This window comes from Paenibacillus sp. PastM-3, assembly GCF_029893965.1.
Lineage (GTDB): Bacteria > Bacillota > Bacilli > Paenibacillales > Paenibacillaceae > Paenibacillus_AQ.
Genome location: NZ_JARXXP010000004.1, coordinates 1 through 57,671, shown reverse-complemented (window position 1 = coordinate 57,671; position 57,671 = coordinate 1). Strand labels below are relative to the sequence as shown.

Genomic DNA, 57,671 nt, shown 5'->3' with positions numbered 1-57,671 from the left:
TTGAGGAGTGATCGCCATATTCCGCCGGCCGAAGCCGATCAAGTCGGGCAGTCCGGGATGCGCGCCAATTGCTGTTCCGTTCTCAAGCGCAAGCCGGACCGTTCTACGCATGACCCCGGGATCGCCTGCATGATATCCGCATGCAATATTCACCGATGTCACTATAGGCAGCAATTGCTCATCCAGTCCCAGCGTATAGGCGCCAAAGCTTTCCCCCAGGTCGCAATTCAAGTCAATCCGGTACATATCGTATGCCTACCTTCTTTAATCTCTTGTCTGTGAATAGAAACCTAGCTCAAGCAGCTAGGTTTCTATATATATCCATTATATTGCAATTATTTATTCTGGTGGTTCTTCTGTGCAGGTTTAGGCTGTCTAAATGTAGCCTTAATCCAATCTCTTAAACTATACCCAGCCAAAAGAAGATTTACAATTATAAACCAAGCTAGCAGGACATAGACGGTAATGACGAACGCATTTTCACTCATTTCCATTTATATTGCCTCCTGTTTAAATGCCTTTTCAAATTGGAATTCATGATCTGGCTTAATTAATGTGCCAATCAGCGGTATTCCCGCAGCGATCGCGTGAGAGATCAAATAGCCTACCCACAAAGGAACGATCGGTTCCATTAGTCCCGCACCAGGGATAACGGCAAAGAATAGTCCGGAGATCGTACCGACTACCAAGCCCCAGTAGGCGGCGTTTTTATTCAGCTTTTTGATGAAGACAGACAACACGAACGGCCAAGTCATCGCAAGCGTCAATGCGCCGACAGCGTAATTCAAATAAAGAATCGAGAACTGCGCCAAGCTGAACAATGCGATGACCAGCCCGCTGATAATGACAACAATACGGGCGATTTTCATTTCCTGATTCGCATTTATTGTCGCGTTTTTCTTGAAGTAAGGAATATAAAGATCTTTCACGATTAAGGTAGACAATGCATTAAGACAGGAATCGGTAGTCGATAAAATGGTAGCAATCATAATGATCGCCATCGCGTAGCTGCCCCAAGTCCCAAGAAGCTCACCCACAACGGCAGGGAAAATCTCCGATGGATTCACATCCATTCCTTGCGCCAAGCCTACCATACCCATAAGGCCGGCTACCGCAGGAATCGGCAGCCAAGCAAAGGTTGTCCCAAGCACCAGCTTGGATTCATTCCCTTTCTTGGTTGCGTAGACCCGCTGCCACACGCTTTGATCGATGATCGCATAATTGAGGAATGAAAGCAAACTGACCAAAAGCCAGCCAGTAATGCTGTCCTTTGTCCAGAGTAGCGTCGCTGTATCGACGGACGAATTGACCAGTCCTTGATAAATTTCGCGAGGACCGCCGGCAGCCCATAAGCAGAGCGGTATAATGACTGCGAGTAAAATGAGCAGCATCGAAAAATGCACGACATCCGTGCCGATCGACGCCCTCAGCCCGCCGATGGTCACATAGGTAATGACGATAATCGCGCCCAGCATAACGGATGCGGCATGCGGAATACCAAATAAAACATTCATCACGAGTCCGATTGCCGTCATCTGCAGCACAGCCCAGAAGAAGGATTGCAGGATGCCCACTATCGTAAAGACAATATGCGTCTGCTTGCCGATTCTGGCCTTCATAAATTCAGGCATTGTGCTAATGGAAGGCGCAATCTTGCGCACTCTTTTAAATATCGGCCTGCCTAGCAGCAAGGCGGATATAAGAACCGAGATACCGTACATATAAAAACCGGCCACACCAAAATTATAGGCTCCTTCGGCAGCCCCCATCAAGGAACTGCTCCAAACCCAAACCACAACCAATGAACCCATTGCCATCGGCAAGCTCATGCTTTCCCGGGCGGAGAAAAAGTCATCGATATTTTTTTTGCTGTTGCGAGTTGAAAGTACAGATACGATAACCATAATGACCCCAAAGGTAAGCATAATCGCGTAGCCAATCCAGCTGTTTAGCATCAGTGATCCCCCTTATGTATTAATTCCCCATGTAATGTTGTTAGCTCTGTTGTTTCTTCTGCCGCCCATTCATTCAGTATGAAGGGGACATATCGGCCCCAGCTCCGCATTTCCGTTTCCTCTCCGCAAGGAGGACCGTAACAATATTCGAGCTTCCTGGCCAAAGGATCCATAATCTCCGAGCTTACCGTTCCCACCTTTTCCCCGTGGTTACAGGTCGAACCTCCCCAGTGCGCCCCCCGCTCCCTAAGGTGATGATTGCGCAGAAGCGACTTGATGTCGTCAACGTGATCCTGTTCATTCTGACCCAGTCTATACATGCCGGATTCATAACGAATAAGCGAACATGTTTCGGCAATTTCCTGCTCATTGGCATACGGAAGATTCAGAAAATGGTTCGTCCGGATGACAGATTGATCGGGATTCCATTCAAAATGCTTACGGGTAGGATGAATTTCGCTTACGAGCAAATTTCCATGGTCATCGGCGAATAGAAAATTGCCATGCACCTTGACGGGATGGTCCTGAAGATACTGCTCTATGTCTTGCAGCGTCTCGAAGCTTCCCAGAATATGACCGCCGAAATCTTTGAAGCCCAAACCGCCCTGATACCTTTCCGGCTCGCAATCCACATAGGCAAAGGTAAAAGCAATGCCCTTCTCGTTAATTCCCCGAGTGATCATGTTGGACCAAGGCAGACTGTCATCCGGACAAACCAGCTGCGTCCCCATGTACTTGAAGCGATTTCCTTTCACAACGCATACTTTCGTCCGAGTATCCCAAGGATTATCGCTATTGGAGGCCAAAAGATAACGCTCGCCGCTACGGAAGGCCGCTATCGTACAACCTGGCACTGTCATTTTTTCACCGCCTTTACGCTTTAGTGGGTGTTCCGAATTTCGGAATATCAGTTCCACTTTTATTGAATACTAGAATTATAGCTAATCCGACACAAATTATCAATGGGTTTGTCAGAAAATATAACATGAGTGTTGCAGCTTTTCCGTGAAGCACAAAAAAGCACATCTCCCTAATAGAGATGTGCCTTTTTTCGATAGCAAAATCATTCTTACGGTCGCTGTTGCAACCAGAGCAATTTGCTCTCTCCGCGTGCGCTTATGCTTCTTTAGTTCAACTTATATAGAATAGCTGCTCTGTTCCCCCTAACCTTACACTAGGGCTTTATCCGTCCAGCCTAATTTTCGCGAAATGTCAGTGGCCGAGCTTTTGACTCTCTCAATCAGTTCAGGCAGGCGATCCTCCTGAAAGCGGATATCGGGACCCGCGATACTAAGCCCTCCAACCACTTTTCCGGAATAATCAAAAATTGGCGCAGCCAAAGAAGCGGTATGATCCTCAAGCTCAGAATGGCTGATGCTGTAACCATTTATCCTCGACTCTTCCAGCATTTGACGAAGCTTTTGCTTATCGGTGACGGTTCCAAGCGCAAAAGGCACCGGATTAATCGTTTGCAAATATTGCTCTCGTTCCTGCTCAGGCAAAAAGCTGAGAATAATACGGGCGCAAGCGCCAGCATATAATGGCGCTCTCCGGCCAATTTTCGTATAAAGCCGAACCGGATGAGTCGATTCCAGCTTCTCGATGTAAATGCATTCGTTGCGGTCCTTGATCACGAGGTTTACCGCTTCCTCAAACTCATCGCGAAGCGCTTGCATAACCGGCCGGGCCACCTGCCTGATATCCAACCTCTCGGCTACCAGTTGACCGAATTGCAGAAATAATAATCCAAGCGAATATTTACCTTCCGCATCCTTATGAAGAAATCCCATCTCTTCGAGTGAACCAATCATCCGATGAATAGACGTTTTGGGAATGCCCGAGAGCTGCACCATCTCATTCAGGCTTAACTCCTCATTCGTAAGGAAAAGATTAAGGAGGTCCAGCGATTTTACAACGGTTTTATTTTTATTAATCATCGGTTTGCCTCCAGAAGCATACAACTGAAATGTCGAACTAAAAAAGGTATGGCTGAGTAATAATTATACAGCGTTCTCAGCGATATTCAACATTAGCCCCTGGCCGACCCCTGTCCGAAGATAACGGCACATAAGTTTCTACGAGTGTAGTCACGGATTTGATGTCACCCGAGTATCGCCCCGTAACCAGCTATACGTTGGGTCAGCCTGATTTTATTCTTCCACATGTTAAAGCTTTATAGCTTTGATTTCACTTTCACTAAGCCCCGTCGCCTTGGCTACAGCAGCATAATCCATCCCCATTGCCAGCAAATTGCGGGCGACTTCTTTTTTCCCTTTGTTTATTCCTTCTGCAATTCCCGCAGACTTCGCCCCTTCAATCATAGAGGCTTCATCATGCAAATATTTTTGCCGAGCCTCATACAACCGTCTGGCCTCTGAATCCTGACTTAGATATTGCAGAGTATCCATGGCTTTCTCCAAACCCGGTTCATTCATCTTCAGCACCTCCCATTGTGATGTATCGGCACCCTTTAAGAACAATAACCAATTAATCAATCCGCCTTCAGACGGAATATTACGTTCATCCAGCTTCGGCAACTCCAAGAAATGAACCTCGATGTCGTCAATCAAGGCTATACCTGTCCGGTCTTCCCGAAGATGAAATACGTTATGATATTGTTCATTCTTTATGAAGGAATAGTTTAAAATATTGATCGTTACGCATTTCTTTAACTCTGGATACTTGTCGCCTTCACTGAGCTGGCTGGCATAGCGTTTGCTCCAATAAAAAAGCGTCCTTTTCTCTATGTCGTACTTATTAAACAACTGCATTTCTATATCAATCAGTTTACCTTCTGAGGTCTTGGCGTAAACATCAAAGATGGACTGTTTGTCGAGTGGATCGTCTTTATCCGTATAAGGGTTCATCAGGATAATCTCGGTCAGCGGCGGCTCACCAGCTTCAGTGAAAATGCAGTTAAGAAATGCCAGCAGCACATCCTTATTATTTTCGCTGCCAAATATCCGTTTGAATACGAAATCTACCCGCGGGTCCAGTAGTTCCATCGGCATCAGCTCCATTCGTTATTATTATAGCATTTTTCAAGGCAACTGATCTTTACAGGAAAACGAAAAAAGACACCGATAAAGGTGTCTTTCACTGATACTCCATATGGAGCCGAGGGGAGTCGAACCCCTGTCCGAAGATAACGGCACATAAGTTTCTACGAGTGTAGTCACGGATTTGATGTCACCCTAGAAGCCCCCCGTAACCGGGTCCCCTTCGGGTCAGCCTGATTGTCTCAAGAAATTCAAATTAATATAAAAGAGCACTAACATTAACAAAGGTATCGCTCCTGCGACCCAGTCTCGTCAAGTTGTGCTCGGTTTTTGCATTATTAGTCTATTCAATAATCAGTGCTTTTATACACAAATAATACTCTACTAAATAAACATTGTCAAGTGGCAATGATCTATGATAAAAAACCAAAATACTGTAATATATAAAAGTATAACATAGTTACCCTTGGAGGTACAAATGGAAACAATGATGGAGGAAAACATGAGTGCTCAAGAAAGAAAATTAGTTTCTCAGAAATACTTCATATACAGAATAAATGAATATTTTAAAAATAATCATCACATATTACAAGAAAAAAGATGCGATAGCGTAAGGGCCATGCTGTGCGACTGTCTTGATATACATGATGAAATCAATAAAAATAAAGGCGATGTTACAAAGCTTGAAATTGCATTGAACTACCTTTATAAAGCAATTATTTATCGCATAGAAGAGAATCCATTATCGAAGCATCCTTTTCTACTTAAGGATTTTAATAATTTAATCAAAAAACTCAAAGAAGAAAAAAGAAATCATGTGGCAGAATTCAGCTTTATTTCAAGTTTACTAAAAAAGATAAAAAATAAAGACATAATTACATTTCACATTGATATTATCAAGGATGTAGATAAGTTATCATTTTCGCAAGTCGATGAACTCCTTGATTCACTTGTTAATGAACTTTTATATGAGGGATACTCACTCTCATTTCTAGATGAATGGTGCGTTGAAAATATTTTAAAAGCACCAGAGATTAAAGATTTAAATGAACGAAACTTAGCCATTCTGTTAGGGAAATTCCAAGAAGTTTCATGTAAAAGCAATAAATATTCGGTCATTTTAAACAGTTGGCTACCTAAAGAATTATTCGAAGAATTATCCACTAAGACTACAATTAAAATTAACGATTTTGTATTTTCAGAATTTAACAAAAATGAAATGGTGATTAAAGAACATAATAAACATTTTATTAATTCGGAAAACTATTACTTTTTAAAAACTGAAACTATTGCTTGTGATAAATATAAGGCGATAGAGAAAAGCAAAAACACACTGGATGAATTTCTTCGTATGTATAAGTTTTTTGAAGGAAACTCGAGGACTAACCAAATGATTTGCTTGCATGTCCTAGTCAAACAAGAGGGCGAAAACGCAAACTGGGAAAAACCTCGCCCAGCAAACACAGATTATTCCAGAATCATTAAGGAAATGGACTCCAGAGAAAAAGAAGATATTAGAGATTTTATTACTTTACGTGATGAACTACGAAACAAAAACATACAATCAAACGATTTATTAGTCATACAAAGAGCTCTCGATTTGATAGGCACTTCATCAGAACAATCTATGGAAAATAGATTGCTGAATATATGGTCTGCCTTAGAATATTTGCTAACGTTCTACTCCAGAACCAGTATTATAGAAAAGGCAAGACAAATAATTCCTAAGGTGATTTGTCTATATTATATTAAGGATAAAATGAATAAATTGTGGGAAAAAATATTATTGTTTAAAGAAAAACATACTCAAATAAATGCAATCTATACTATTTGCGTCGATACAGAAAAAGAAGATAAATACGATAAAATAAATTTTCCTTCATATTTAGCAAATACCGAAAAAGCACAAGAATCTTACAATGCATTATCCTTTAATATTACTATGCAAAGAGAAGTTGCAGAATTAAATTTTCTACTTAACAAAGCAGGAGGCACAAAAACAATCATTACAAATACTTACACAAAGATAGAACATGATCTCAATCGAATATACAGAATTCGCAATAAACTTGTTCATTCAGGAAGCAACTTAAATACAAATATTGATATCTACACTGGAAGAATATATCGTTATGTGAATTGTCTGCTCGGCACTTTAATATACCATATTAAAAGATCACCTGAACTAACAATAACAGAGATACTATATTCAATTGATAGTACCTATGAATGGTATATAGAATTCTTAAAAGAGCATGAAAACCAGCCTGTTGCTAACATTAGGGAGCTTTCTTCGCCCCCTTACTTATATCTATAGATATTTTAACTATAAAATTCTAATATTTTTAATTGTAGGAATCAAAGGGATTGAATAGTACAATCCCTTTGATTTTAAAATTCACCAATTATTTTTTCATAAACAACTTATTGCCACTATGCAATCAGAGCATTTTGAGTGACAAAGAATCATTCAATTTGAATTGCATCGTCAAAAAAAGTTTCTGGATCTCCCACTGGATGAACACTTTGGAAATAAACTAGTGCAATATGCTCCGTCCGGATCATACGGCGGCGTATCACCATTACTGAATCCCTGTTTTATGTTCTGCGTCATCCCCTTCCTTATCTCAGTTGCTAAGTTTGCGTTAAAAAACTCCGAAATGACTTCCATCATCCCTTCCAGCAACTTATCCTGAGGTGTCTCCGCTTCAATCTGCTACGTAACCGAGATGACCTTCACCCCGCATTGATTCAGTAATGCTTTGTAGATGACATGATCGTCACTCTTACGTGAGCACCGATCAAACTCATGAACAACAACGACATCAAATGGTCGGTTGGAACGTTTGGCTAGTGCAATCATCTTCTTGAACACAGGACGATCATCCGTCTTTGCCGACTTTCCTTTTTCAATGTACTCGTTGACGATGCTCCATCCTTTGTTCAGACAATATTGTTGAATAGTCTTATCCTGTGCTGGAATGGACAGTTCCTTCTCAGCTTGACGATCTGAAAATACACGAACATAAATAGCTACTTTCATTGAATGCCTCTTCCTTATCATGTTTGTAGGCATAAAAAAACAGGCACATCTTTTTGGCGTACCTGCGATGGAACTGCGTATTATTGTAATACTGATTATACCGGGAACTTTGACAAAACTAAATGTATTAACCAGAAGTACGCCCAATGTACATCCCAACGTGTTAGTATAGTCCATCCGCTTGAGTCATCCTTTGCCGATAGCTCAGGATTCTTCGCTTGGTGCATTGCTTTTCATAACTGCAATTACATAATTAAGCCAATCATGAAATCGCTTCTTAGCCGTAACGGAGTGGCTATGCGGTCTTCTAGCATATGCAAGATAGTCATGAAAAGAAATGTATCTGTATCTGGAAGAAGCTTTTTGTGAAAATGAATTTACATGGTTACATCCCTGCTCCATTAAACTCACTAATTCCTCAAATTCATTTACATCGAGAAGATGCCATTCAATCAAAGAGCCCCTATCATATAAGCCCTCATCGCGTAGCCTCTGTTCTATTCTCTCATATACAATTTTCACACCCGATAGCGAACCTTGTGTGACTATCACAGCATGTATTTTCCTTACTTTTGTAAAATCAATCGGCACATTCTCGATTGGTGCCTCCATAAACCTTTGAAGATGAGCATATATTTTCTTAGCAGGTTCAATAATTAATTGAGAAATATCCTTCTCAAACGATTCTATATTACCAGCTACAAGAGTTGTCTGCATGTTTAATCTTTTAGCTTTATAATCGAATACAATCAAATCGTTTTTATACTGAACAAAACCATCTGGTGATAGCAAATTATTTTTTGCATACTTATAATGAAACTCAGGAATATACCTAGCCATTTTTAGTGATGGTTCTGCATTAACCAGTAAATCGTGACAATACAACTCAAATATGCGACCAATAAATATTCTAAACTTATTTGCTAGTTCTGGACCTAAACCATCAATAATTCTCCAATATAATCCATCCCATATATTATCAAGCACCAACTGACTATCAAGTGGATAGAAAACCTCCCCTTGACGAATAACTGGCTTCTTCCTAAAATAATTAAAATCCCATCTATGACAGGTCGATTCTGCAAAACTCTGCTTAAATTCCTCCATGGAGATTGTCGTCATTTGAAATAGGTTTTGAATCTCGTCCGTGTCTATGCCAAGATATTGTATATACTTATTAACATCGTTCACCATTCTATTCGTCCATATAAAATCTCTGACATCGCCACTTGGATAAAATGATGCATTAATTGCAGTCATAAAAAATAAGTAAGCTTTGATGCTAACACCAGTATTGTTATAAAACAATTCCGCAATATCTACATACTCTTTAGTTTTAAATCTGTCCTTTTGAGAAGCTATATTCAAATAACATTCAATGCTTCTTTGTACAGTGTGCAGATAATTAACATTTCGATTGAAAATTCCATTTTGCACACTTTCAAGTTCAATGATTTTCATGTCTGTAGGAATTTGATAGAAACTAGAGAGCATGGTGGAAAGATAGAAACAATCCATAAATGTACTAGGGTTATTTATTTCAGGCACATCATTATAAGTTACCTCATCTGCATGAACGAGTAACCACTTAACTGCATTTAATAGCATTTGCCTGTTATTAAAAAACACATTAGGTCGCTTATAATGTAATATTCGTTCGATATAATCTTTATGTATTCCTTGTTCCCAGCACCTTATGATGACTTCATTTAAAACAATATCAGTATCATCCATATGTGATGAGGCTATTAGCCGAGAGATCGCAGGAAAGAGGTTTCCTATACTTGCTTTTTTAAATTGAGCAATTATTTCTGTCTCTGATGGAGAATATTGCATCATCTCATTGTAATCAGCAGATACCATTATGTTCATACCTGTAGCAGGGACATCTAACCGTCTCTTCTTTTTACTATGTGCCAAATGATTACCTCCCAATTGAAGCATACAACATACAACATGCAATACTAATAATAGATAATTATATATTAAATCCTGTGTTCACGCAGTGGGATAGGCTGTCTAGTCTCAGCCTATGGTAAACAGAAGAAGATAATCAGGCTGACCCGAAGGAAAACCGGTTTTAGAGCTATAATCAGATGGCATAAAATGAGGTATATAAGGTGGTTCCACCACGCATATTGTCAGAACTATTTCTTATTCGACCTCAGAAGATCCAGAAACCCTACAGCCACGAGGATAAACCATCCGCGTCGAGTACGATAACATGAAAAAAAGACCCCCAAGGGTCTCTTTTCTGATACTCCATATGGAGCCGAGGGGAGTCGAACCCCTGTCCGAAGATAACGGCACATAAGTTTCTACGAGTGTAGTCACGGATTTGATGTCACCCGAGTATCGCCCCGTAACCGGCTATACGTTGGGTCAGCCTGATTATCTTCTTCTGCTGACCCCAGGCGGAGACCAGACAGCGTATCCCACTACTTGTTAGCCCCTATCCCTGTCACATGGGCGATGCAGGGTAGAAGCACGCACACAGGTTATTAAGCTGCGAAAGCGTAGTTGTTGTTTTGTTTGCCGTTTAATAGGCTTTAGCGTTGATGAAGCGGACGCGTCCCCACTACTCGCTGCTCATGCTCGAACTACCCCCGTCGAATCCAAGAACGGCCCCTCATTAAAAAGGGCGCTTCGGATCAAGCGGATCTTCTAAGCAAGAGAGATCCAATCTGCAGCCTCTAACCTGAGGACTGCCACGAAGCAAAAATCTTACTTACACAGTATAGCACATTTATCAACACTTTAACACGTGGGTTAAAGGAATTGAAGGAGCAATCTGGAATTCCTGCTTCCGGTAACACGTTAGCAGCTTATCTGGCGATCTTCTGCTTCTCACGCAGCGCGCGCTGGATATCGCGTTGAGCGTCCTTTTTGGCGGCAGAGTCGCGTTTGTCGTATTGCTTCTTACCTTTACCGAGGCCGATCAGCAGCTTGGCATAGCCGTTACGCACATAGATCTTCAGCGGCACTATCGAGTAGCCATCCTGCTTGGATAAGCCGAGCAGCTTGTTGATCTGCACCTTGTGCATCAGCAGCTTACGCGTACGCGTCGGATCGTCAGGATTGGAACGGTTACCCTGCTCAAAAGGGCTGATATGCATGTTATGGATATGAATCTCGCCATTACGGATGGTAGCGAACGCATCACCGATGTTAGCGCGGCCATTACGCAGCGACTTGATCTCTGTACCGGTCAGCACCATACCCGCTTCATAAGTGTCCTCGATAAAATAATCATGGGAAGCTTTTTTGTTCTGGGCGAGCACTTTCCCGTCTGCTTTTTTACCCATGAAAGTCACTCCTTGAATCGAATTCCCCGCAAGAAGCAGAGTTAATGTCAGATCTATATTGTATCAAAATGGATCCGGTGAACGCAAGGAAGCACGTTTCCAGCTTCGGCTAGTAACAGGCTCAACATCGGCAGATCATTTTGACAACTGTATGTCAGGTAGTTAGATAAAGCGATATGACTAAGCTAATATTGTCCTCAATACACGGTCATTCCCGCATAATTGTACTGCTTAAGAGGACTCATTGTTCAGTAATCGACCGGATTAATCTTAACGCTAACATTTCGGGCCAATTGGTCACATGTAACGGACTCAGGGGACCTTATTGGGTGATATTCCTGCAGTTTGATATTCTAACAGACACAGATGACGCTATTTATGCTGGTTTGCTGTAATTTCCACACTTTAGTAACACATAAGGTCACTGGAGTCCATTACCTGCTGCAGGAGGGTAATATGCAGAGAATAACGGCATCTGAGTCCGTTAGAATCGTTGTGACGTAAGCTCGGCACAATAAGTATGCCAAATAATTCCCGAAGGCAAACAACAGACAGTATGTACAGATCAAGACATCCGCAGACAACAGCTGCATGCAAAAAAAAAGCGCCCGAAGCAACCATATAAGCTGCTTCGGGTGCCCCTCTGTCTCAGTCTATTCCTGAGACTTCTTCTTCTTTTTCTTGCGGCGCACGGCGTTCTCCGCGTTGCCGCTACCCTGGCCGCCCGGCGTGACAGCCGGGCTAGTGAAGACGCCGCCTTTCTTCTTGCGGCGGCCCTTATCCTTGCCGCTGCCACTGCTGCGGCTTTCAAACCCGCGGTCCTCCCGGCTCGTGAACCGGGTGTTCGCGTCAACCCCGCGCAGCTCGCCGCTGCCCGCGCCGTCTCCAGCCGGCGCGCCGTAGCCGCCCTTGCCGGAGCCGAAGCCGAAGCTGATGCCGCGCCCTGCGGCATCGCCTCCAGCCGCTCCGCCGCGGCCTCTTCCGCCGCCGCTGCGCTCACGCGGCGCACTGCTGCCGCCCGCTTCGCCGTTCAGGGCGGCAAAAGCACGGCGCGCGGCCTCAGCCGGGCCGCCCCCGCGCTTGCCGCGCGCAGGCGCATCCGCCGGCGCGCTTCCGCCGGGCGCCGCTTCGCTGCGCGGCGCCGTCTCCCATGTGCCGGTAGCTACGGCACCGGCTTTGCGCTTGCCGCCGCCCTTGCCTTTACCGGCGGCACCGAAGCTCTTTGCGGCACCTGCTGCGCCGCTGCCCTTACCTCTGCCAGCCCCGGGCTTGTCCTTGCCACCGCGCCCGCCTTTACCCCCGGCGAAGCCGCCGCCCTTGCCCGGACGGCCGCCGTAGCTGCGGTGTTCACCCGCTGCACGCGGCTTCATGTCAACCAGCTCAAAGTCGATCGTATGGTCGTCCATGTTCACCTTGGCGACACGGATCTTCACCTCGTCGCCGATGCGGAACACCTTGGACGTACGCTCACCGATCAGCGCCATATGGGCTTCGTCGAAGTGGTAGTAATCATCCGTCAGAGCGCTGAGACGGATCAGGCCTTCGACGGTATTTTCAAGCTCGATGAACATCCCGAAGCTGGTCACACTGCTGACCATCGCCTCGAACTCCTCCCCGACCTTATCCTGCATATACTCAGCCTTCTTCAGCTGTTCGGTATCACGTTCAGCTTCAACGGCCACGCGCTCACGCTCGGAGGACTGCTGGGCAATATCGGGCATCCGGCTGGCCAGATACTCATGCCGCTTCTCGGTCAGCGCCCCGCCGTTCTCAAGCACCTCACGCATCACACGGTGAATGACAAGGTCAGGATAACGGCGGATTGGTGAAGTGAAATGGGAATAGTATTCGGCAGCCAGTCCAAAGTGGCCCGTGCTCTCGGCATCATATTTCGCCTGCTTCATCGAGCGCAGCATCATCGTGCTGATCACCGTCTGCTCCTTCGTCCCTTCAATCTGCTCGAGCAGATCCTGCAGGGCACGCGGGTGAATGGAATTCCCCCGGCCTTTGACATGGTAGCCGAAGTTAGCGGCAAAAGCCATAAAGTTCTGCAGCTTCTCCTGATCCGGGTCCTCATGGATACGGTACAGGAACGGCACCTTCAGCCAGTGGAAATGCTCAGCCACTGTCTCGTTAGCCGCCAGCATAAATTCCTCAATAATCTGTTCCGCCACGGAACGTTCGCGTTTTACGATATCAATCGCTTTGCCGGTCTCATCGACGATGATTTTGCTTTCTTCAAAGTCAAAATCAACCGCTCCGCGCCGCATCCGGGCCGCCCGCAGCTTCATCGCCAGCTCTTTCATCAGACGAAAATCCTCGATCAGCGGGCTATAGCGCTCCAGCAGCTCCGGATCTTCATCCTCCACAATTTTGCGGACGTCGGAATAGGTCATTCTTTCTTTGGTACGGATAACGCTCGTAAAAACATCATGCTTCACGACCTTCATATGCTCGTTGAACTCCATCTCACAGGACATGGTGAGCCGGTCCACCTTGGGGTTAAGACTGCAGATCCCGTTCGACAGCCGGTGCGGCAGCATCGGAATAACCCGGTCTACCAGATAGACGCTGCATCCCCGGTCATATGCTTCCTTATCCAGCTCCGAGCCCTCACGCACGTAATAACCGACGTCAGCGATATGAACGCCCAGCTTGTAATTTCCGTTCTCCAGACGCTGCACATTAACCGCATCATCAAGGTCCTTGGCATCAGCGCCATCGATCGTCACAATGTTCAGTCCGCGCAGATCGCGCCGGCCCTGCTGTACAATCTCTTCTTCCGTAATGGAATCCGGAGCCTGCTCCGCTTCCCGCATTACCTCAGCAGGAAAAGCCTCCGGCAGCTGATGCTTGCGGATAACAGAAAGAATATCAACCCCCGGGTCATCCTTATGCCCGAGAATCTCAATAACTTCGCCTTCTGCCGCTGCCCGGCCTTCCGGGTAATTTACGATGCGCACAACAACCTTTTCACCGTCAACCGCTCCGCCAAACGACTGCTTCGGAATGAAAATATCCCGGTTAATCCGCTTATCATCGGGCAGCACAAAACCATAAGTCTCCAGGCTCTGAAACACTCCGACAGTCTGCAGCACACCGCGTTTGATGATCCGTTCCACTTCACCTTCCATCCGTCCGCCTGAAGGGCTCTTGGAGGTGATACGGATAAGTACGATATCCCCGTTCATTGCACCCTTCAGATCATTGGCATGAATATACACATCAGGATGATCGCGGTCATCAGGAATCAGAAAAGCAAAGCCCTTAGCATGAGCCTGCAGCCGTCCGCGCAAAAGATCCATCCGTTCCGGCACACCATAACGGTTATTCCGGGTCAGTACAATCCGGCCGTCCTGCTCCAGTTCTGAGAGCAAATCCTCAAACGCCTTGAACGAAGCGCTGTCCTCTATCGCAAAATGGCTGACCAGCTCATCGTAAGTCAGCGGCTTATAAGCGGTTTCCCGCATAAAATCAAGTAATATTTCCTGTGTTATCAAATAAGTCACCTCGGCCCTTTCGCAGCACCGTATGCTGCCGGCAAATATGTACGTCTTGTCCTCTTTGGTTCTTCTTGCATCAAGTAAATTTTACCTCTATATACTTCATACCCTAGTATACACGAAATCAATCCCGCCCATCCCTGTTATGATTATCCCAAGGTTAACGCAGGCTCAAAAATCCAAAAATAAAAAGCCCCCGCCCCATTCCATTCAGAACAGAGCGAAGGCTTAGTGTATGCAGTTTAGTCTACAAAAATGGCAACAACGATTGACATGATAAAGAATCCGGCTGCCAATGCAACTGTTACACGCTGCAGTACGAGTTCCATACCGCGAGCTTTGGTTTTACCGAAGAGATGCTCAGCACCGCCGGAGATGGCACCGGAAAGACCCGCGCTTTTCCCTTTTTGCAGAAGAACGACCGCAATCAGACCGACGGAAAAAACCAGGAGCACAATTTTCAAAAAGATATCCATTCACTTCCACCTCCTACGTCCAAGCATCACTATCTATGGTAATTTAGATTTCACGAATTCATAAACAGCATTTTTATTTTATCATAGCGTTAAAGCGAATACAACCTTCTACCAGCTAACAACTCATAAAAAAGCCTGCCGGAAGCCGGCAGGCTCTTAAAGCTATATCAAAAGAAATTATCTTTTGAGGTTGTAGAAGGATTTCAGGCCGTTGTATTGAGCCAGTTCACCCAGTTCGTCTTCGATGCGAAGCAATTGGTTGTACTTGGCAACGCGGTCAGTACGGGAAGGAGCACCTGTTTTGATCTGGCCAGCATTGGTAGCAACAGCGATGTCAGCGATTGTGCTGTCTTCGGACTCACCGGAACGGTGGGAGATAACAGCAGTGTAGCCTGCACGTTTAGCCATTTCGATCGCATCGAAGGTTTCAGTCAGTGTACCAATCTGGTTAACCTTAACCAGGATGGAGTTACCGATACCTTTTTCGATACCTGTAGCAAGACGCTCAGTGTTCGTAACGAACAGGTCATCACCAACCAATTGAACTTTGTCGCCCAATTTTTCAGTGAGCAGTTTCCAGCCATCCCAATCGTCTTCGGACATACCGTCTTCGATTGTGATGATTGGGTACTTCTCAACCCAGGAAGCCAGCAGGTCAACATACTCAGCGGAAGTGTAGGATTTGCCTTCGCCAGCAAGTGTGTACTTACCGTCTTTGTAGAACTCAGTGGAAGCAACGTCCATACCAAGGAATACGTCAACGCCTGGTTTGTAACCGGCTTTTTCGATCGCTTCGATGATTGTAGTGATTGCTTCTTCGTTGGAACCAAGGTTAGGAGCGAAGCCGCCTTCGTCACCTACAGCTGTGTTCAGGCCTTTGGACTGCAGTACGGATTTCAGGTTGTGGAAGATTTCAGCACCTGTACGCAGAGCTTCCTTGAAGCTTGGAGCGCCTACTGGCAGAACCATGAACTCTTGAACGTCGATGTTGTTGTCAGCATGCTCACCACCGTTGATGATGTTCATCATTGGTACTGGCAGTGCTTTGGCGTTGAATCCGCCCAGGTATACGTACAAAGGAATATCCAGAGCTGCTGCAGCTGCACGAGCTACTGCCATGGATACAGCCAGGATTGCGTTAGCGCCCAGCTTGCCTTTGTTAGGAGTTCCGTCCAGAGTGATCATCAGCTTGTCGATGCCCACTTGGTCAAGAGCGTCCATACCGATTACTTCTGGAGCGATAATTTCGTTTACGTTCTCAACAGCTTTCAGAACGCCTTTGCCCAGGTAACGGGATTTGTCTCCGTCACGAAGCTCTACAGCTTCATGAGCGCCAGTGGAAGCGCCGGAAGGAACGATAGCGCGGCCTTTAGCGCCGGATTCCAGGTAAACGTCAACCTCTACAGTAGGATTACCGCGGGAGTCAAGGACTTCGCGTGCATATACATCAGAAATAATAGTCATGTAAGTTAATCTCCTTTAACAATGGTTTTGGTTATTGCAAAGTGTTCTGTAAGCCCTGCTTATTTGCGGCTGGCAATCATGGATTGTCCGGTCATTTCCGCAGGCTGCGGAAGTCCCATCAGATCCAGAATTGTCGGTGCTACATCGGCAAGGATACCGGATTCGCGCAGAACAACATTCTCAGTGGTTACAATGAACGGAACCGGGTTGGTAGTGTGAGCGGTGAACGGACGTCCCTGCTCGTCAAATACCATATCGGCATTACCGTGGTCGGCAATGATGATCGCAACGCCGCCCTTGGCAACAACTGCATCTACGACTTTACCCACACATTCATCCGTTACTTCAACTGCCTTGATCGTAGGCTCCAGCATGCCGGAGTGTCCTACCATATCAGGGTTCGCAAAGTTCAAGATAATGGCATCCTGTCTGTCCGCTTCGATTTCTGCTACGCAGGCCGCCGCCACTTCGTATGCGCTCATCTCAGGCTTGAGATCATAGGTTGCCACTTTTGGCGAGTTAATCAGGATGCGGGTTTCGCCTGGAAGCTCTTCATCGCGTCCGCCGCTGAAGAAGAAGGTTACGTGCGGGTACTTTTCAGTTTCCGCAATACGCAGCTGCTTCTTGTTGTTCTGTACAAGCACTTCACCCAGGGTATTGTCCAGGTTCTTCGGCGAGTAGGCTACATAACCCTGTACCGTTTCACTGAACGTAGTCAGGCACACGAAGTGCAGATCCTGCGGGAACAAAGGACCACGGTCGAACCCGCGGAAATCGGAGTTCGTGAATACCTGCGACAGCTGGATCGCACGGTCAGGACGGAAGTTCAGGAATACGACGGAATCGCCGCTTTCCACTACCCCTACCGGCTGGTCGTTGCTGTCCACGATTACACTAGGCTCTACGAATTCATCATACACGGAATTCTGGTAGGATGCAGTGATGGCCTGCAGCGCATCGGTATATTTAGGGCCTTCGCCATATACCATTGCCTGGTAAGCCTTCTCTACACGCTCCCAGCGCTTGTCACGGTCCATCGCGTAGTAACGTCCGGATACCGTAGCAATTGTACCTACGCCAACTTCTTCGATCTTCGCGATCAGATCCTGAACGAACTTTTGTCCGCTGTCAGGCGCAACGTCGCGTCCGTCCATGAAAGCATGGATATACACTTCGTGCATATCTTCTTTCTTGGCCAGATCGAGCATGGCGAACAGGTGATTGATGTGACTGTGCACGCCGCCGTCGGATACGAGCGCATACAGGTGGAGCTTTTTGCCGGTGGACTTGGCGCTTCTTACAGCTGCAACCAGCGTTTCGTTCTCAAAGAACTCACCGTCACGAATCGACTTGTCAATACGGGTAAGATCCTGGTATACGATCCGGCCTGCGCCGATGTTAAGGTGTCCTACTTCCGAGTTGCCCATTTGTCCTTCAGGCAGACCTACAGCTTCGCCGCAAGCGGTAAGCGTAGTGTTCGGATATTGCTTCAGGTAACGGTCATAATTGGGTTTATTGGCTTGGGCAACCGCGTTGCCTTCATCCGTATTCCGCAATCCGAATCCGTCCATGATAATTAATGCTACAGGTCTTGGAGATGACATCCTTACAATGCCCCCTCAACGAGTGAAACGAAGGAAGCAGGCTGCAGGCTGGCACCGCCGACGAGAGCGCCGTCGATGTCGCTTTGACTCATATACTCCGTTACATTCTCAGGCTTCACGCTGCCGCCGTATTGGATACGGACAGCTTCAGCTGTTGCTTCATCGTACAGGTCTTTTACAAGGGTACGGATGTAAGCAATAACTTCGTTAGCGTCTTGGGAAGTGGAGGATTTACCAGTACCGATCGCCCAGATTGGCTCATAAGCGATAACAACCTGAGCTGCCTGCTCAGCGCTCAGACCGGCAAAAGCACCTTCAGTTTGAACCTTGCAAACTTCCTTGGTCTGATCAGCTTCGCGCTCTTCAAGCTTTTCGCCGACACATACGATTGGAGTAATGCCGTGGCGGAATGCCGCATGCATTTTTTTGTTCACAATTTCATCCGTTTCGCCGAAATAAGCGCGGCGCTCGGAGTGGCCGATGATAACGTAGTCTACGCCAAGGTCTTTCAGCATAACGCCGCTGATTTCGCCTGTGTAAGCTCCGTTGTCTTCGAAGTGCAGGTTCTGTGCACCGATTTTGATAGTTGTACCTTTAACCGCTGCTACCAGGGCAGGCAGGTTAGTAAAAGGAGCGCAAATTACAGTTTCCACGCCTTCCACTTCTGCTTGACCTTTAACTTCAGCGATGAAACCTTCAGCTTCCGGAACGGTTTTGAACATTTTCCAGTTGCCGGCGATAATAGGTGTTCTGCTCATAATCTTGTATTGCCTCCTTCTTTGCCTCTTACTTGTCGTTCAGTGCTTCTACGCCAGGAAGTGCTTTACCTTCCATGAACTCCAGGGATGCGCCGCCGCCAGTGGAGATGTGATCCATTTGGTCAGCCAGATGGAATTTTTCTGCTGCAGCTGCGGAATCACCGCCACCGATAACAGTGTAACCTTCAGTTGTTGCGCAAGCCTGCGCTACAGCCTTGGTTCCTTCTGCAAAGATATCGATTTCGAATACGCCCATAGGTCCGTTCCAAACAACCAGCTTGGAATCTTTGATGATATTAGCGTACAGTTCACGTGTTTTAGGACCGATGTCCAGACCTTCCCAGTCAGCAGGAATGTCAGTTGCATCTACAATTTTGGTGTTGGCATCTGCACCGAACTTGTCAGCGACAACTACGTCAACCGGAAGCAGGAAGTTTTTGCCCAGTTTCTTAGCCTTCTCGATGAATCCGAGCGCAACATCGATTTTATCGTTGTCTACCAGCGATTTACCGATTTCATAGCCTTGAGCTTTGGTGAATGTATAAGAAAGGCCGCCGCCGATCAGAACGTTGTCAGCCAGGTTCAAGAGGTTGTCGATAACGTCGATTTTGTCCTTAACCTTGGAACCGCCGATGATGGCAGTGAAAGGACGCTCAGGGTTCGAGAGGGCTTTGCCCAGTACGGACAATTCCTTCTCCATCAGAAGACCGGATACGGCCGGCAGGAAGTGAGCGATACCTTCAGTAGAAGCATGGGCACGGTGAGCCGCGCCGAACGCGTCATTAACGAACAGGTCAGCCAGTTCAGCGAACTGCTTAGCCAGTTCAGGATCGTTCTTCTCTTCGCCCGGATAGAAACGGACATTCTCAAGCACAAGCACGTCGCCGTCGTTCAGCTCAGCGATTTGCGCTTTAACAGCTTCGCCGATAGCTTCATCAGCTTTGGCTACCGGTTTACCGAGCAGCTCGGACAGACGCTCAGCAGCAACGGTAAGACGCATGGAATCAACGAATTGACCTTTCGGACGGCCCATATGGCTGGCCAGAATGACCTTTGCACCGTTTTCGATCAGGTATTTAATCGTTGGAAGGGTTTCGCGGATACGGGTATCATCGGTGATCTTGCCGTCTTCCACTGGAACGTTGAAATCGACGCGTACGAATACGCGTTTGCCTGCTACTTCTACATCACGGACGCTTTTTTTGTTCATGATTAGTCTTCCTCCACACCCAAATTTAGAAAGAGCGGAAACAAGGAACTTCTGTTTCCGCTCTATAGATGCTGCTTATGTTAAGCCGGTCTTACTTAGCCAGTTTTGCGAAGTGTTCCAAAGTGCGAACCAGCTGTGCAGTGTAGGACATTTCGTTGTCGTACCAAGCAACCGTTTTAACCAGTTGTTTGTCGCCAACAGTCAGGACTTTGGTTTGTGTTGCATCGTACAGGGAACCGAAAGTCATGCCCTTGATGTCGGAAGATACGATTTCATCTTCAGTGTAGCCGTAAGTTTCTGGATCGGAAGCTTCCTTCATTGCTGCGTTGATTTCTTCAACAGTTACGGATTTTTCAAGAACAGTAACCAGCTCAGTCAGGGAACCTGTAGCAACAGGCACGCGTTGTGCTGCTCCGTCAAGTTTGCCTTTCAGTTCTGGAATTACCAGACCGATTGCTTTTGCAGCACCGGTAGTGTTAGGGATGATGTTCTCAGCAGCTGCACGAGCGCGTCTGAAGTCACCTTTAGCGTGTGGAGCATCAAGAGTGTTCTGGTCGCCAGTGTAAGCGTGGATTGTAGTCATCAGGCCTTCAACCACACCGAACTTGTCGTTCAGGACTTTTGCCATTGGAGCCAGGCAGTTGGTTGTGCAAGATGCGCCGGAGATAACTGTTTCGGAACCATCAAGGATGTCATGGTTAACGTTGTAAACAACAGTTTTCATGTCGCCTGTAGCTGGAGCAGAGATAACTACTTTTTTAGCTCCGCCTTTAAGGTGCTTTTCAGCAGCTTCTTTAGTTGTGAAGAAGCCTGTGCACTCCAGAACGATGTCTACGCCGAGGTCGCCCCAAGGCAGTTCTTCCGGGTTACGGTTCGCAAGAACCTTAACTTCTTTACCGTTTACTTTGAAGAATCCGTCATGAACTTCAACGTCTCCCTGGAATTTACCTTGAGTTGTATCATATTTAAGCAAATGAGCAAGCATCTTAGCGTCAGTCAAGTCGTTGATTGCTACCACTTCGATACCTTCTACATTTTGAATACGGCGGAATGCAAGGCGTCCAATACGTCCAAAACCGTTAATACCAACTTTTACACTCATTGAATAGTTCCTCCTAGATTTCGTTTTATTTATTCAAGACAAGCCGTGAAGCTCGTCAAGACAACAATGTTAAGTATAATGCAAAATAACTGCGAAAGCTCCCCATATGCTGGAATCTATAGCACATGCTGCAACTCTGTGTCGATTTCTTTGCCGATTTCGACGGCAGCCGCCTCATCAATAACCAGAATATCCTCTTGCCCGAAGCGCAGCATTGCGTGGATTGCTTTGGCTTTGCGTTTGCCCCCTGCGATTCCGATAACGACCTCTGTACGGAGTATGTCCTCTAAACGGAGCCCGATCGTACGCATGGTATGGACAACCTCGCCGGCTTCATTAAAATAATAGCCGAACGATTCGGCAACCGCACCTTCGGCCTGAATCTCCGAGACGGTAGTCTCATCCAGCCTGCGGCGGCGGGTCATTTCCAGCGCATCACCGATCCCATGAACAATGATACGCGATCTGCGGATAATTTGTACAATCTCCCCGATATTCGAGTCATGCCCCAGCGACTGGTAGGCTTCCTCGCTGAGCAGATCCGGCACATGCAGCAGACGGTAATTCGCTCCGATCCGCTTAGCCATGGTAGAAGCAATCGTATTGGCCTGAATCTCCATGCTCTCTCCCAGCCCTCCGCGTGCAGGGACAACCCATGCATTCTTATAGGAGGCGGATAAAGGCAGGGTCAGCTGATCGGCCATCTCAGCCAGTGTAGAGCCGCCTGTCACGGCAATGGTGTCGTCACCGCGCAGTACACCGAGAAAGGCCTTGGCGCCTGCACGTCCCAGCTCACGTTTGGTGAACGGAGATGATTCACAATCCCCAGGCACGATAATAACTTTACTAAGATCATACGTTGAGCGGATCTTCTCTTCCAGATCATCCAGACCGAACAGGCTCTTGGCGATCGGCTCCAGCAGGTCAAGCGTTCTGCGACCGGCATCGCTAATGCGCATGCCGACACTCTCGATCTCAATGAGCCCTTGCGATTTCAGAAGATCCGTCTCGGCACGCAGCACACGCTCGGTCATATCCAGCGACGCGGCCAGTGTTCTGCGCCCAATAATATCGGACAGCATGATCTGATGTAGAATCGTGTAACGTCTCTTAAGGGTTTCCATGAGATCCGGCAGAAGCTGCTTTTGGATTTCCAATAAATTGCGCATGCTTTCACTCCTGCAACTTCGTCTTTCTCTATTCCCTTGTTCGTGGTCTCAAAATGTCCCGGGTTAACTTTTTAAGTCCCACACATATTCTAACCAAATATTACGCGGAGTGCAAGTCATCCGAAAGTATAATTCTCAACCGCCTTTCATCTTATACATCTGTCACAGGGTGTAAGAGACTTGAATCCCCTTGGGCACAGCCTAAACAGCCTGTGTTCCCTCTAGTGAACAAGCGGGAAATGGGAATTTTAAAAAGCATATAAAGTTATTTTAAAGGACGCCTTTAATGTTTATTTAATGTTTATTGCAATTTCTGACTTCATGTATTATAATAAATTCTGTTGCGCCCGTGGTCCAATGGATATGACGTAGGCCTCCGAAGCCTGAGATCCAAGTTCGATTCTTGGCGGGCGCGCCATTATTTTGATATTTGTACATAATTTAGCAGTAGTCCTACTGTTAATTAACCAAAGAGCCGATTGATGGCTCTTTTTTTTAAAAACTAAGTTTGACTTTCTTTGACTTTTTGTTTGATTTTGTTTATCATGTGGTTAATACGGTAACAGTAAAAAATGAACACATTCCGAAGAACCCATTCAAGGAGGTTTTACACGTGAGTTATATTCCAATGGTAGTAGAACAGAGCAACCGCGGCGAACGCGCTTATGACATCTATTCCCGCCTGCTGAAGGACCGCATTATTTTCCTTGGAACGGATGTTAATGACGTGGTAGCCAATTCCATCATCGCACAAATGCTGTTCCTGGCTGCCGAAGACCCGGACAAAGACATTCACCTGTACATCAACAGCCCGGGCGGTTCGATCACAGCCGGTATGGCTATCTTTGATACAATGCAATACATCAAACCGGATGTATCCACGATCTGTGTGGGTATGGCAGCTTCCATGGGAGCCTTCCTGCTGAACGCCGGTGCCAAGGGCAAGCGCTTCGCGCTGCCGAACAGCGAAATTATGATTCACCAGCCGCTGGGCGGTGCTCAGGGCCAGGCAACGGATATCGAAATCCGTGCCCGCCGCATCCTGAAGCTGCGCGACAAGCTGAACCGCATCCTTTCCGAGCGTACCGGCCAGCCGCTGGAACGCATTGAGAAGGATACAGACCGCGATTACTTCATGAGTGCTGCTGATGCAGCCGAGTACGGTATCGTCGATAAAGTTATTGAGAAGACACTGCCAGCCGGCGTGTAAGCTGAATAACAGCACAGAAGGCTGCCGGGACCCTTGAGTCCCGGCAGCCTTTTTTTTACATTCTTATAGATATTCCGATCCGAACCCGTATAAATTTAACCCAGCCACCTGTACCCCAGACCGTCCAGCTTGCCGGCAATAACCCGGTAGCCCCTGCTGTTAGGATGGATATGGTCAAGAAACAATAAGCCGCGCTCATTGCCGGCAAACTCATTGTAAATAGAGGCAAATCCGCAAACCCGGCTGCTGTAGCCGGCAGTATACCGGTTGAACTGCCGGACCCATTCCGTAGCTTCATCTATCTGCGGATAGGGATTGTACAGTCCGACAATCCGGATGATGTATGGCTTACTCATGCCGGCCTTAAGCTGTGACAGCGTACCCATGATATCATTGATATTCCGCTTGCAGCCGCGCAGAGCCTTCTGCAGCAGCGGTGACAGATCGCCGGGACGGCTGCCGGCAGCCTTGGCAGCTTTGATCAGGTCATTGCCGCCAATGGAGATTGTTATCAGGTCAGCCTCCTGTACGGCCAGGCGGACATTATAATCGCCCTTCAGCCGCTGCTCCAGACCGTCCGTAGTCAATCCGTTTACACCAAGGTTGGTCAGCCGGATTGGCGTTCTCAGACGGGCCTCCGCCATTCGCCGGTAGACCGGTACGAACCCGTTCCCGGGCAGTGCCCCGAAGCCTGTCGTCAGGGAGTCCCCAATAGCCGTATACTGATAGCTCATCCTTATCTTCCTCCCTCCTGTTAGCGGTACTTTCTACAGCTTATGAACAGGAGAAGCGCCCCGTAACGGCAGGAGGTGCAGACTAAGCCTTTATTTAAAAGCTGCGAATGGACTGCTCCCATCCGGCAGCAATTCCTTGAAGGTAAAGTCGAACTGCGGGAACCCCGAAGCATATGCGGTGTATTCATACAGCTGGAAGAACACGACTAGCTTGCCTTCTTTTAAATAAAAATATTTCTCTGTGTTCAGTCCGGTAAATCCGCCGAGGTAGCCGCCCTCAGCCTTAATCCGCTTAGACAGCTTGGTGTTCAGCTCTTTTTTATAATTCGGGTTGGCCTTCAGCAGATCACCGATCAGCAGGCGTTTACCGTCCTTCAGCGAGAAAGTAAAGGCATTGCGGTAGGTCATTCCGTGCGCTCCGCCTGTGTATCCGTACTGCTCTGTAACCAGACTGAGTACCCCGTCCTTATTGTACGTAACTACATATCCGCCCTGGAACTCATAAGGCCGGTCATCCTCCGACCTGTTTGCGATCTGTTTCTCGGCATCTGCCGCATAATTAAGGACAAGCTGCTTGATCGTATCATTGATCGACTTCTGTGCCGCTGCATTAGCCAGCCCGCTCACCTGCGGGTAATCCAGCTTAATCGGAGCGTTCTCTGACTCCTTGATGAAGCTCTCGGTAGTAATTGTAATGGCATTTTGCTTCTGTTTCATTACGTTCAGACGGCCGGTAGCTGCGCTCCAGTCGCCCTGAAAGCCCAAATAATCCGTCATCAGGTCAAACGGTACATACAGCCGATTATTTATATTTTTGGCTTCATAGTCGCCCAGAAAATAATTGTTTACAGAAATAGCTATGCTGTAATCCGAAACCATCAGTTTGGTCAGCGTGTTGCCTTTGCCGATGGAATAGGTCTTATCCGCTTTATCATAGGTCACGGGCATACCCAGTGTATCACGCAGGAAGCTGACGGGTACCCAGACCTTGCCCCCGCTGAAAATGCCGGTCTGCTGCGTAATGCTGCCGTTCCATTTCAGCACTACCGTTGACTGGGCCGTCTTAGCCTGTACTGCAGCCGGTGCTGCTTGAGCGGCTCCTGCTGACAGCACTCCACCTCCGAGCAGCAGGCTTGCCGCTATGATTCCCGTTCCCCATTTGCGCGCTTGTTCCTTAAGTATAATATTCATGCCGATTTCTCCTTCCGCAGGTACGATGATTGACTTGTTGTTCCCTCTGAGACCCGGAAAGCCTGGCCCCTGGTCCACTCCTCTTATTATAGAGAGTACGGCTGCCGTGATTGTTACAAATTCCCTTACAGTTTCTTAAGCATTTACAGCATATTTAAAGGGTCTTGTTACCTTTCCTTAAACAAAATGAGAGAATTTCTACCCCAAAGCGTCTGATTAGCTAAAAAAACCCCGCTACGCCATTGACGGCAGAAGCAGGGTCCCGTTATTCCATTTCCTATTTCAATTCATATACTACGCTGAGCTGGGTAGTAACCTTAACCTGGCCCGGTTCAACCGAAGTGCCTCCGGCAGTATCTGCAGCTGCCTTGCTCATTGCCGCATTTTCCATGTAGTACACAGGGTTATTGCCTACATCGTTCTGGGTAACAGTAACAACCTGGCCCAGGCTGCGTTTTGCCGCTTTGGCGATAGCTGCAGCCTTTACATCCGCATTAGCCATAGCCTTTTCGATAACCTGTGCTTCAAAAGCGGAAGGATCTTCAATCGCAAACTGTGCGCTGCCAATGTTGTTCGCGCCTGCAGCCGAAGCAGCATCGAGCAGTGCTCCAACCTTGGTCAGGTCACGGTAAGCCACCTGCAGTGTGTGCTGTGCGATGTAGCCTTTTACCTGCTGTCCGTCCTTTTCGCTGTAAGTGTAGTTAGGCTGAACGCTGAACTGGGTGCTTTGGATGTCCTTATCGGCGATTCCCCAGGTTGTTTTGAGCAGTGCCGTGACTTTGGCAATTTTGGCTGCATTGGCCTTCTGCGCTTCCTGCGCCGTTGCCGCAGATGAATTCGCTCCGATCGACAGATAGACGATATCCGGCTTGATCGACAACTCGCCCTTACCTGTTACGCTGACGATATTGCGGGTGATTTCTTCAGCGGCGTAAGCCTTTTCAGGTCCTTTGAACACACTGCTCAGCCCCATTCCTCCAACAATTAAACTTCCTGCCAGCAGTACCGCTCCAAGTGATTTGCCCCATTTCTTCATGCTTAACTTCCCCTTTCAGATCCTTTATTTGTTTGGTATCCTCTAGACGGGCCTCTTTGGTAAAAGTTGCATTCATATGCGCATCTCAAAAACATTTTTTCGTAAAAGTAAAAAAAGCCCCGTTAGGGGCTTTTTGTAACTACATCGTAAGCAAGGAGGAAACCTATTGGTTTTCCAGCTCTTCCTTGCTGACAAGACTTGTCAAAGCGGTTACAGCCTGATCCGCATCGGCGCCATCCGCGCTGATATAAATCTCCGTGCCGGAACTAATCGCCAGGCTCATAATGCCCATGATGCTTTTGGCGTTAACTTTTTTATCGTCTTTTTCCACGAAAATCTCCGACGAAAACTTGTTGGCTTCTTGCACGAACAATGCTGCCGGCCGAGCGTGGAGCCCCGTCTTCAACCGAACAACTACCGGGTGCTTTGTCATGAAACGCTTACCCCCTATTTGAGATCTGCCCAAAAATTTCACATTAATTTTATAATATTATATCATTATAACCGCATCCACACTAGAAAAAAAATAATTAGCCGCCGCGGACTTTCTCTGCCAGCTCATCAATTTTGCGTAAACGGTGGTTTACTCCCGATTTACTGACGTTCCCCTTCAGCATCTCACCGACTTCCTTCAGGTTGATGTCCGGGTGTGCCAGCCTGATTTCAGCGACCTCGCGCAGCTTATCCGGGAGGCTCTCCAGCCCCACCTCACGCTGCAGCAGCTTGATGTTCTCAATCTGCCGGACAGCCGCACTGATCGTTTTGTTCAGGTTGGCCGTTTCGCAGTTGACGATGCGGTTTACGGAGTTGCGCATGTCGCGCATAATCCGCACATCCTCAAATTTGAACAGCGCCTGGTGCGCACCGATCAGGTTCAGGAACTCGATGATCTTCTCGCCTTCCTTAATGTATAGGATAAAGCCTTTTTTGCGCTCTATGCAGCGGGCGTTCAGGTGAAATTCACCAGCCAGATCCACCAGCGCTTTGCAGTGCTCTTCATACATGGAAGCGATTTCCAAATGATAGGACGAGCCCTCGGGATTGTTTACCGACCCGCCGGCCATGAAGGCTCCGCGGAGATAAGCCCGTTTGCAGCAGTTTTTTCTGACGATTTCCTCGTCAATTCCGTCATTGAAGATGAAGCCCTCGGATACAATCCGCAGGTCCTTCAGGATCTCCTGTACCCGGCTGGGGATTCGGACAATATAGACGTTATTTTTCTTCAAACGCATTTTTTTACGCACGAGCAGCTCGATATGGACCTGGTAATATTTCTTAAGCAAAGAATATACCCGCCTTGCAATCGCGGCGTTCTCCGTCGAGATGTCCAGAACCACCTTTTTGCTTGAAAGCTGCACGGACCCGTTCATCCGGATCAGCGCAGACATCTCCGCCTTCTCGCAGCAGGGCGGGCTCTCCACCATCGTCAGCTCTTTTTTGGTAAGTGCCGCAAAAGACAAGGGGCTCACCTCTTTCATGTTCATTGAAGCTTGATTATCTGGAAATCCAATCCTTCACCAGCTGGTATATATGGTGGCTGAGCTTATCCGTATCATGCCTCAAATAGGTCTTGAACAATACCAGCTTATCAGCAATTACTTTATACCCGTTGCCGTCAAGCACATCCCGGTCAAGCAGCACGGGGCGTGCGCCCTTCTCGGCATATTTGACCTGTACCTGCTCCGGGATCTCCCCGTCGTTAACAATCACATAATCGAACAAATGCAGCCCGACATGATCATATACGGCCTGGAGATGATCGCTGACGGTATAGTTGTCCGTCTCGCCCGGCTGGGTCATTACATTGCAGACGAAGATTTTGATCGCATCCGATTCTACAACAGCCTCCGCCAGCTTAGGCACCAGCAGGTTGGGCAGGATACTGGTGTACAGGCTGCCCGGACCGCATAGGATGGCGTCAGCACCACGGATCGCCTCCAGCGCCTCCGGCAGCGGTTCCACATCTGCAGGCTCCAAAAACACCCGTTTGATCCGGCCGCCGGCCTCGGGTATTTTGGACTCACCCGTAACAATGGTACCATCAACCATCTCGGCATGCAGCACCACCGCTTCACCGGCGGCGGGCAATACACGCCCGCGGACAGCGAACAACCGGCTCAGCTCCCGCACCGCAGTCACAAAATCACCCGAGATATCGGTAAGCGCCGCGAGAATGAGATTGCCGAGACTATGCCCGGCAAGTCCTTCTCCACTGCTGAAGCGGTATCTCATAATCTGCGCCATCAGCGGCTCTACATCCGCCATGGCTGTCAGCACGTTGCGGATATCGCCGGGAGGCGGCATCTGCAGCTCACTGCGCAGAATACCGGAGCTGCCTCCGTCATCTGCCACAGTTACAATTGCTGTAATATCAAGCGGCTTCTCTTTCAAACCGCGAAGCATAACAGAAAGTCCTGTGCCGCCGCCCATAACGACGATCCGCGGACGTTTCTCTTGTTCTTCGGACACTTAGACCCCTTCTCTCGTCAATGCCGGTCACGCTCGGAATCCCGATGGCTGACCGCTACCGTCTCCGTCTCGCTGACTCCCAGCATTTTACCCAGATACTCGGATATGGCGACTGAACGGTGTTTGCCGCCGGTACAGCCAATGCCGATAATAATCTGGGACTTGCCCTCTTTGCGGTACTGGGGAATCAGGAAGTGGAGCATATCCAGCAGCTTGGTCAGAAAAGCCTGCGTTTCGGGCCATTTCATTACATAGTCATATACATCGCTGTCTTGGCCGGTCTTGGGCCGCAGTTGATCCACATAATGCGGATTCGGCAAAAAGCGGACATCAAACACGAGGTCTGCATCAATCGGAATACCATACTTGAATCCAAACGAAGTAATATTAACGGAGAGTGTGCTTTTGCCAAGATGAGAAAATCTGGAGACAATCTTCTCCTTCAGCTGGGCTGGCTTCATACTGCTTGTGTCAAGACACAAGGTAGCCGAATTCTTCAGCTCATCCAGCATCTGGCGCTCCAGGCGGATGCCGTCAAGCGGCATCCCCTTGGGGGCCAGCGGATGATGTCGGCGGCTCTCCTTATAACGCTGCACAAGCACGGAGTCCGTAGCATCGAGGAAAAGAATTTCGCAGCCGATCGTTGACTCATTTTTGATATAGGTCAGTGATTCAGAAAGCGCCGTAAAAAATTCCCGTCCCCGCAAATCAATAACGAGTGCCACTTTGGCGATCTTGCCTTTGGACTGCTCAATCAGTTCAGCAAATTTCGGTATCAGCACCGGCGGCAGATTATCCACACAGAAAAAACCAAGGTCTTCCAAACTCTGAACAGCTATTGTTTTGCCTGCGCCTGACATGCCTGTAATAATGATCAGGGTGGCGCCGGCCGTTTCGGAGTGCTCCAATTCGGTCATGAGAGCGTTCCCTCCCTAAGATTAGTATATGAATAAGTCCCGCTTATTAAGAACGCAGCAAGAGACCCGCCGCACCAATAATGCCGGCATCATTTCCAAGCTCCGCAGGAACGATGGTAACGCCCTTCTGCAGCGGCTCTGGAGCCAGCTTGGCAAACACACGGCGCACCTCATCAAACAGAATGTCGCCTGCCTTGGATACTCCCCCGCCGACGATAAAAACTTCAGGATTCAGCACGGCAGCAACTGCCGCCATGGACTTGCCCAGGTAAAATGCGGCACGGTTAACAATGCGCAGCGCGACTTCGTCGCCGGCTTTTGCAGCATCGAATACTTCCTTCGCTGCAATCTTCTCCACAGTAGAGAGCGAAGTACGGTCTCCGCGTGCTACAGCGTCGTTAGCCATACGGATAATGCCGGTGGCCGAGGATACGGTCTCCAGGCAGCCCATATTGCCGCAGCCGCATTGAATGGCTTCCAGATCAGGCACAACCGAGATATGGCCCAGCTCTCCGGCCAGACCGCCGAAGCCCTGGTATACCTTGCCGTTAATGATAATACCGCCGCCCACACCGGTTCCCAGTGTATAGCAGACACAGTTCTCAATGCCGCGGCCTGCACCGCTCCAGGCTTCACCCAGCGCAGCCACATTGGCATCATTGTCTATTTTGACAGGCTTGTTAAGGCGTCCTTCCAGGATGGAACGGATCGGCACATCTCTAAATCCTATGTTAGGCGCAAGAATGATGATTCCTTCACGAATATTCGTAAATCCGGCAAGGCCTGCTCCCACACCGGCAAGCTGTTCCCAGGAGTACGGGGATTCTTCCACAATCAGGCGCACATACTTCTCGATGTTATCGATAACGGCATCGACGCCATCTGCAGTCCCCGTAGGCCCCTCGTAAGTGTGCAGCAGGGTTCCCTCGGCATTGCAGATTCCAACCTTAATCGTGGTTCCACCTAAATCCACGCCAACGTAGATATTCTCAGACATGTAACAAGCCACCTTTTTCTATGCTAAAATAGTTAATCCTACGTACCCACTATAATAGAAGCCTCCCCTGCGGTCAAGGAAAGGCGGCACACCCGGCTATATACTCTACTCTAAAAACTAAGCTGGATAAAAAGAGGCTGGCAGAGCCAGCGTCGGGTGATTCCTTTTTCGGGCATATTAACGTTGTATGCGTTATCACTATAATCTATGACTTGTACACTATTACAGATATCCTTGCAGCTGGCTATAAACGGAAAATAGAATCAAAGGCATTTTTGCCTTTCATTTCGGCCATTTTGCCCTGCTGACCCATTTTGGTAGCATTTCCTATTAACCAACGGACCCGCACCTAAAGCGGCTTAACTTTATACTGACTACACTCTCCCAACCAGCAGAAAAAGGCACGGGCCCCGAGGCCTGCACCTTATCCAAAAACCAACTCTATTCCGACAAAATCCGTTTCTGGCCTTCCAGTGCGCGGATCGGGGCGATATTCTGGGTGAACTCCAGCGTTCCCATGTAACGTCCGGCTTCATCCCGGACTGCGAAGTAACGGATATAGATAAATTTATCCTTAATATTGATCCAGAAATCCTCGGCATCCTTGCGGCCTGCCTTGAAGTCTTCCAGCAGCTTCTCCACGACATGCACGCTTTGCGGCGGGTGGCAGTTCTGGACGGTACGGCCGATGACCGCTTTGGTCCGGGCAAATATCCGCTCCTTACCGTGGGAGAAATAACGCACAACATCATTCTCATCGATAAAGGTCAGGTCAACCGGCAGATGGTTCATGATGGTCTCCAGCTGGCGCAGCGACAGCAGGCCGGTTTCAAACCTGATAAAGCCCTGCGGGCTTTCGCCTGCCTGCTGCTCCTCAGCAGAGAAAGCTGCGCCTTCCGGTTCAGGTGAGCGTTCCGGTATCCACTCCTGCTCCGGCGCCGTCAGACAGAAGCCGATCTCGTCGCTTTCGCGGGCAATTTTGACCCACTCATCCTCAGTCAGCTTGTCGAGCGCCATCGGCAGCAGAATATTTTCTTCCTTAAAGATCATTTCGTTAACTTCCTGAATGATTTGGGCCAGCTGTTCACCGATCTCTTCCTTGTTGCCCTTGTATGAGCTCAGCTCTGCCTTGGCTGCTTTGATCATCGCCCGGATGCCATCATCCACGCCCCACATAACTTTGGTAGGCCCGTAGATGCCGTACTTCTCCAGATAAGGGAACAGCAGATTCTCCTTGCGGCTGTAGTGCTTGTCAAGATCAAGTAAAAGATTCAGATCCTCCAGCAGCTTGAAAATAATTTCGCCGCTGTCATTCTTCAGGAACTTGCCGGCATGCAGCTCCAGCCGGAAGTTAACCAGCCGCTCAATTTCGCGGTTCTCCAGCTTGAAGGTGTGCACCGGATGACCGGGCTGCTCCTCCGGCTTCGAGGAACGGTGAATCTGCTCGATCGAGCCTTTAAAGATTGCGGTATGGACCGAACAGAGCCGCTGGACCTCTTCTACCGGAATACCCTCCTCCGTCATCAGCGAATGCTCCATTGCAGAAATTTCCGCTACGGTCACATCACCAACCGCTTCAGCAAAACGGGCTTTGACCTCATCTACACTTTTGCCGGCATGCAGCTCTTTAATAATTTCCTTGAGCATCGCCTGGCGGCGGGTCTGCTCGGGTACATCCACTTCTCGGTTGTTAATTAATTCACTCATTAGACTCTCTCCTTTATATGCGGAATGCTTCTATTCAACAATCTTGAAACCATGACGGACAAAGGTCTGCCTTACGGTTTCAGGATCCATTTTTTTCAGTTTGATTCCCTTCGACAGGGTCATGAACCGGCCTGCGGTCTGCAGCATCCCCGGTTTGGCAATATCCTGAAACCCCAGCTCCACCATAATGCCGGTTACCTCGGGATGCCGGCTCACCAGCTCGAATATGGACTCATCCATCTTCAGCACTTTGTTCATGGACACCATTCCTTTAACCCACTTATTGAGAACTCTTCTCAACACCAGCTTAGCATAGGCCATAATTGCAGATTGTGATTGCAATCACTAAGTTAGAGCCGGTATGTACTTTATTTTTTAAATAAATAGACTGCCGCCTGCGCCTCCCTGCTGCGCGGGTTAAAGCCGGAGTAATCATCCGTTCCACGCACAAAAAAACCGGCATCCCGTATAAGCGGAATTACCGGCTTGATCATGTAGTGATACTTCAAACTTTACTTATCGAGGCTTTCGCTCCAGTCATGCACCATTGTGCCCTCCAGATACTTCTCGGCATCCATCGCTGCCATACATCCGGTTCCGGCTGCAGAGATTGCCTGCCGGTAACGGGTATCCTGCACGTCGCCGCAGGCGAATACACCCGGAATATTCGTCTCCGTCGTACCCGGGTTCACCACAATGTATCCATTGGCATCCGTTGTAATCTGTCCACCCAGGAAGCCTGTATTCGGCGTGTGGCCGATGGCCACAAATACGCCGTCTGCTTCAATGAGCTCTTCCTGGCCTGTCTCATTATTGCGGACGGTTAATCCTTTGACTACGCCTGTATCTCCGACTGTTACGGCCAGCGGGGTGCGGTTCAGCGCCCAGGTCACCTTGCTGTTCTCACGCGCCCGGTCCTGCATGATCTTGGAAGCGCGCAGCTCCTCACGGCGGTGAACCAGCGTTACGTTAGAGGCGAACCGGGTCAGGAAGCTGGCCTCCTCCATGGCGGAGTCTCCGCCTCCGACAACGACAATCTTTTTGCCGCGGAAAAAGAATCCGTCACAGGTGGCGCATGTGCTTACCCCGCGCCCCACATTCTCCTGCTCGCCCGGAATTCCCAGATACCGCGCGGAAGCGCCGGTTGAAATGATGACCGATTCCGCCTCAAGCACGCCCAGCCCATCCACCTTCACTTTGAACGGACGCTGTGAGAAATCGACCGATTCCACCCAGCCGTTCTTGAACTGTGCACCGAAGCGCTCAGCCTGCTTGCGCATATTCTCCATCAGATCAGGGCCGAGAATTCCCTCTGGAAAGCCAGGAAAGTTCTCCACTTCTGTCGTCGTTGTCAGTTGTCCGCCCGGCTGCAAGCCTTCAATTACGAGCGGGCTGAGATTGGCGCGGGCCAAATAAATAGCGGCAGTCAGCCCTGCCGGGCCTGTTCCGATTACAATCGTTTTGTACATCACTATGGCCTCCTTACGAGTAGGTAATGATTTATAAGAAGAAACAGCGGCGGGGCTTCAGAAGAAGCCCTCTCACTGTTTCGGGTAAACAATATAAGGATGCAGAATCCCGCTGCATTTATACCTGCTTGCTTATATTACCTTGCCGGGGTTATACCTTCTCTGTTGAAGAAGGCAAATCCCCCTGCACCATTTCCTGCTCTTCTGCCGAAACGGGGTTTTCCTTCAGGCTGCTTCCAATCAGCCGCTGCAGGCTGATCAATGCCGCTTCCTGCAGCTTCTCCTCCTGGAGCGGTTCCTGCTCCAGTAATTCTCCCAGCATCTCGGACATCTCCTCGTCCTCAATCCAGCGGAGCGCCTCGGTAACCTGCATTCTGGTCCCGGAATCGCCGTAGCGCAGTGCCCAGAAGAAGGAGGCCCGCAGCAGCGGATTGCTGCGTACTTCAGCTGTAAAGCTGCTGGCGTTGTTCTTCCACTGCTTCAGCTGCTCCTGAAAAGGCAGCTGATAATTATAGCTGACCGGCGACATTTGCCGGCCCTCTGCCAGCGCCTGCTGCAGCTGGGCTAGGAAGAAAGCCGGTACGGGCGAAGCCGGATCAAGCTTGGCGGCCTGCCGCCAGCAGCGCAAGGCGTCGCTGTGCAACCCGCTGTTGCTCGCAGCAGCAGCGCAATAATGGAACAGGCTCGCGTCTGCGCCAACCTCTTCATCCTTCAGCAGGCGGAGGAAGTGACTGTAGGCAGTCTTGTGCCGGCCCAGGATGCCCATCGTGGTGGCCATTTTGAACACATGCTCCTTATGGAAGGGCACGGTGGTCTCAAGCCTTGCAAGCAGCGTATCCAGCTGGTCACGGTCCCCGGCATACTGCAGGAAGATAGCCATATTGCACAGGGCATGCAGATTTCCCGGATCCTGCTCCAGCACCTCGCCCAGACATTCCTTCGCTCTTGCAAAACGGCCCATATAGAAATAGGCCAGTGCCAGATTATTATGGGCTGCCAGAAAATCAGGAGTTGCTTTAATGATCTCCTCCAGCAGATCTACCGCCTGGGGAAACTTGCCTTCCTCCAGCAGGGCACGGGCACGGTCGTGCTCGACAACCCCTTCACGGCTGCGGATCTTGACCAGCGGAGCCGGACGGTCCAGCTCATACTGCAGCAGCTCCATCAGCTCCTCGGACTCCGCCAGATACTCACCGTCGGCATCCTGCTCAAGATACGTCATCAGCGAGCGCTCTGCCTCCTCGAAGCTCTCCATATTGGCATAATTGTTAGCCATGTAGAAGTGGCATTCTGTCATCGCCGGGTCGATCTTTTCCAGTACATGGATCAGAATATCATTGGATGCTTTATAATTACCCATCTCCGATAAGATGCCTGCCATGTTACAGTGATTTACCGGATTCTCCGGCTCATATTCAACAGCTTTGCGAAAATTCTTTAATGCCTTATCATATTGAAAGCGGTCCAGCGACCGAACGGCTCTTTCAAAGAAAAAATTGGCATCCAGAGTCACCGGAATGACATTGCTTAACTCCGTCTCATCTGAAGTTCTCTCAATCATGGAAGCAAGGCACCTCCCTTTGTAAGCTTCCTTATCCTCACGCAAAAATAGGAGAGTTGTGCCATAAGGGCACTCCGGGCTCCTATCCTAAAGCAGTCTATCGTTTCCATCTCTGGGCTTAGCTGCTTCACACAGTATAACACAAGTGAGCGGGGGATTCTCAAGCTAAGGGAAGGTGGCACCTCAGGAAAATAGATGAAGCGGCTTCCGCACCGCCGCTGGCACAGCGAAAAACGCGGGAATCAAATTCCCGCGTCTCTGAACAACTTATCAATAGATCCGCCTTCGATGATAATCCGTGTGGCTTCTGCCAGCATCGGCGCAACGGACAGCACCTTGTAGCGGGTAGAGTGGTCGTCAGGCAGCGCGATCGAGTCGGTGACAACAATTTCATCAATATTGTCATGATCCAGGCGTGTCAGCGCATCACCGGAGAACAGCCCGTGTGTCGCACAGACAATACTGTTGCCGGCTCCCCGCTCCTTCAGGCCCTCAACCACATTCACAATTGTCGTGCCGGTATCGATCAGATCCTCGATGATGATTGGCGTTCTTCCTTCAACATCTCCTATCACATGTGTGATGACGGATTCATTATGTGCCGGACGTTTCTTGATCATAATCGCAAACGGAGAATCCAGCCGGCTGGCCAGCTTCTCGGCCATGGAGGCACGTCCTGCATCCGGCGAAACTACCACAGGGTTCGAGATATTCTTAACCTTCAGGTAACCGCTGATCAGATCAAGCGCAGTCAGATGATCCACCGGAATGTTGAAGAAGCCCTGAATGGCGGCCGCGTGCAGATCAATGGTAATGACCCGGGTCGCCCCTGCGGTGGTCAGCACATCAGCAACCATTTTGGCCGAGATCGGCTCGCGGGGTGCAGATTTCCGCTCCTGCCGGGCATAGCCGTAGTAAGGAACGATAATGTTCACTGTCCTTGCCGAGGCACGTTTGGCGGCATCAATCATCACAAGCAGCTCTACGAACAGCTCATTAATAGGATGAGCGAGGGATTGCACCAAAAATACGTCGCAATTCCGGATGCTCTCCTCATAATGCACATAAATCTCACCGCTCTTGAAACGGGTCAGCTTAATCGGGCTGAGGGGTGCACCAAGACGCTCCGCAATGTCTGCGGCCAGCTTCGGATTCGACGAACCGGAAAAAATACGCAATTGATGATGCTGCATAATACCCTCCTGGGATCATAATTAAGATCATAATTTAAGCTCAAACGGTACCGATGAACGGCGACGGCCTTCAAACACCGCCAGCTCGCGGAAGCCGGTATTCCATAGCAGACTGCGGGCTTCCTGCAGCCCGTCACCCAGCTTGGCCGGGTCGTGGGCGTCAGAGCCGAGTGTAAGCGGAATGCCCAGCGTATGGGCCTGTTGCAATACATGCTCCGCCGGGAACATTTCGGCACAGGGCTTGGTCAGGCCGGAAGCATTCAGCTCCATGGCAATCCCGCTTGAGGCAATCGCCTTCAGCGCGCTAAGCTCCAGTTCCCTGGCTTCAGCCTTCTCCTCCGGAGTCTGCGGGCCGTAGCCGAACCGTTTGATCACATCCATATGTCCTATAATATCATATAATCCCGATAACGCCGACTTCCGTACAGCATTATAATAACGGCGGTATACCTCCATTACATCCTTGCCTTCCCAGCCGCCGGTCTGCCGGTGATCCGTAATATCCCACTCCCCGAGAAAATGCACAGAGCCGATCAGATAATCCCACGGATAAGGTGACAAAAGCTCGCGGATCTGCTCCTCATAGCCTTCAATATAATCCGCCTCCAGCCCCACACGCAGATCAATGATACCGCGGTAGCGCTCCTTCAGCGTCAGGCATTCCTCGACGTACCGCGGAAGCTCGGCCAGCGGCATGGCCATTTCAGGGTAGTAGCTGTCCGGATCCACATGAATCAGCGGCAGATGATCGGACAGGCCCAGCTGCTGCAGGCCCAGCTCAATCCCGCGCTGCACATACTCCTCCAGCTTCCCTACCGCATGACCGCAGCGCTCATGATGGGTATGATAGTCGATATGCATCCTCTACCCCCTCCTAGTCGCGGCGCGGACGTTCATGGCGGGCGCTCAGCTCTTCCAAAATCTCATCCAGCGGCAGCTTGCGCTCCTGCAGCAGCACCAGCAGGTGATAGATCAGATCGCTCACTTCAAGGCGGAGCTCGGCATTGTCTTTATTTTTGGCGGCGATAATCGTCTCGGAAGCTTCCTCGCCCACCTTTTTAAGAATCTTGTCTACGCCCTTATCGAACAGATAGGTTGTATAAGCACCTTCTGGACGCTCGATTTCCCGCTCGGCAATTACACGCTCCAGCTCGCCCAGTACGGCAAAACGCCCTTCATCTGCACTTGCGGTCCGCTGAGGCTCCGCTGCTGCCTGACCGGTAAGCGGGATTTCGCGGTAAAAGCATGTATTTTCACCTGTATGGCAGGCTGGCCCCTCAGGAACCACTTTCACCAGCAGCGTATCACTGTCACAGTCGTAATGAATGGAGGTAATCGCCTGGGTGTTACCCGAGGTTCCGCCCTTGTGCCACAGCTCACTGCGGGAACGGCTCCAGAACCAGGTCTGGCCGCTCTCAAGCGAGAGCCGCAGCGACTCCGGATTCATGTAGGCGAACATCAGCACCTCCAGCGTACGTGCATCCTGAACAACAGCAGGCAGCAGCCCGGATTCGTTCCAGCGGATATTTTCGATAATGGCTTCTTGTTCTTGGCTCATCGGATTTCTACCCCTTTAGACTTCAAGTCTGCCTTCAGATCATGAATTGCAATTTCTTTATAGTGAAAAATAGTAGCGGCAAGCCCTGCATCGGCCTTACCTTCGGTAAATACATCGTAGAAGTCACCGATCTTCCCGGCGCCGCCGGAAGCGATGACAGGAATGCCTACCAGGCTGCTCACCGCTGCTGTCAGCTTCAGGTCGAATCCGTCCTTGGTTCCGTCAGCATCCATGCTGGTGAGCAAAATCTCGCCGGCGCCCATCCGTTCAGCCTCTTTCGCCCAGGACAGCGCCCGGATACCGGTTGGCTTGCGACCGCCGTGCGTGTACACTTCCCATTCGCCCCAAGCCTCATTATATTTGGCATCCATTGCCACTACAATACACTGGGAGCCAAAGCGGCGCGCCCCTTCAAGAATAAGCTGGGGATTGTTCACTGCAGCCGTGTTGATGCCGATCTTATCGGCACCCGCGCGCAGAATCCGCTTCATATCGTCCGGAGTCGAGATGCCGCCGCCGACCGTAAAAGGAATCGCGATCTCCCCGGCGGTCTGGCGGACAACCTCCACCATGGTCGCCCGACCTTCCACCGAGGCGGAAATGTCCAGGAACACCAGCTCGTCAGCACCTTCACGGTCATAAATCGCCGCCAGCTCCACCGGATCCCCGGCATCGCGAAGATTAACAAAATTCACACCCTTGACTACCCGCCCGTCCTTTACGTCCAGGCAGGGAATGATACGTTTGGCTAACATGCGGCATCCCTCCAAAGATAAAACCTTACCGTGTAAAATTTTCAGAAAAAAACTTAAAATCAAATACTCAACCTAAAGGCATTTTCGATCCCCCTAAATCCCCCTTAGCCAAGGGGGACCCCAAGGGCCCCGGCCCTCTGGACACCCGGATAGTTGTCTTAGGAGAGACCGAGGCGCACCCGGCAACAAGGAGCAGGCAGCGCTAACCCCTGCGGGGCCGCTTGAACATTAGGCGCTCCTGCAAAAGTGCAAAGCTGCGAAAACGCAAAACTGCCAAACTGCAAAACTGCAAATCCCTTTAAATTCTACTTGCTTCTATTTCTGCCCAAGCGCCGAAAGCGCTTCGGTCAAATTGATATTGCCGGTGTACAGCGCCTTGCCGACGATGGCTCCGCCGATTCCGCTTCCGCTATGTACGTTAAGCCGCAGCAGGTCATCCAGGACGGTAACGCCGCCGGAGGCGATAACGGTCCGTCCGCTGGCAGCAGCCATGGAGAGGATACCTTCAATGTTCGGGCCCTGCATCATTCCGTCGCGCGAAATGTCGGTATAGATGAATGTCTCTGCACCTTTGGACGCGAGCTCTTTTGCCAGATCTTCTGCACGCACTTCAGATGTGTTCAGCCACCCGTGGGTTGCCACGTATCCGTTCCGCGCATCAATACCGATCGCCACTTTATCACCGTATTTGGCCAGTACCGCTTCCGTAAATGCATGGTCGTTGATGGCTGCCGTTCCGATAATCACCCGGCTGACGCCGAGTCCGAGCAGCTTTTCTACATCAGCCAGCGAGCGCAGTCCGCCGCCAACCTGTACAGGAACATTCGCATTTTTGGCGATGGCGCCGATGATCGCATCGTTTACCGGATGTCCGGCCTTGGCACCGTCCAGATCGACGAGATGGATGAATTTCCCGCCTTGCTCTTCCCACGATTTTGCCACCTCTACCGGACTGTCATTGTAAATCGTCTCCTGGGCATAATCCCCCTGCTGCAGTCTTACACACTTTCCATCCCGGATATCAATTGCCGGATACACGATAAAAGAAGACATCTGGCGTTCCCTGCTTTCCCTATAATAGATTGATAGCGTGCTTACGCCCGCCCCTGCACGTTCTTAATCTGCAAAAAATTGCCCAGCAGCTTCATGCCCAGCTCCCCGCTCTTCTCCGGGTGAAACTGCATGCCGTACACGTTATCCCGCCCGACTACTGCCGTTACCGGATGCCCGTAGTCTGTAACGGCGATCAAGTCACTCTCCTGCTCCACCTGGGCATGATAGGAGTGGACAAAATATACATGCCCTTCTTCGAGCCCCTCAAGCAGCGGACTCTGCGGCTGGCGGAAGCTCAGACGGTTCCAGCCCATATGCGGCACCTTGAAGCCTTCACGTGCAGCGAAGCGGACGACTGCCCCCGGAAGCATATCCAGTCCGGTATGCTCTCCGTACTCCTCGCTGCTGCTGAACAGCAGTTGCATACCCAGGCAGATGCCGAGTACAGGCTGGCCGCCGGCGGCAGCCTGCTTCACGATCCCGTCGAGACCGCTTGCGCGCAGCTGCTCCATCGCATCGCCAAACGCACCGACTCCCGGCAGGATAACACTGTCCGCTGCAAAAATCTCCTCAGCCTTGCCTGTCACCAGACTTTCGTAGCCCAGCCGCTCCACGGCTTTGCTGACACTGTGCAGGTTGCCCATGCCGTAATCGACGATTGCAACGGTCATGCTACAGCACTCCCTTCGTAGAAGGCACACCCTTTACTCGCGGATCGATCAGTGTCGCTTCATCCAGCGCCCGGCCCAGCGCTTTGAATACCGCCTCAATCATGTGGTGGGTATTGGAGCCGTAGTGCACAATAACGTGCAGCGTAATCCGTGCCTCCAGCGCGAACTTCCAGAGGAACTCATGCACCAGCTCTGTAGAGAAGCTGCCTACCTGCTGTGACGGATACTCGGCACGGTACTCAAAATGCGGGCGGTTACTGATATCGATCACAACCTGTGCCAGTGCTTCATCCATCGGAACAAACACGCTGGCATAACGTTTGATCCCTTTTTTATCGCCCAGCGCTTCACGCAGCGCCTGTCCCAGACAAATGCCGATATCCTCGACAGTGTGATGGTCATCAATATCAATATCCCCGCGGGCCTGCACTGACAGGTCGAACTGGCCGTGCTTGGCGAACAGATCCAGCATATGATTCAGAAAAGGCACATCCGTTTCCAGCTCGGCAACGCCGCTGCCATCAACGCCAAGCGACAGCTTAATGTCCGTTTCATTTGTTGTGCGGCTAAGGCCGGCCTTGCGTTCCGCCAGCTCATTATTGTTATTCTCCATCTTCTGCTCCACCCTTCGCTTCGTTCTCCAGTCTGATTTGAATCGCCCTTGCATGGCCCTCCAGACCTTCACGTCTGGCCAGCTCCATAATTGTCTCCCCGTCACGCAGGAGCGCTTCCTTGCTATAGTAGATCAGGCTTGATTTTTTAATAAAATCGTCCACATCAACCGGCGAAGCAAACCGCGCCGTACCGTTGGTCGGTATAATGTGATTCGGTCCGGCAAAATAATCGCCCACCGGCTCCGAGCTGTACGGGCCGAGGAAAATCGCTCCGGCATTCTCGATGCTGCCCAGCAGACCCATTGGATCAGCCGCCACAACCTCCAGGTGCTCCGGCGCCAGCCGGTTGACTACCTCAATGCCTTCCTGCAGCGAGTCCACGACGATAATCGCGCCGTGGTTCTCGACGGAGGCGCGCGCCACTGCCTCGCGCGGCAGCTCCTGCAGCTGCCGCTCCACCTCGGCAGCCACGCTGTCCGCCAGGCTCTGCGATGGCGTCACCAGAATGGCCGAGGCCATTGTGTCATGCTCGGCCTGGGAGAGCAGGTCGGCCGCGACGTAGGCCGGCTCGGCGGTATCGTCGGCGAGCACGACGATTTCACTCGGTCCGGCGATGCTGTCGATATCGACAGCGCCGTAGACCTCGCGTTTGGCGAGGGCAACATAGATGTTGCCCGGCCCGCAGATCTTATCGACCGGCACGATCGACTCCGTGCCGAAGGCCAGGGCGGCGATGGCCTGGGCGCCGCCTACCCGGTAAATCTCGTTTACGCCCGCTTCAGCGGCGGCAACGAGAATGTAAGGGTCAATCCCCGCCTTGCCGCCAGTCGCCGGCGGGGTGACCATAACGATCTCCGGCACACCGGCAATCTGTGCCGGAATGACATTCATCAGCACGGACGACGGATAAGCCGCCGTGCCTCCGGGAACATAGACGCCCACCCGCTTCAGCGGGCGGATGATCTGGCCGAGGATCGTGCCGTCCGGCTGCAGATCCATCCAGGAGCTGCGCTTCTGGCGGGCGTGGAACGCCCGGATATTAACCGCAGCGGCGCGGATCGCGGTAACGAATGAATCCTCCACCTGACTGTACGCAGCCTGCAGCTCCTCAGGTGTCACCCGCAGCTCCGCTGCAGTCAGCACCGTGCGGTCAAACTGCTCCGTATACCGGAGCAGCGCGGCATCGCCTTCTTTTTTTATAGTAGCTACGATTTGCTTTACGGTCTCATTCTGCTCCGGCGTTCCGTACTCCACATCCCGCTGCAGCTTAAAATCCTTGCTCGACTTCACCTTCACCGCCGCTTCCCCCTTTTGCACATGTAAAGCTTTGTTCCTGTATCCCGACGCCTTCTATCGATCATTCGCCTGCCCGTACGGCTTCGTGAGACATGCCGTTGCTTGGGCTTCCCGTTATTATTTCAGCTGTAGCCCCGGCTCGCCGATAACGGCCTGCAGACGGTCGCACAGCTGCTGGATCTCATTATTTTTCATCCGGTAGCTTACCCGGTTAGCCACAAGGCGGCTCGTAATTTCGAAGATGCTCTTCATCTCCACCAGCCCGTTATCCTTCAGTGTCTGGCCCGTCTCCACCATATCGACGATGCGGTCTGCCAGACCGATCAGCGGTGCAAGCTCGATGGAGCCGTTCAGCTTCACAACCTCTACCTGCTGGCCCTGCTCCCGGAAATAACGTGAAGCGACATTCGGATATTTGGTCGCTACCCGCTGCTGAATGCCCGGCTGCCAGTTAGGCAGGCCGATAATGGACATCCGGCAGCGTGCAATGCCCAGATCAAGCAGCTCATACACATCACGTTCCTCTTCCAGCAGCACGTCTTTTCCAACGATTCCGATGTCCGCTACGCCATATTCCACATAGGTAGGCACATCTACGGGCTTGGCCAGAATGAATTCCATACCCGCCTCAGGCAATGATATGACCAGCTTGCGTGACTCCTCCCCGTCCGGGGGAATCGGCAGGCCCGCCTGGCGGAACATCTCTGCCGCTTTATTGTAAATCCGGCCTTTCGGCATGGCTACCTTCAGTATCTGCCCCATGTCACTTGCCTCCGTTTCTTATCACTCTTTACTACTCTATTAGTTCATCCGTTCCTCTTCTGCTCAGCCATGCTCGCTTACAAAAGACACGAAGGTATAGATTTCACCGTACTGCCCGCCATCCGCCAGAACCCGCTCCGGGTCAAGCCGTTTTACGGTCTTCAGATCCTCCGGGCCTGCGGCAAGTCTGGTCACCACCATATGCCCCTCAGACCGCAGCCTTGCAGCTTCTGCCAGCCCTTCGGTCCGCCGCTGCGCGTCATACTGGATCAGCACAGGCAGCTCCTCTTCCTCCGGCATACCGGTCACCCCGTCCAGAATCCGGTTCGTCTTCAGGGAGAAGCCTGTTGACGGAACCGCCCGGCCAAACTGCTGCAGCAGGTTGTCGTAACGCCCACCGCTGCATACCGGGAAGCCGAGCTCAGAGGCATAGCCCTCAAACGTCATACCGGTATAATAAGAGAAATCACCGACCATAGTCAGATCGATCAGCACATGCTCCGAAACCCCATAGGATACGAGCACTTCCCATACCTTGCACAAATGCTCGATGGAGGCCCGGGCCAGCGGGTGACTGCTGAGCTCCAGCGCCTGCCCGCAGATTTCCTTGCCGCCGCGCAGGCGCAGCAGCCCGTACAGCTCATTCTTCTGGGCATCCGTCAGGTCTAGCCGCCGCAGCGTATCCCTGAAGGCTACATAGTCGCGGCCGAGCAAATGGCTCTTGAGCTCCTCCTGCGCTTCCGGCAGGTTCGGTACTGCTTCCTGGAACAAGCCGTCAAGGAAGCCCACATGGCCCATGGCAATCTTGAAGGACTTCACGCCGGCTGCCTGCAGCGAGGCGATCGCCAGTGCAACAACCTCGGCATCCGCCTCAGGGGAATCATCACCGACCAGCTCCACGCCGGTCTGGAAGAATTCCGCCTCCCGTCCAGCCTCCTCTTCAATAGCCCGGAAGACATTGGCGTGGTAAGACAGGCGCAGTGGCAGAGGCTCATCCTTGAGCAGGGAGGATACCACCCGGGCCACCGGAGCTGTCATTTCTGAGCGGAGCACCAGCGCCTGCCCCCGGTTGTTTAGCAGTTTATAAAGTTTCTGGTCTGATGTAGAGCTGGCCACACCAACCGTATCGTAATATTCCAGTGTAGGGGTTATCATCTGCTGATATCCCCAGCGGCTCATGCAGTGCAGCACATCATGTTCAATCTTACGCAGCTTCTTGACTGCGCGCGGCAGATAATCGCGCACACCCGCCGGTTTTTCGAATCCCTTCGGCTTGGACATCTTCATGGGTCACCTCGTCAGAGTTCATAAATAGATATGTAATTCGCTTTACTATGGTAAAGTGGTAGTAAAGTAAAGTGGTGGGAACATCGTATCATGGACTGTCTTCCTACGTCAATAATACCTTACCTTTACACCGGATGACACCTCTCCTCCAGCCCCTCTTTCGTTACTTACCCAGCTTAATGATTCCTCTCTTTGCCACTATGCTCCGCGGATACTATAATGAACTAATAAAATTCTACTGCAATTTTTTGCATTCAGCGTTCCAAGTATCTATTCTCAAGCAGAAAGAAGGACTGTGAACTTGAATCCATCGTATATGATCGGCGTTGATATTGGAACTACAAGCACCAAGTCCGTCCTCTTCAGAGAGGATGGAAGCATCGTCACTCAGGCGAGTGAGGGGTACCCGCTGCATCAGCCGTCTCCGTCCGTCGCCGAGCAGGACCCGGATCAGATCCTGAACGCTGTCCTTCATACGATAGCAGCAGTGATGCAGCAAAGCGCAATCCGTCCGGACGAACTGCTGTTTCTCTCCTTCAGCTCCGCAATGCACAGCGTAATCGCTGTTGATTCTGCCGGCAAGCCCCTTACCGCCTGTATCACCTGGGCCGATAACCGGAGCAGCGCTGCTACCGCCCGTCTCAAAAATGAGCTGAACGGACATGAGCTGTACCTGCGCACAGGCACACCGGTTCACCCCATGTCACCTATTACCAAGCTGATGTGGCTGGGTGAGGAGCAGCCGGAGCTGTTCCGGCAAACTTATAAATTCATATCCATTAAGGAATATGTCTTCGCCAAGCTGTTCGGTAAATATGTTGTCGATCATTCCATTGCTTCCTGCACAGGTATGTTCAATCTGGAGAAGCTCGACTGGGACCCGGAGGCACTGCGTATTGCCGGAATAACCGCTGACCGGCTGTCCGAGCCTGTGCCGACTACCCGGGTAATCCAGGGGCTGCTTCCGGGCTTTGCAGAGCAGCTTGGACTGCTTGATTCAACACCATTTGTTATTGGAGCCAGCGACGGGGTACTGTCCAATCTTGGTGTAGGCGCGATTGAACCTGGCGTAGTAGCTGCTACCATCGGTACGAGCGGCGCCATACGTACCGTAGTCGACCGCCCGCTGACTGATCCGAAGGGCCGGATTTTCTGCTATGCGCTGACCGAGAATCACTGGGTGATCGGCGGTCCGGTGAACAATGGCGGCATGCTGTTCCGCTGGGTGCGCGATGAGTTCGCCGCCTCGGAAGTGGAAACCGCGAAGCGCCTCGGTATTGATCCTTACGAGGTACTCACGCGTATAGCCGAGCAGGTGCCTCCCGGCAGCAACGGGCTGCTGTTCCATCCCTATCTCACCGGTGAACGCGCCCCGTTATGGAACCCGGATGCACGCGGCTCCTTCTTCGGGCTGAGCATGACCCACCGCAAGGAGCATATGATCCGCTCCGTGCTGGAGGGTGTCATTTTTAACATGTACACCGTACTCCTGGCCATGGAGGAGCGTATTGGCCGCCCAAGCCGGATTCTCGCTACCGGCGGATTTGCCCGCTCCTCCCTCTGGCGGCAGATGATGGCCGATATTTTTGATCAGGAGGTCATCATACCGGAGAGTATTGAGAGCTCTTGCCTTGGAGCAGTCGTGCTGGGGCTGTATGCCACCGGGCGGACCGCATCGCTCGATATTGTATTTGACATGATCGGCTCCACTTACCGGCATGAACCGGTAGAAGCGCATGCCAAGGTTTACAAGCAGCTGCTGCCTATCTTTATCTCCGTCTTCCGCAGCCTGGAGAGCCAGTATGAAGCCATAGCCCACTTCCAGCGTGAACAGGCCGGAGAGTAGGCGGCTGCCCCTCCATAATGAACAAGCGCCGGCATAGTCTGCATCATACAGACCATGCCGGCGCTTTATTTTTGCTTAGACGGCTGCTTTGGATTTCGGTTTCTGCGGCGCGGAGCCGAACAGAACCCAGGCCGGTTTTACATACCGGAAGGCAACCGCCACGACCAGCCATGAGAGCAGGAGCGCCGCCAGGAAGCCCCCGGCGATAGCCGCCGTATAGGCCAGTGAACCGCCGTGAAACGGAATTTTCCGGTAAAAAAACAGAACCGCCGGGTGCACAAGATAGATGCCGAACGAGCACGCGCCCACCGAGATCAGCATTCGCGTCAGCAGACTGCGGCCCGCTCCATACAGCAGGAAAGACAGCTGCAGCAGCACCAGACAGGACAGCAGCGCATGAAGGTTAGAAAAGCCCTCATACCAGAGGCTGTTAATCACTGTTTTCTTGGTGTAGTTGTTGAACCACAGCTGCACATGGATAACACCTGCCGCTGCCCATAATAGCCACAGTGCGATCCAGGCCCCGCCTCTGCCGGATTTCCAGCCCTCACGGGATGGAATCAGCCATTTTTTCAGAGAGCTGTAGTATACGGCAACCCCCGCTCCCAGCAGGAAATAGGAGAAATAGGTGATTGAAAGACTGCCCTTGGACAGCTGCCAGTATCCGTTGTTCGTCATATATTTATTCAGCAGCACAAAGCCCCATTGCAGGGCAAGCCCGATGACCGGTGCCCAGGCAGCAAGCTTGCGGGCCTTTTGCAGGCACCACAGCATAAGCGGAAACAGCACGTAGAACTGGATAATAATAATGATGTAATACAGATGGGTGTAGGCTGTCCCCGTCCAGAGGTATTTCCACAGCTTGGCTGCCATATCCTCCAGCGGCATATTCCAGGTATCTCCGGCCGTCATTTTTAATATGAAATACAGCACTGAAAAAACGAAATAAGGCACAATAATATAGATCAGCCGCCGGCTATAAAACTTCCCCAGTGTCTTCCCGCTGAGCGGACGGTCGATATAGTTATAAAACAGTACAAATCCGCTTAAAAATACAAAAGACGGTACCGCAAACTGGCTGAATTTATTGATGAACAAAAACGGATGAAACATGCCTGTGTCCAGTGTCTCCGATAATGTCCGTGAAGTGGCATGAATCGCCAGTACCGCAAAGATTGCAATTGCCCGGAAAATATCCAGCTGCGGAATTCTTTCCTTTTGTCCCATTTACCTTCCTCCTGTTAAGCTCCGCATCCCAGATGCTCATACCCCAGCTTATAATTAGTCCTTTTTATAGCCCATGATTCCCTTTCATCTCAGAGCGCACCTGTTCACTTCCCGTCTGTCTCACCTTAGCTTCAGGGGACAGCGAACGCGGCACATTGCCGAACACAATCCATGCGAGCGGAATTCTGCGGAAAGCAAACTGCACGATAATCCAGCTGCCAGCCAGCGCAACCAGAAGTCCGCCATAGATAAACCCTACATAGAGCAATGAATCAGGCGAAATGCCGTAGCGGAACCGTCTGTATACGGCGAGCAGCAGCGGATGAATCAGATAGATTGCGAATGACAGCTCCCCCAGCCTTGTCAAAAAAGCAACCAGCCTGCGCGAAGCCTTCCTGTAGAGCAAAAAAGTTACGTACAGCAGCACCAGCGCCGACAACAGCGTGTGAACATTCCATAGCAGCTCGTACCACAGCGAATCTGTCCAGTTGCCGAAGTGGCGGGCTTCATACCATAACTGGACATGGATAAAAGCTGCCGCCAGCCAAGCGGTGAACAGCAGCACTGTCAGCCTTTTATGCAGAGCCGTAAGTCCGCTCCATGGCTTTACCAGCCACTGCTTCACCTTTTCAAAGTTAACTGCAATATACGCACCCAGCATATAATAAGCCAGATAAGAGATAGCCAGACTGCCCTTCTCCACTATATGAAGCTGATATTTGTTCCAGAAAATAAATCCCCACTGCAGCGTCAGCCCAAGCGGAAAAGCCCACTTTACCCAAAATTCCGAGCTCTGCAGCAGCTTCAATAGTAAGGGAAACAGCAGATAGAACTGGATACTGATAAAGACAAAATACAAATGCGCATATGCTGATCCTGAAAAAAGCGCCCCCAGAAAGCTGGACAGGTTCTCCGCCGGCTGCTGCATCAGTACCCCGTTCACATACAGAGTCAGCACATAATATCCAATGGAAGCAAGCAGATAGGGCAGCAAAATGTACTTCAGCCTGCGCCGGTAAAAGCTGCCGATCAGACTTTTCGTAACTGGACGCCCGTAATAATTGTAGAACAGCACAAAGCTGCTGAGAAAAATAAACGACGGAGTCCCGAACTTGAAAAAGATATTGATCCAGTTAAGCCAATAATAAAAGGGAGAATTCAGCGCCTGCTCCCCGGCGGCAAAAGATGAAGAATGCACATGCAGAACGCCCGTAATCGCCAAGGCGCGGTAAATATCCAGCTGCGGCAGTCTTTCCTGTCTGGCTTCATTCATGATAATTATCCTCTTCTCTGCTTATAATGGCTGATCATATAGATGCCAAGCGAGCGGAACATGATGACTGAACCCATCAGGAGGCCTTCCTATGCTGTTTATTCATTCTGATGTATTTTCTGCAGCGCCCTTGTGTCAGCTACGCCTTTTTTATCATAAGTACAAGTATACCGCTTCTTTCTCTGCCGGGGCACTTAAAGCTTTCTGAATTTTTTAAGAACAGTTACGATAATATCCGCTGAAGGCCCATGTACATTAAAATAACCCTGCAGCTTCTGCGCCGGTACACGCATTCTGAAACTGCAGGGCTATTCCGGTATCCTGTCTGTTATTCTTCTTCCTGCAGCGCTCCTGCGGAAGCCGGACGCAGCTCCCGGAGCGGATTACCGCCGACAAACGAGCCGGGTGCCACGTCCTTGTGTACTACCGAGCCTGCGGCAACAACGGCCCCGTCCCCAATCGTAACGCCCGGCAGAATGGTCGTGTTCGCTCCGATCAGTACATTTTCACCGATAATGACCTCACCCAGACGATACTCCTTGATGAGATACTCATGCGCCAGAATCGTCGTATTGTAGCCAATGATTGAATTTTCACCGACCGTTATCTTCTCCGGAAAAAACACATCGACCATCGCCATAAGGCCGAACGCCGTATGCCTGCCCACCTTCATACCGAGTATGCTGCGGTAAATCCAGTTTTTGACCGGCAGAATCGGACAGTACCTGGCAATCTGGATAAAAATGAAATTGCGCACACCCTTCCAGGGGCTGACCGTACGATAAATATACCAGAGCGAGTTATGCCCCTCGACCGGATAACGGGTAACTTTTCTCACGGTTTATTTCACCCTTGCTCTACAATAGTCAGTAAATCGGTCATGTCATGAATGATATAATCCGGATGATATTTACGCAGCGTCTCTTCCCCTTTAAGCGACCATGAGACCCCGGCTACACGCACGCCGGCTGCCTGGGCTGATTGGATATCGACAACACTATCCCCGACCATAAGCGTATGCTTGGGATCTGCATTCAGGTTGCGGAGTGCCGTCAGCACCGGCTCCGGGTGTGGCTTGGCGTGCTCTACATCATTCACGGTAACAATGGTCTCCATGTACTTAAGAAGATCGAACATCTCCAGCGCTCTAAGGGTAGTCGGCCGAATCTTAGTTGTGACAATACCCAGCTTGATCCCGCGCCGCAACAGCTCGTCCATCGTCTCATTTACACGCGGAAAGGCTGCAATCAGCTCATCATGGTGAGCGTTGTTGTAAGCACGGTAGGACAGTTCAAGTGCACTTGTGTCCACCAGCCCGGAGAAGGTGCTTATCTGCTGCTGCAGCGTTGTCCCCATATGAGGAATAATCTGCTCCCGGCTTAGCGGGGGCAGATTATTCTCCTTGAGCGCATGCATAAATGAGTTGATGATCAGCTCGTTAGTATTAACAATCGTTCCATCCAGATCGAACAACACATATTCTATCATTTCAATAATTACTCCTTACGTGGCTCATTCTCCGCTTGGTCTGCTTCAGACTGTGCATCCTGCGGGGCTTTCTGCGGAGTAACCGCGGCATGCTCCGGCACAACCGGTTCACTGGCTGCAGCCTTCGTGCTGACAATAGGGTCAGAGTAATAAGCATTCGCCTGGCCAGTCACTCTGCGTACGACAATAATGATAATCGCCGCGATGATAATCAGCAGGGCAAGCAGCTGTGAGATCCGGATGTTCCCGTATGCCGGATCGAAATAGCCCTGTTCAAAGCCCAGCCATTTCATCGGGCTCCAGAGCCCGTCAATCAGTGAAGCTACACCGCTGCTTCCGTTGAAGCCCAGACTGTCAGTGCGCAGCGCTTCAATGAAGAAACGTCCAATGGAGTACCAGATGAAGTAGGACAGGAAGATCTCACCGGCCCGTACAAATTTCTGGCGGCGCAGTACCATCAGCAGTGCAATCCCCAGCAGACTCCACAGTGATTCATACAAAAACGTCGGATGGTGAAATGCATCACCTATGTACATTTGATTAACAATGAAGTCCGGCAGATGCAGCTTATCACGCAGGAAAGATTCTTCGATCGGACCGCCATAGGCTTCCTGATTAACAAAGTTGCCCCAGCGGCCAATCATTTGTCCGGCAAGCAGACTCGGCGCGCATATATCTACAATTCGCCAGAACGGGTACCCTTTGTAGCGGAAATAGATAATGCCGCAGATAATAGCTCCGATTAAGGCGCCATATATGGCAATGCCGCCGTTCCAGATTTTAAAGACATCAATCAGGTTGTCCTTGTAATCGTCCCACATGAAGGCGACGAAGTAGATCCGTGCACCGATAATGGCCGAAGGCACGCCCAGCAGCAACAAATCCATGAAAAACTCCTGCGGAATATTAAACCGTTTACCCTCACGGATGGCCAAAAACAGGCCTACAAGCGCTCCGGTCCCCAGAATCAGGCCGTACCAGTGTACTGGAAGCGAACCGATGGAGAAAACAATGGGATTAATCGCCAATGAGAAAAACATGTTCACACACTCCTCCTAGTCCAGATCATCCATGTCTTCAGAGATGGTGGCTGTAAGTTTATTGGTAAACTGAAGAGCTGCGTTAAAGCCCATTTGCTTCAGACGGTAGTTCATGGCCGCAACCTCAATAATAACGGCAAGATTTCGTCCCGGACGCACCGGAATGGTTACAAGCGTAACATCCGTATCTATAATCCGTGTGGTCTCCTCGTCCAGTCCCAGCCGGTCATATTGTTTGTCCTGCTGCCATGCTTCAAGACGTACGACAAGCGTTATCCGTTTATGATTACGGATGGCACCTGCACCAAACAAAGTCATTACATTAATAATCCCGACTCCGCGGATTTCCAGCAGATGGCGGATCAGCTCAGGCGCGGTACCATGCAGCTGATTATCCGAGGTTTGGCGGATTTCCACTGCATCATCGGCAATCAGGCGGTGTCCTCGTTTAACCAGCTCAAGTGCCGTTTCACTTTTACCGATACCGCTGCTGCCCGTAATCAGCATCCCCACACCATTAACATCGACTAGAACGCCATGAATGGTTGCAGTAGGAGCCAGTCTGCCTTCCAGAAAGCTGGTCAGCCGGCTGGAAAAAATCGTTGTCGCCATCGAGCTGCGCAGAACCGGAAGTCCCTTCTCATTACTGGTGTCAATCAGCTCCTGCGGTACATCCAGTGCTCTTGTAATTACAATACATGGCGTATTGTCAGTGCAGATTCCCTCGATGCGGCTCTTACGCTCTTCCTCGGGAAGCATGGAGAAGAACGCCAGCTCTGTTTTGCCGAGCAGCTGCACGCGCTCTTCAGGGTAATATTCGAAATAACCGGCCATTTCCAGCCCCGGACGGTTGAGGTCATCCACTGTTATCGGTCTTTTGAGACCTTCATGCCCGGAAACCACTTCTAATTGAAAATGCTGTACCAATTCAGATACTTTTACCTTCTTAGCCATGTATGTTCTTCCTTTCGTCGCCTGCGGCAAGTCCGCTGTCCCGCGTCTGGATAGCTATTCTTATAAACCCAACCGTAGGTAATTCTCCTGCTATCTTAATGTATAACGTCTATGAATGCAATCTTAATGCCTGTCTCCAAGCTTAATCCGGAGGGGGCCTACATATCAAAAAAGCCGCCCTTTCAGGCGGCCTCTCAAGCAGGGAAGATACTGCTATCTTAGCCCAGCAATACGTTCAGTTCGGATTCTTTATCGAAGATATGAACTTTGTTCATATCGATTGCCAATTTTGGCTTACTGCCTTCACGGGTAGTGGAACGTCCGTCTACACGGGCAATTACAGTTCCTGTGCCCACGCCGCTCAAGTAGAGGAGCATTTCGTGACCAAGGTTTTCTGTAACGTCTACCAGGGAAGAGAAGATTGTGTTAGGGGAAGCTTCCAGGAATACTGGCTCTTCATGGATATCTTCCGGACGAAGACCAAGAATTACTTCTTTACCGATGTAGCCCTTGCTGCGCAGGATTGTTGCTTTGCCGCCTGGAACTTCAACATCAAGGTTTTCAGCGCGGAAGCGAACAGCACCGTTAACATCGCTCAGGGTACCATTGATAAAGTTCATTGTAGGGGATCCGATGAATCCGGCTACGAACAGGTTAGTAGGCTCATTGTACAGCTCTTCAGGAGAAGCAGCCTGCTGAATGATACCGTCGTACATAACTACGATACGGTCACCCATCGTCATGGCTTCTGTCTGGTCATGCGTTACGTAGATACAAGTGGTTTCAAGACGTTTAACCAGCTTGGTGATTTCGGCACGCATCTGACCACGGAGCTTAGCATCCAAGTTGGAGAGCGGCTCATCCATCAGGAAGACTTGCGGATCGCGGACGATCGCACGGCCCAGAGCGACACGTTGACGTTGACCACCGGACAGAGCCTTAGGTTTACGTTCCAGCAAGTGCTCGATATCGAGGATCTTCGCAGCTTCGCGTACTTTCTTGTCGATTTCTTCTTTCTTCACTTTACGCAGTTTCAGACCGAATGCCATGTTCTGATATACGCTCATGTGCGGATACAATGCGTAGGATTGGAATACCATCGCGATGTCGCGGTCTTTAGGAGCAACGTCATTAACTACACGGTCGCCAATGTACATTTTTCCTTCAGAGATTTCTTCCAGACCTGCGATCATACGCAGTGTTGTGGATTTACCGCAACCGGAAGGACCAACCAGTACGAGAAATTCCTTATCTTTAATATCAAGATTGATATCCATTACTGTTGCTTTATCGGAACCCGGGTATTTTTTGAAAATGTGCTCTAAACGTACGCCTGCCATTATATTTCCCCCTCGAGTTAATTAATTAGGATAAAAATAAATCGCTTTCTTGTACATTTATCTTACCCCAGACGTGCAGAACTGGCTATTTGTAACGTTCACAAAAAACCTATTTTCTTTTCGTCACTTTATACAATAACATGGCTAGCTTCACAATTGCCGCATCCCCGAAGCTCCGCACATCTGCTCCCGTTTCCTGCTTGATCTTATCCAGCCTGTACAGCAGTGTGTTGCGGTGGATGTACAGCTTCTTGGCTGTCTCACTTACATTGCAGTCCATTTCAAAGAACGTCTCCAGTGTAAGCAGCATCTCCTTGTCTGCCAGCACGGAAGAGTAATCGCCGATCTGTCCAAGCAGCTGCCGCCGCCGGCTGTCGGGAATACTGTTAATCAGGCGCTCCATATGCAGCTCCCACGGCAGATGGATATAATCACCGACCTGAAAGATCCGGCCAAGCACTATAGTCTCCCGCAGAAGAGCAACTGAGCCTGTCAGGCCTTTTACCGGGATAATTGCCGGGGCCACAGCCAGATGAAATACCCCCACCCACTCACTGGCAATCAGCTCATGCAGTCCCATGCTGGTCTGTGCCAGAAGCTCATCTTCACTTTCTTCCTCGTCTTCCTTATCATCTCCGCCGGTGAGCAGTTCCTTACGGGTTAAAATTAGCCATTCCTTCTCCTGCAGGGGGATAAGCAGTATTTCATTCTCGAAATAATTGCGCAGCAGCTTCATTAAAGTACGGTAGGTCATCTGCGGGTTATGCACATTTTCACTGACCAGCAGAAAAGGAATCATATCTCCGAATAAACGGCCCTTAAGTGTCATATCATCAGGTATTTCTGCATCAATCTTTTCCTGCTCCAGCTGGGAGTTAAGCCAGACGCTGAGCTGACGCGCCTCCACCTCGCCTTCTTCCTTTATACCGGTAGCCTTGAGGGCGACAGCATAATTACGAGCCGCATAATTGACCAATTGCAGCTCAAGCGGGGACAGGCCTTCCATCTCGACCCAAAGTGCGGTGAACCGGCCCTCATTCTCATATAAAGGAACCCATAGATGTCCTTCATGCGTAACCGGCTCGTCCTGCTGTTCTGTACCTGCACCAAAAAGGGAAGCCGAATGCTGCCTCCCGAGCTGTTTGATTCCGGTTCTTTTTCCCGTGAGCTGCTCCAACCTTTGACGCAAAGCCTCACTATCCATAGTCACCATGCTCCACCACTTTTGCTCTTTTCGACTATTTTATCATATTTTGCAATAAGATGCGGTAAGGCCCTTCTGAAGGATGTTGAGATAACATGAATTCTTCTAATCAGTGCCTTCAGTACTGTAAACTGCATATTTGGACACTGGAAGCCTGGGAGGATTAAGCTTTTTAAGGACTTTATTCATCCAGATCCCGGCAATCGCTCCTTCACCCATAGCAACCGTAGCCTGTTCGGCATGAACAGCAAGATCACCGGCTACCCAAAGATGCTCAACATTTGTCATTAAAGAGCGCTTATTGGCTTCCGCATGTTTATTCTTATGGAGTGTTACCCCCAACTGGGCAGCAAGCTCCGAATGAACGGGATTTTTGCCAAAAGCTATAAAACCCCGCTCTGCCGGAACCGTTACCCCATCCTCCAGAATAACCTGCCTAATGTATCCGTCATTTTCATGAACTATCTCTGCAGCACCCTTTTCAATGTATCTGATTCCCTCATCAAGGAGACGGTCTATATTTTCTTGAGAAACAGGTTCACGTTCATGATTGATATAAGTAAGATCCCCGGTACGCTCACGTAAAACAAAAGCCATATTTGCACCGGCATCACCAGAGCCCAGCAGGACTGTCTGCCGGTTCTCAATTTCGTAGCCGTCGCAGTCAGGACAGACGTATAGAGTTCTGCCCATGGTTGCTTTTATTCCCGGCAGTTCCGGGAAACGGTCCATTACCCCCGTTGCAAGCAGCAAGGTTGTCCCTTCATACTGTTGTCCATGCTGTCCTGTTAACAGGAAGTGATCATCCCTCTTTTGCGCCGTGACGATTCTGTCCGTTTTAAACTCGACACCTGCTGTCTGGGCTTGCTGTCTGCCTTTATGGCGCAGCTCCTCGCCCGATATACCATCCGGCCATCCAAGTATATTATGATAGCTTCGGCACAGCGTTGATCTTCCCACGCCCGCATCAATGACCAGTACACGGTGCACAGAGTAGCGTCCTAATTGTATAGCAGCCTGAAGGCCGGCAAATCCGCCTCCAACAATAATCGCATCATATCTCACAGGAATACCCTCATTTCTGTTCGTTATTATAAACTTATAATTAAACGAAGCAGAAATTTTTAAACTGGATATTGAAATAAAATGAAAATGATCCTGAAAACACAAAAAAGCCACCATCCGGAGATGATGACTTTCTGTTTGGAATGAGCCATGAAGGACTCGAACCTTCGACACCCTGATTAAAAGTCAGGTGCTCTACCAACTGAGCTAATGGCTCATAAAACTGGTGGAGGCTGATGGATTCGAACCACCGAACACGTACGTGAGCAGATTTACAGTCTGATGCGTTTGGCCACTTCGCTAAGCCTCCACGTTATGGTGGCGCGGGAGGGAATCGAACCCCCGACACAAGGATTTTCAGTCCTTTGCTCTACCGACTGAGCTACCGAGCCATATAACAAGCCAAAAATAAAATGGCGGAACCGACGGGATTCGAACCCGCGATCTCCTGCGTGACAGGCAGGCATGTTAGGCCAACTACACCACGGTTCCGCATTTGTAAAAAGAATGGTGCCGGCGAGAGGACTTGAACCCCCAACCTACTGATTACAAGTCAGTTGCTCTACCAGTTGAGCTACACCGGCACGGTGTAAAAGTGTACTATAGATAAAAATGGTGGAGGCTGAGGGGATCGAACCCCCGACCCTCTGCTTGTAAGGCAGATGCTCTCCCAGCTGAGCTAAGCCTCCGAAAATATGGTAGCGGCAGAGGGGATCGAACCCCCGACCTCACGGGTATGAACCGTACGCTCTAGCCAGCTGAGCTACGCCGCCACATTAATTGATTATGGATTTAGGAATGGCGGAGAGAGAGGGATTCGAACCCTCGCACCGCTTACGCAGTCTAACCCCTTAGCAGAGGGTCCCCTTATAGCCACTTGGGTATCTCTCCAAACGATCTGGTGCCATATAAATCCACACAGGAACTTGATTCCTGAAAACTGAATCCGAAACGAATCTGCGATTTAATATTGGATAAGCCCTCGACCGATTAGTATTGGTCAGCTCCATGCATTGCTGCACTTCCACCTCCAACCTATCTACCTCGTCGTCTTCAAGGGGTCTTACATACTGGGAAATCTCATCTTGAGGGGGGCTTCACGCTTAGATGCTTTCAGCGCTTATCCCGTCCGTACGTAGCTACCCAGCCATGCTCCTGGCGGAACA

General features: G+C 50.1%; 52 protein-coding genes, 9 tRNA genes, 1 rRNA gene and 1 other RNA gene (1 of these 63 running past the window's edge). 4 read left to right on the top strand and 59 right to left on the bottom strand.

Annotation, left to right across the window (positions count from 1 at the left end; translation table 11 throughout):
• From M2108_RS09190 to M2108_RS09165, 6 genes are all read right to left on the bottom strand, one after another.
• A protein-coding gene (locus tag M2108_RS09190; protein ID WP_277468802.1) for a LamB/YcsF family protein crosses the window boundary here: on the bottom strand, nt 1-246 show its 5' end (the start). Its footprint begins 519 nt before the window's first position; the window shows 246 of its 765 coding nt (coding positions 1-246); its start codon is at nt 244-246; its stop codon lies off the left edge, out of view.
• A gap of 89 nt (nt 247-335) precedes the next feature.
• Nucleotides 336-494 carry a hypothetical protein gene (locus M2108_RS09185; protein WP_277468801.1) on the bottom strand — a complete coding sequence of 53 codons (159 nt, stop codon included), beginning with the start codon at nt 492-494 and terminating at the stop codon, nt 336-338.
• A complete protein-coding gene (locus M2108_RS09180; RefSeq protein WP_277468800.1) occupies nt 495-1,955 on the bottom strand; it encodes a sodium:solute symporter family transporter in 1,461 nt (486 codons plus the stop codon). It abuts the gene before it with no gap.
• Nucleotides 1,955-2,815 (bottom strand): carcinine hydrolase/isopenicillin-N N-acyltransferase family protein, encoded by an 861-nt coding sequence (locus tag M2108_RS09175; protein WP_277468799.1) that lies wholly within the window; start codon nt 2,813-2,815, stop codon nt 1,955-1,957. Before M2108_RS09175 ends, M2108_RS09180 begins: the two co-directional genes overlap by 1 nt.
• Nucleotides 2,816-3,124: 309 nt before the next feature.
• Nucleotides 3,125-3,892, bottom strand: a complete 768-nt coding sequence (locus tag M2108_RS09170; protein WP_277468798.1) for an IclR family transcriptional regulator — start codon at nt 3,890-3,892, stop codon at nt 3,125-3,127.
• Nucleotides 3,893-4,120: 228 nt separating this feature from the next.
• A complete protein-coding gene (locus M2108_RS09165; protein WP_277468797.1) occupies nt 4,121-4,960 on the bottom strand; it encodes an Rpn family recombination-promoting nuclease/putative transposase in 840 nt (279 codons plus the stop codon).
• 472 nt (nt 4,961-5,432) lie between these two features.
• Between M2108_RS09165 and M2108_RS09160 the strand changes: the two genes are divergently transcribed.
• Entirely contained in the window at nt 5,433-7,271 is a 1,839-nt protein-coding gene (locus tag M2108_RS09160) for a hypothetical protein (protein WP_277468796.1), read from the top strand.
• A gap of 399 nt (nt 7,272-7,670) precedes the next feature.
• Here the strand turns inward: M2108_RS09160 and M2108_RS09155 are convergent, their stop codons facing one another.
• The 12 genes from M2108_RS09155 to M2108_RS09100 form a co-directional block, all read right to left on the bottom strand.
• Nucleotides 7,671-7,997, bottom strand: a complete 327-nt coding sequence (locus tag M2108_RS09155; protein ID WP_277468795.1) for a recombinase family protein — start codon at nt 7,995-7,997, stop codon at nt 7,671-7,673.
• A 204-nt stretch (nt 7,998-8,201) separates the two neighbouring features.
• Complete coding sequence (locus M2108_RS09150; protein WP_277468794.1) at nt 8,202-9,917, bottom strand: hypothetical protein; 1,716 nt, start codon at nt 9,915-9,917, stop codon at nt 8,202-8,204.
• A gap of 344 nt (nt 9,918-10,261) precedes the next feature.
• Nucleotides 10,262-10,626: a transfer-messenger RNA gene (gene ssrA, locus M2108_RS09145) on the bottom strand.
• 196 nt (nt 10,627-10,822) lie between these two features.
• Nucleotides 10,823-11,302, bottom strand: a complete 480-nt coding sequence (smpB, locus tag M2108_RS09140) for an SsrA-binding protein SmpB (RefSeq protein WP_090718591.1) — start codon at nt 11,300-11,302, stop codon at nt 10,823-10,825.
• A 653-nt stretch (nt 11,303-11,955) separates the two neighbouring features.
• On the bottom strand, nt 11,956-14,802 hold the full coding sequence (gene rnr, locus M2108_RS09135; RefSeq protein WP_277468997.1) for a ribonuclease R: 2,847 nt from the start codon (nt 14,800-14,802) through the stop codon (nt 11,956-11,958).
• A gap of 245 nt (nt 14,803-15,047) precedes the next feature.
• Nucleotides 15,048-15,281 (bottom strand): preprotein translocase subunit SecG, encoded by a 234-nt coding sequence (secG, locus tag M2108_RS09130; RefSeq protein WP_277468793.1) that lies wholly within the window; start codon nt 15,279-15,281, stop codon nt 15,048-15,050.
• A gap of 177 nt (nt 15,282-15,458) precedes the next feature.
• Nucleotides 15,459-16,745 (bottom strand): phosphopyruvate hydratase, encoded by a 1,287-nt coding sequence (gene eno, locus M2108_RS09125; protein ID WP_090718595.1) that lies wholly within the window; start codon nt 16,743-16,745, stop codon nt 15,459-15,461.
• Between the two features lie 59 nt (nt 16,746-16,804).
• Nucleotides 16,805-18,349, bottom strand: coding sequence for a 2,3-bisphosphoglycerate-independent phosphoglycerate mutase (gpmI, locus tag M2108_RS09120; protein WP_277468792.1), 1,545 nt, complete (start codon nt 18,347-18,349; stop codon nt 16,805-16,807).
• A gap of 2 nt (nt 18,350-18,351) precedes the next feature.
• Nucleotides 18,352-19,107, bottom strand: a complete 756-nt coding sequence (gene tpiA / locus M2108_RS09115; RefSeq protein WP_277468791.1) for a triose-phosphate isomerase — start codon at nt 19,105-19,107, stop codon at nt 18,352-18,354.
• A 28-nt stretch (nt 19,108-19,135) separates the two neighbouring features.
• Nucleotides 19,136-20,317 carry a phosphoglycerate kinase gene (locus tag M2108_RS09110; protein WP_277468790.1) on the bottom strand — a complete coding sequence of 394 codons (1,182 nt, stop codon included), beginning with the start codon at nt 20,315-20,317 and terminating at the stop codon, nt 19,136-19,138.
• Between the two features lie 91 nt (nt 20,318-20,408).
• Nucleotides 20,409-21,419, bottom strand: coding sequence for a type I glyceraldehyde-3-phosphate dehydrogenase (gap, locus tag M2108_RS09105; protein WP_277468789.1), 1,011 nt, complete (start codon nt 21,417-21,419; stop codon nt 20,409-20,411).
• Between the two features lie 116 nt (nt 21,420-21,535).
• A complete protein-coding gene (locus M2108_RS09100) occupies nt 21,536-22,588 on the bottom strand; it encodes a sugar-binding transcriptional regulator (protein ID WP_221797100.1) in 1,053 nt (350 codons plus the stop codon).
• A 343-nt stretch (nt 22,589-22,931) separates the two neighbouring features.
• Here M2108_RS09100 and M2108_RS09095 point away from each other — a divergent pair.
• A tRNA-Arg gene (locus tag M2108_RS09095) sits at nt 22,932-23,006 on the top strand.
• Between the two features lie 195 nt (nt 23,007-23,201).
• Nucleotides 23,202-23,798, top strand: coding sequence for an ATP-dependent Clp endopeptidase proteolytic subunit ClpP (clpP, locus tag M2108_RS09090; RefSeq protein WP_068721693.1), 597 nt, complete (start codon nt 23,202-23,204; stop codon nt 23,796-23,798).
• A gap of 95 nt (nt 23,799-23,893) precedes the next feature.
• Here the strand turns inward: clpP and M2108_RS09085 are convergent, their stop codons facing one another.
• The 23 genes from M2108_RS09085 to M2108_RS08975 form a co-directional block, all read right to left on the bottom strand.
• On the bottom strand, nt 23,894-24,532 hold the full coding sequence (locus tag M2108_RS09085; RefSeq protein WP_277468788.1) for a GDSL-type esterase/lipase family protein: 639 nt from the start codon (nt 24,530-24,532) through the stop codon (nt 23,894-23,896).
• A gap of 90 nt (nt 24,533-24,622) precedes the next feature.
• Nucleotides 24,623-25,723 carry a PdaC/SigV domain-containing protein gene (locus tag M2108_RS09080; RefSeq protein ID WP_277468787.1) on the bottom strand — a complete coding sequence of 367 codons (1,101 nt, stop codon included), beginning with the start codon at nt 25,721-25,723 and terminating at the stop codon, nt 24,623-24,625.
• 277 nt (nt 25,724-26,000) lie between these two features.
• Nucleotides 26,001-26,759, bottom strand: a complete 759-nt coding sequence (locus M2108_RS09075; protein WP_277468786.1) for an SIMPL domain-containing protein — start codon at nt 26,757-26,759, stop codon at nt 26,001-26,003.
• 163 nt (nt 26,760-26,922) lie between these two features.
• On the bottom strand, nt 26,923-27,192 hold the full coding sequence (locus tag M2108_RS09070; RefSeq protein ID WP_019914358.1) for an HPr family phosphocarrier protein: 270 nt from the start codon (nt 27,190-27,192) through the stop codon (nt 26,923-26,925).
• A gap of 97 nt (nt 27,193-27,289) precedes the next feature.
• Nucleotides 27,290-28,219 (bottom strand): DNA-binding protein WhiA, encoded by a 930-nt coding sequence (gene whiA / locus M2108_RS09065; RefSeq protein ID WP_068721687.1) that lies wholly within the window; start codon nt 28,217-28,219, stop codon nt 27,290-27,292.
• 34 nt (nt 28,220-28,253) lie between these two features.
• A complete protein-coding gene (locus M2108_RS09060) occupies nt 28,254-29,189 on the bottom strand; it encodes a gluconeogenesis factor YvcK family protein (protein ID WP_277468996.1) in 936 nt (311 codons plus the stop codon).
• Between the two features lie 56 nt (nt 29,190-29,245).
• The gene (gene rapZ / locus M2108_RS09055; RefSeq protein WP_068721683.1) at nt 29,246-30,145 is read right to left on the bottom strand and encodes an RNase adapter RapZ; all 900 of its coding nucleotides are present in this window, start codon (nt 30,143-30,145) and stop codon (nt 29,246-29,248) included.
• A 46-nt stretch (nt 30,146-30,191) separates the two neighbouring features.
• Nucleotides 30,192-31,142: an ROK family glucokinase gene (locus M2108_RS09050; RefSeq protein WP_277468785.1), complete on the bottom strand. Its 951-nt coding sequence runs from the start codon at nt 31,140-31,142 to the stop codon at nt 30,192-30,194.
• 441 nt (nt 31,143-31,583) lie between these two features.
• Entirely contained in the window at nt 31,584-32,849 is a 1,266-nt protein-coding gene (locus M2108_RS09045) for a DUF438 domain-containing protein (RefSeq protein WP_277468784.1), read from the bottom strand.
• A 30-nt stretch (nt 32,850-32,879) separates the two neighbouring features.
• Nucleotides 32,880-33,107, bottom strand: coding sequence for a DUF1858 domain-containing protein (locus M2108_RS09040; RefSeq protein ID WP_277468783.1), 228 nt, complete (start codon nt 33,105-33,107; stop codon nt 32,880-32,882).
• A gap of 110 nt (nt 33,108-33,217) precedes the next feature.
• Entirely contained in the window at nt 33,218-33,343 is a 126-nt protein-coding gene (locus tag M2108_RS09035; protein WP_277506154.1) for a hypothetical protein, read from the bottom strand.
• Nucleotides 33,344-33,361: 18 nt separating this feature from the next.
• Nucleotides 33,362-34,318, bottom strand: a complete 957-nt coding sequence (trxB, locus tag M2108_RS09030; protein WP_277468781.1) for a thioredoxin-disulfide reductase — start codon at nt 34,316-34,318, stop codon at nt 33,362-33,364.
• Between the two features lie 151 nt (nt 34,319-34,469).
• Nucleotides 34,470-35,879, bottom strand: a complete 1,410-nt coding sequence (locus M2108_RS09025) for a tetratricopeptide repeat protein (RefSeq protein WP_277468780.1) — start codon at nt 35,877-35,879, stop codon at nt 34,470-34,472.
• A 242-nt stretch (nt 35,880-36,121) separates the two neighbouring features.
• The gene (locus M2108_RS09020) at nt 36,122-37,072 is read right to left on the bottom strand and encodes a ribose-phosphate diphosphokinase (RefSeq protein ID WP_277468779.1); all 951 of its coding nucleotides are present in this window, start codon (nt 37,070-37,072) and stop codon (nt 36,122-36,124) included.
• 27 nt (nt 37,073-37,099) lie between these two features.
• Nucleotides 37,100-37,933: a histidinol-phosphatase HisJ gene (hisJ, locus tag M2108_RS09015; protein ID WP_277468778.1), complete on the bottom strand. Its 834-nt coding sequence runs from the start codon at nt 37,931-37,933 to the stop codon at nt 37,100-37,102.
• Between the two features lie 13 nt (nt 37,934-37,946).
• Nucleotides 37,947-38,630, bottom strand: coding sequence for a bifunctional phosphoribosyl-AMP cyclohydrolase/phosphoribosyl-ATP diphosphatase HisIE (gene hisIE, locus M2108_RS09010; RefSeq protein WP_277468777.1), 684 nt, complete (start codon nt 38,628-38,630; stop codon nt 37,947-37,949).
• Nucleotides 38,627-39,385 (bottom strand): imidazole glycerol phosphate synthase subunit HisF, encoded by a 759-nt coding sequence (hisF, locus tag M2108_RS09005; protein ID WP_090718618.1) that lies wholly within the window; start codon nt 39,383-39,385, stop codon nt 38,627-38,629. The genes hisIE and hisF overlap by 4 nt, the downstream gene beginning before the upstream one ends.
• 315 nt (nt 39,386-39,700) lie before the next feature.
• Nucleotides 39,701-40,438, bottom strand: coding sequence for a 1-(5-phosphoribosyl)-5-[(5-phosphoribosylamino)methylideneamino]imidazole-4-carboxamide isomerase (hisA, locus tag M2108_RS09000; RefSeq protein WP_277468776.1), 738 nt, complete (start codon nt 40,436-40,438; stop codon nt 39,701-39,703).
• Between the two features lie 41 nt (nt 40,439-40,479).
• Nucleotides 40,480-41,109, bottom strand: coding sequence for an imidazole glycerol phosphate synthase subunit HisH (hisH, locus tag M2108_RS08995; protein WP_277468775.1), 630 nt, complete (start codon nt 41,107-41,109; stop codon nt 40,480-40,482).
• 1 nt (nt 41,110) lies between these two features.
• Complete coding sequence (gene hisB / locus M2108_RS08990) at nt 41,111-41,722, bottom strand: imidazoleglycerol-phosphate dehydratase HisB (protein ID WP_090718624.1); 612 nt, start codon at nt 41,720-41,722, stop codon at nt 41,111-41,113.
• Complete coding sequence (gene hisD / locus M2108_RS08985; protein ID WP_277468774.1) at nt 41,712-43,019, bottom strand: histidinol dehydrogenase; 1,308 nt, start codon at nt 43,017-43,019, stop codon at nt 41,712-41,714. Before hisD ends, hisB begins: the two co-directional genes overlap by 11 nt.
• Nucleotides 43,020-43,136: 117 nt before the next feature.
• Nucleotides 43,137-43,781 (bottom strand): ATP phosphoribosyltransferase, encoded by a 645-nt coding sequence (gene hisG, locus M2108_RS08980; protein ID WP_039869025.1) that lies wholly within the window; start codon nt 43,779-43,781, stop codon nt 43,137-43,139.
• Between the two features lie 63 nt (nt 43,782-43,844).
• Nucleotides 43,845-45,062, bottom strand: a complete 1,218-nt coding sequence (locus M2108_RS08975; RefSeq protein ID WP_277468773.1) for an ATP phosphoribosyltransferase regulatory subunit — start codon at nt 45,060-45,062, stop codon at nt 43,845-43,847.
• A gap of 322 nt (nt 45,063-45,384) precedes the next feature.
• Between M2108_RS08975 and gntK the strand changes: the two genes are divergently transcribed.
• A complete protein-coding gene (gene gntK / locus M2108_RS08970) occupies nt 45,385-46,914 on the top strand; it encodes a gluconokinase (protein ID WP_277468995.1) in 1,530 nt (509 codons plus the stop codon).
• A 75-nt stretch (nt 46,915-46,989) separates the two neighbouring features.
• Here the strand turns inward: gntK and M2108_RS08965 are convergent, their stop codons facing one another.
• From M2108_RS08965 to M2108_RS08880, 18 genes are all read right to left on the bottom strand, one after another.
• A complete protein-coding gene (locus M2108_RS08965; protein WP_277468772.1) occupies nt 46,990-48,141 on the bottom strand; it encodes an acyltransferase in 1,152 nt (383 codons plus the stop codon).
• A 64-nt stretch (nt 48,142-48,205) separates the two neighbouring features.
• The gene (locus M2108_RS08960; RefSeq protein WP_277468771.1) at nt 48,206-49,414 is read right to left on the bottom strand and encodes an acyltransferase; all 1,209 of its coding nucleotides are present in this window, start codon (nt 49,412-49,414) and stop codon (nt 48,206-48,208) included.
• A gap of 328 nt (nt 49,415-49,742) precedes the next feature.
• Nucleotides 49,743-50,252: an acyltransferase gene (locus M2108_RS08955; RefSeq protein ID WP_277468770.1), complete on the bottom strand. Its 510-nt coding sequence runs from the start codon at nt 50,250-50,252 to the stop codon at nt 49,743-49,745.
• Nucleotides 50,253-50,260: 8 nt separating this feature from the next.
• A complete protein-coding gene (ppaX, locus tag M2108_RS08950; protein WP_277468769.1) occupies nt 50,261-50,902 on the bottom strand; it encodes a pyrophosphatase PpaX in 642 nt (213 codons plus the stop codon).
• An 8-nt stretch (nt 50,903-50,910) separates the two neighbouring features.
• On the bottom strand, nt 50,911-51,942 hold the full coding sequence (lgt, locus tag M2108_RS08945; RefSeq protein ID WP_277468994.1) for a prolipoprotein diacylglyceryl transferase: 1,032 nt from the start codon (nt 51,940-51,942) through the stop codon (nt 50,911-50,913).
• A 15-nt stretch (nt 51,943-51,957) separates the two neighbouring features.
• Nucleotides 51,958-52,896: an HPr(Ser) kinase/phosphatase gene (hprK, locus tag M2108_RS08940; RefSeq protein ID WP_090718642.1), complete on the bottom strand. Its 939-nt coding sequence runs from the start codon at nt 52,894-52,896 to the stop codon at nt 51,958-51,960.
• A gap of 218 nt (nt 52,897-53,114) precedes the next feature.
• On the bottom strand, nt 53,115-54,236 hold the full coding sequence (locus M2108_RS08935; RefSeq protein WP_068721650.1) for an ABC transporter ATP-binding protein: 1,122 nt from the start codon (nt 54,234-54,236) through the stop codon (nt 53,115-53,117).
• A 109-nt stretch (nt 54,237-54,345) separates the two neighbouring features.
• A complete protein-coding gene (locus M2108_RS08930) occupies nt 54,346-55,449 on the bottom strand; it encodes a PucR family transcriptional regulator (protein ID WP_280776979.1) in 1,104 nt (367 codons plus the stop codon).
• A gap of 96 nt (nt 55,450-55,545) precedes the next feature.
• Nucleotides 55,546-56,505: an NAD(P)/FAD-dependent oxidoreductase gene (locus M2108_RS08925; protein ID WP_277468993.1), complete on the bottom strand. Its 960-nt coding sequence runs from the start codon at nt 56,503-56,505 to the stop codon at nt 55,546-55,548.
• Nucleotides 56,506-56,649: 144 nt separating this feature from the next.
• Nucleotides 56,650-56,722, bottom strand: a tRNA-Lys gene (locus M2108_RS08920).
• Nucleotides 56,723-56,729: 7 nt separating this feature from the next.
• Nucleotides 56,730-56,815 (bottom strand) — tRNA-Tyr (locus M2108_RS08915).
• A gap of 6 nt (nt 56,816-56,821) precedes the next feature.
• Nucleotides 56,822-56,897, bottom strand: a tRNA-Phe gene (locus M2108_RS08910).
• 22 nt (nt 56,898-56,919) lie between these two features.
• Nucleotides 56,920-56,997, bottom strand: a tRNA-Asp gene (locus M2108_RS08905).
• 16 nt (nt 56,998-57,013) lie between these two features.
• A tRNA-Thr gene (locus tag M2108_RS08900) sits at nt 57,014-57,089 on the bottom strand.
• A 29-nt stretch (nt 57,090-57,118) separates the two neighbouring features.
• Nucleotides 57,119-57,194, bottom strand: a tRNA-Val gene (locus M2108_RS08895).
• A 7-nt stretch (nt 57,195-57,201) separates the two neighbouring features.
• Nucleotides 57,202-57,278, bottom strand: a tRNA-Met gene (locus M2108_RS08890).
• A gap of 26 nt (nt 57,279-57,304) precedes the next feature.
• Nucleotides 57,305-57,396 (bottom strand) — tRNA-Ser (locus tag M2108_RS08885).
• 79 nt (nt 57,397-57,475) lie between these two features.
• Nucleotides 57,476-57,671, bottom strand: a 23S ribosomal RNA gene (locus M2108_RS08880); the annotation flags it as partial.

Coding starts and splice junctions, on each gene's coding strand:
- gpmI (WP_277468792.1), bottom strand. CDS start 18,349: ATGTCATCTCCAAGACCTGTAGCATTAATTATCATGGACGGATTCGGA.
- rapZ (WP_068721683.1), bottom strand. CDS start 30,145: ATGACCGAATTGGAGCACTCCGAAACGGCCGGCGCCACCCTGATCATT.
- M2108_RS09160 (WP_277468796.1), top strand. CDS start 5,433: ATGGAAACAATGATGGAGGAAAACATGAGTGCTCAAGAAAGAAAATTA.
- M2108_RS09080 (WP_277468787.1), bottom strand. CDS start 25,723: ATGAATATTATACTTAAGGAACAAGCGCGCAAATGGGGAACGGGAATC.
- secG (WP_277468793.1), bottom strand. CDS start 15,281: ATGGATATCTTTTTGAAAATTGTGCTCCTGGTTTTTTCCGTCGGTCTG.
- hisB (WP_090718624.1), bottom strand. CDS start 41,722: ATGGAGAATAACAATAATGAGCTGGCGGAACGCAAGGCCGGCCTTAGC.
- gap (WP_277468789.1), bottom strand. CDS start 21,419: ATGAGTGTAAAAGTTGGTATTAACGGTTTTGGACGTATTGGACGCCTT.
- M2108_RS08935 (WP_068721650.1), bottom strand. CDS start 54,236: ATGGCAGGCGTACGTTTAGAGCACATTTTCAAAAAATACCCGGGTTCC.
- hisIE (WP_277468777.1), bottom strand. CDS start 38,630: ATGAGCCAAGAACAAGAAGCCATTATCGAAAATATCCGCTGGAACGAA.
- M2108_RS09170 (WP_277468798.1), bottom strand. CDS start 3,892: ATGATTAATAAAAATAAAACCGTTGTAAAATCGCTGGACCTCCTTAAT.
- M2108_RS08965 (WP_277468772.1), bottom strand. CDS start 48,141: ATGGGACAAAAGGAAAGAATTCCGCAGCTGGATATTTTCCGGGCAATT.
- M2108_RS08930 (WP_280776979.1), bottom strand. CDS start 55,449: ATGGTGACTATGGATAGTGAGGCTTTGCGTCAAAGGTTGGAGCAGCTC.
- ppaX (WP_277468769.1), bottom strand. CDS start 50,902: ATGATAGAATATGTGTTGTTCGATCTGGATGGAACGATTGTTAATACT.
- M2108_RS08960 (WP_277468771.1), bottom strand. CDS start 49,414: ATGAATGAAGCCAGACAGGAAAGACTGCCGCAGCTGGATATTTACCGC.
- M2108_RS09050 (WP_277468785.1), bottom strand. CDS start 31,142: ATGTCTGAGAATATCTACGTTGGCGTGGATTTAGGTGGAACCACGATT.
- hisJ (WP_277468778.1), bottom strand. CDS start 37,933: ATGCATATCGACTATCATACCCATCATGAGCGCTGCGGTCATGCGGTA.
- lgt (WP_277468994.1), bottom strand. CDS start 51,942: ATGTTTTTCTCATTGGCGATTAATCCCATTGTTTTCTCCATCGGTTCG.
- M2108_RS09175 (WP_277468799.1), bottom strand. CDS start 2,815: ATGACAGTGCCAGGTTGTACGATAGCGGCCTTCCGTAGCGGCGAGCGT.
- tpiA (WP_277468791.1), bottom strand. CDS start 19,107: ATGAGCAGAACACCTATTATCGCCGGCAACTGGAAAATGTTCAAAACC.
- M2108_RS09185 (WP_277468801.1), bottom strand. CDS start 494: ATGGAAATGAGTGAAAATGCGTTCGTCATTACCGTCTATGTCCTGCTA.
- M2108_RS09075 (WP_277468786.1), bottom strand. CDS start 26,759: ATGAAGAAATGGGGCAAATCACTTGGAGCGGTACTGCTGGCAGGAAGT.
- hisH (WP_277468775.1), bottom strand. CDS start 41,109: ATGACCGTTGCAATCGTCGATTACGGCATGGGCAACCTGCACAGTGTC.
- M2108_RS09045 (WP_277468784.1), bottom strand. CDS start 32,849: ATGAGTGAATTAATTAACAACCGAGAAGTGGATGTACCCGAGCAGACC.
- M2108_RS09110 (WP_277468790.1), bottom strand. CDS start 20,317: ATGAACAAAAAAAGCGTCCGTGATGTAGAAGTAGCAGGCAAACGCGTA.
- hisF (WP_090718618.1), bottom strand. CDS start 39,385: ATGTTAGCCAAACGTATCATTCCCTGCCTGGACGTAAAGGACGGGCGG.
- eno (WP_090718595.1), bottom strand. CDS start 16,745: ATGACTATTATTTCTGATGTATATGCACGCGAAGTCCTTGACTCCCGC.
- M2108_RS09035 (WP_277506154.1), bottom strand. CDS start 33,343: ATGATCAAGCCGGTAATTCCGCTTATACGGGATGCCGGTTTTTTTGTG.
- hisA (WP_277468776.1), bottom strand. CDS start 40,438: ATGTCTTCTTTTATCGTGTATCCGGCAATTGATATCCGGGATGGAAAG.
- M2108_RS09180 (WP_277468800.1), bottom strand. CDS start 1,955: ATGCTAAACAGCTGGATTGGCTACGCGATTATGCTTACCTTTGGGGTC.
- M2108_RS09025 (WP_277468780.1), bottom strand. CDS start 35,879: ATGATTGAGAGAACTTCAGATGAGACGGAGTTAAGCAATGTCATTCCG.
- M2108_RS09040 (WP_277468783.1), bottom strand. CDS start 33,107: ATGAACAAAGTGCTGAAGATGGATGAGTCCATATTCGAGCTGGTGAGC.
- smpB (WP_090718591.1), bottom strand. CDS start 11,302: ATGGGTAAAAAAGCAGACGGGAAAGTGCTCGCCCAGAACAAAAAAGCT.
- trxB (WP_277468781.1), bottom strand. CDS start 34,318: ATGTACAAAACGATTGTAATCGGAACAGGCCCGGCAGGGCTGACTGCC.
- M2108_RS09155 (WP_277468795.1), bottom strand. CDS start 7,997: ATGAAAGTAGCTATTTATGTTCGTGTATTTTCAGATCGTCAAGCTGAG.
- M2108_RS09060 (WP_277468996.1), bottom strand. CDS start 29,189: ATGGGCGGCGGCACAGGACTTTCTGTTATGCTTCGCGGTTTGAAAGAG.
- M2108_RS09070 (WP_019914358.1), bottom strand. CDS start 27,192: ATGACAAAGCACCCGGTAGTTGTTCGGTTGAAGACGGGGCTCCACGCT.
- M2108_RS09020 (WP_277468779.1), bottom strand. CDS start 37,072: ATGCAGCATCATCAATTGCGTATTTTTTCCGGTTCGTCGAATCCGAAG.
- gntK (WP_277468995.1), top strand. CDS start 45,385: ATGATCGGCGTTGATATTGGAACTACAAGCACCAAGTCCGTCCTCTTC.
- M2108_RS09165 (WP_277468797.1), bottom strand. CDS start 4,960: ATGGAACTACTGGACCCGCGGGTAGATTTCGTATTCAAACGGATATTT.
- hisG (WP_039869025.1), bottom strand. CDS start 43,781: ATGGGGCAGATACTGAAGGTAGCCATGCCGAAAGGCCGGATTTACAAT.
- hprK (WP_090718642.1), bottom strand. CDS start 52,896: ATGGCTAAGAAGGTAAAAGTATCTGAATTGGTACAGCATTTTCAATTA.
- M2108_RS09085 (WP_277468788.1), bottom strand. CDS start 24,532: ATGAGCTATCAGTATACGGCTATTGGGGACTCCCTGACGACAGGCTTC.
- M2108_RS08975 (WP_277468773.1), bottom strand. CDS start 45,062: ATGTCCAAGCCGAAGGGATTCGAAAAACCGGCGGGTGTGCGCGATTAT.
- M2108_RS09100 (WP_221797100.1), bottom strand. CDS start 22,588: ATGCGCAATTTATTGGAAATCCAAAAGCAGCTTCTGCCGGATCTCATG.